At 72.4% G+C, this 56,788-nt stretch carries 50 protein-coding genes and 1 pseudogene (1 of these 51 cut by a window edge); 29 read left to right on the top strand and 22 right to left on the bottom strand.

Features of this window, described 5'->3' with window-relative positions; genetic code table 11:
• The 9 genes and pseudogenes from CLV43_RS43600 to CLV43_RS43565 all read left to right on the top strand — a co-directional run.
• On the top strand, window positions 1–246 hold the 3' portion of the coding sequence (locus CLV43_RS43600) for a hypothetical protein (RefSeq protein ID WP_106196354.1). 111 nt of this gene lie to the left of the window's left edge; the window shows 246 of its 357 coding nt (coding positions 112–357); the start codon falls outside the window, past its left edge; its stop codon occupies window positions 244–246.
• Window positions 243–584, top strand: coding sequence for a hypothetical protein (locus tag CLV43_RS48980; RefSeq protein WP_211304842.1), 342 nt, complete (start codon window positions 243–245; stop codon window positions 582–584). The genes CLV43_RS43600 and CLV43_RS48980 overlap by 4 nt, the downstream gene beginning before the upstream one ends.
• Window positions 585–590: 6 nt before the next feature.
• Entirely contained in the window at window positions 591–1,322 is a 732-nt protein-coding gene (locus CLV43_RS43595; protein WP_211304849.1) for a peptidoglycan-binding protein, read from the top strand.
• Window positions 1,319–1,977 (top strand): annotated as a pseudogene (locus CLV43_RS43590) (ABC transporter ATP-binding protein). Before CLV43_RS43595 ends, CLV43_RS43590 begins: the two are co-directional and overlap by 4 nt.
• 4 nt (window positions 1,978–1,981) lie before the next feature.
• Window positions 1,982–3,181, top strand: coding sequence for an ABC transporter permease (locus CLV43_RS43585; RefSeq protein ID WP_425445804.1), 1,200 nt, complete (start codon window positions 1,982–1,984; stop codon window positions 3,179–3,181).
• A 237-nt stretch (window positions 3,182–3,418) separates the two neighbouring features.
• Complete coding sequence (locus tag CLV43_RS43580; RefSeq protein ID WP_106196426.1) at window positions 3,419–3,841, top strand: YbaB/EbfC family nucleoid-associated protein; 423 nt, start codon at window positions 3,419–3,421, stop codon at window positions 3,839–3,841.
• Window positions 3,838–4,155: a type VII secretion target gene (locus CLV43_RS43575; protein ID WP_106196352.1), complete on the top strand. Its 318-nt coding sequence runs from the start codon at window positions 3,838–3,840 to the stop codon at window positions 4,153–4,155. The genes CLV43_RS43580 and CLV43_RS43575 overlap by 4 nt, the downstream gene beginning before the upstream one ends.
• Window positions 4,152–8,543, top strand: a complete 4,392-nt coding sequence (locus tag CLV43_RS43570; protein ID WP_106196350.1) for an RHS repeat-associated core domain-containing protein — start codon at window positions 4,152–4,154, stop codon at window positions 8,541–8,543. Before CLV43_RS43575 ends, CLV43_RS43570 begins: the two co-directional genes overlap by 4 nt.
• A gap of 11 nt (window positions 8,544–8,554) precedes the next feature.
• Window positions 8,555–9,064, top strand: coding sequence for an SUKH-4 family immunity protein (locus CLV43_RS43565; RefSeq protein ID WP_106196349.1), 510 nt, complete (start codon window positions 8,555–8,557; stop codon window positions 9,062–9,064).
• 7 nt (window positions 9,065–9,071) lie between these two features.
• Here CLV43_RS43565 and CLV43_RS43560 read toward each other — a convergent pair whose 3' ends face one another.
• Window positions 9,072–9,689, bottom strand: coding sequence for a TetR/AcrR family transcriptional regulator (locus CLV43_RS43560; RefSeq protein ID WP_106196347.1), 618 nt, complete (start codon window positions 9,687–9,689; stop codon window positions 9,072–9,074).
• Between the two features lie 121 nt (window positions 9,690–9,810).
• On the opposite strand from CLV43_RS43560, the gene CLV43_RS43555 reads away from it, so the two are divergent.
• Complete coding sequence (locus CLV43_RS43555; RefSeq protein ID WP_106196345.1) at window positions 9,811–10,578, top strand: alpha/beta fold hydrolase; 768 nt, start codon at window positions 9,811–9,813, stop codon at window positions 10,576–10,578.
• 39 nt (window positions 10,579–10,617) lie between these two features.
• Window positions 10,618–11,649: an SDR family oxidoreductase gene (locus CLV43_RS43550; protein ID WP_106196343.1), complete on the top strand. Its 1,032-nt coding sequence runs from the start codon at window positions 10,618–10,620 to the stop codon at window positions 11,647–11,649.
• Window positions 11,650–11,729: 80 nt separating this feature from the next.
• Here CLV43_RS43550 and CLV43_RS47455 read toward each other — a convergent pair whose 3' ends face one another.
• The 3 genes from CLV43_RS47455 to CLV43_RS43540 form a co-directional block, all read right to left on the bottom strand.
• On the bottom strand, window positions 11,730–12,002 hold the full coding sequence (locus CLV43_RS47455; protein ID WP_146175142.1) for a hypothetical protein: 273 nt from the start codon (window positions 12,000–12,002) through the stop codon (window positions 11,730–11,732).
• A gap of 126 nt (window positions 12,003–12,128) precedes the next feature.
• Window positions 12,129–13,361 (bottom strand): amidohydrolase family protein, encoded by a 1,233-nt coding sequence (locus tag CLV43_RS43545; RefSeq protein ID WP_106196424.1) that lies wholly within the window; start codon window positions 13,359–13,361, stop codon window positions 12,129–12,131.
• A complete protein-coding gene (locus CLV43_RS43540) occupies window positions 13,358–14,080 on the bottom strand; it encodes an SDR family NAD(P)-dependent oxidoreductase (RefSeq protein ID WP_106196341.1) in 723 nt (240 codons plus the stop codon). Before CLV43_RS43540 ends, CLV43_RS43545 begins: the two co-directional genes overlap by 4 nt.
• A 390-nt stretch (window positions 14,081–14,470) precedes the next feature.
• Here CLV43_RS43540 and CLV43_RS43535 point away from each other — a divergent pair, with 390 nt between their 5' ends.
• The gene (locus tag CLV43_RS43535) at window positions 14,471–16,486 is read left to right on the top strand and encodes an ATP-binding protein (RefSeq protein ID WP_245887475.1); all 2,016 of its coding nucleotides are present in this window, start codon (window positions 14,471–14,473) and stop codon (window positions 16,484–16,486) included.
• Here CLV43_RS43535 and CLV43_RS48295 read toward each other — a convergent pair.
• Entirely contained in the window at window positions 16,472–16,621 is a 150-nt protein-coding gene (locus CLV43_RS48295) for a hypothetical protein (protein ID WP_170156281.1), read from the bottom strand. The genes CLV43_RS43535 and CLV43_RS48295 overlap by 15 nt on opposite strands.
• A gap of 453 nt (window positions 16,622–17,074) precedes the next feature.
• Between CLV43_RS48295 and CLV43_RS43530 the strand changes: the two genes are divergently transcribed.
• Window positions 17,075–17,689, top strand: a complete 615-nt coding sequence (locus tag CLV43_RS43530) for a hypothetical protein (RefSeq protein WP_146175141.1) — start codon at window positions 17,075–17,077, stop codon at window positions 17,687–17,689.
• Window positions 17,690–18,091: 402 nt separating this feature from the next.
• On the opposite strand, the gene CLV43_RS43525 is transcribed toward CLV43_RS43530, so the two are convergent.
• Both CLV43_RS43525 and CLV43_RS43520 read right to left on the bottom strand, forming a co-directional pair.
• Entirely contained in the window at window positions 18,092–20,458 is a 2,367-nt protein-coding gene (locus CLV43_RS43525; protein WP_106196337.1) for a phosphocholine-specific phospholipase C, read from the bottom strand.
• A 252-nt stretch (window positions 20,459–20,710) separates the two neighbouring features.
• Entirely contained in the window at window positions 20,711–21,613 is a 903-nt protein-coding gene (locus CLV43_RS43520) for a LysR family transcriptional regulator (RefSeq protein ID WP_106196335.1), read from the bottom strand.
• 189 nt (window positions 21,614–21,802) lie between these two features.
• Between CLV43_RS43520 and CLV43_RS43515 the strand changes: the two genes are divergently transcribed.
• The 3 genes from CLV43_RS43515 to CLV43_RS43505 all read left to right on the top strand — a co-directional run bounded on the left by CLV43_RS43515 (window position 21,803) and on the right by CLV43_RS43505 (window position 26,365).
• The gene (locus tag CLV43_RS43515; RefSeq protein ID WP_106196333.1) at window positions 21,803–22,555 is read left to right on the top strand and encodes an SDR family NAD(P)-dependent oxidoreductase; all 753 of its coding nucleotides are present in this window, start codon (window positions 21,803–21,805) and stop codon (window positions 22,553–22,555) included.
• A 217-nt stretch (window positions 22,556–22,772) separates the two neighbouring features.
• Window positions 22,773–24,800 carry an MGH1-like glycoside hydrolase domain-containing protein gene (locus CLV43_RS43510; protein WP_146175140.1) on the top strand — a complete coding sequence of 676 codons (2,028 nt, stop codon included), beginning with the start codon at window positions 22,773–22,775 and terminating at the stop codon, window positions 24,798–24,800.
• A 173-nt stretch (window positions 24,801–24,973) separates the two neighbouring features.
• Window positions 24,974–26,365, top strand: a complete 1,392-nt coding sequence (locus CLV43_RS43505; protein WP_106196331.1) for an alpha/beta hydrolase — start codon at window positions 24,974–24,976, stop codon at window positions 26,363–26,365.
• 38 nt (window positions 26,366–26,403) lie between these two features.
• Here the strand turns inward: CLV43_RS43505 and CLV43_RS43500 are convergent, their stop codons facing one another.
• Window positions 26,404–29,406 carry an AfsR/SARP family transcriptional regulator gene (locus CLV43_RS43500; protein WP_106196330.1) on the bottom strand — a complete coding sequence of 1,001 codons (3,003 nt, stop codon included), beginning with the start codon at window positions 29,404–29,406 and terminating at the stop codon, window positions 26,404–26,406.
• A 119-nt stretch (window positions 29,407–29,525) separates the two neighbouring features.
• Between CLV43_RS43500 and CLV43_RS43495 the strand changes: the two genes are divergently transcribed.
• From CLV43_RS43495 to CLV43_RS43485, 3 genes are all read left to right on the top strand, one after another.
• Window positions 29,526–31,043, top strand: a complete 1,518-nt coding sequence (locus CLV43_RS43495; RefSeq protein ID WP_170156280.1) for a DUF8189 domain-containing protein — start codon at window positions 29,526–29,528, stop codon at window positions 31,041–31,043.
• The gene (locus CLV43_RS43490) at window positions 31,040–32,536 is read left to right on the top strand and encodes a PLL family lectin (protein WP_106196326.1); all 1,497 of its coding nucleotides are present in this window, start codon (window positions 31,040–31,042) and stop codon (window positions 32,534–32,536) included. The genes CLV43_RS43495 and CLV43_RS43490 overlap by 4 nt, the downstream gene beginning before the upstream one ends.
• 129 nt (window positions 32,537–32,665) lie before the next feature.
• Window positions 32,666–33,961, top strand: a complete 1,296-nt coding sequence (locus CLV43_RS43485) for an MFS transporter (protein WP_146175139.1) — start codon at window positions 32,666–32,668, stop codon at window positions 33,959–33,961.
• Between the two features lie 39 nt (window positions 33,962–34,000).
• Here CLV43_RS43485 and CLV43_RS43480 read toward each other — a convergent pair whose 3' ends face one another.
• The 3 genes from CLV43_RS43480 to CLV43_RS48285 form a co-directional block, all read right to left on the bottom strand.
• Window positions 34,001–34,378, bottom strand: a complete 378-nt coding sequence (locus CLV43_RS43480; RefSeq protein ID WP_106196323.1) for a hypothetical protein — start codon at window positions 34,376–34,378, stop codon at window positions 34,001–34,003.
• Between the two features lie 100 nt (window positions 34,379–34,478).
• Window positions 34,479–34,625 carry a hypothetical protein gene (locus CLV43_RS48290; RefSeq protein WP_170156279.1) on the bottom strand — a complete coding sequence of 49 codons (147 nt, stop codon included), beginning with the start codon at window positions 34,623–34,625 and terminating at the stop codon, window positions 34,479–34,481.
• A gap of 372 nt (window positions 34,626–34,997) precedes the next feature.
• Window positions 34,998–35,996, bottom strand: coding sequence for a ParB/RepB/Spo0J family partition protein (locus CLV43_RS48285; RefSeq protein ID WP_170156278.1), 999 nt, complete (start codon window positions 35,994–35,996; stop codon window positions 34,998–35,000).
• 514 nt (window positions 35,997–36,510) lie between these two features.
• Here CLV43_RS48285 and CLV43_RS43470 point away from each other — a divergent pair.
• The 4 genes from CLV43_RS43470 (at window position 36,511) to CLV43_RS43455 (ending at window position 40,358) form a co-directional block, all read left to right on the top strand.
• Window positions 36,511–37,314 carry an SDR family oxidoreductase gene (locus CLV43_RS43470; RefSeq protein ID WP_106196320.1) on the top strand — a complete coding sequence of 268 codons (804 nt, stop codon included), beginning with the start codon at window positions 36,511–36,513 and terminating at the stop codon, window positions 37,312–37,314.
• An 88-nt stretch (window positions 37,315–37,402) separates the two neighbouring features.
• Window positions 37,403–38,293, top strand: a complete 891-nt coding sequence (locus tag CLV43_RS43465) for a helix-turn-helix transcriptional regulator (protein WP_106196318.1) — start codon at window positions 37,403–37,405, stop codon at window positions 38,291–38,293.
• Between the two features lie 132 nt (window positions 38,294–38,425).
• Window positions 38,426–39,679: a serine/threonine-protein kinase gene (locus tag CLV43_RS43460; RefSeq protein WP_245887474.1), complete on the top strand. Its 1,254-nt coding sequence runs from the start codon at window positions 38,426–38,428 to the stop codon at window positions 39,677–39,679.
• A gap of 307 nt (window positions 39,680–39,986) precedes the next feature.
• Window positions 39,987–40,358, top strand: coding sequence for an ATP-binding protein (locus CLV43_RS43455; RefSeq protein WP_170156277.1), 372 nt, complete (start codon window positions 39,987–39,989; stop codon window positions 40,356–40,358).
• A 66-nt stretch (window positions 40,359–40,424) separates the two neighbouring features.
• Here the strand turns inward: CLV43_RS43455 and CLV43_RS43450 are convergent, their stop codons facing one another.
• Both CLV43_RS43450 and CLV43_RS43445 read right to left on the bottom strand, forming a co-directional pair.
• On the bottom strand, window positions 40,425–40,925 hold the full coding sequence (locus tag CLV43_RS43450; protein ID WP_211304840.1) for a DinB family protein: 501 nt from the start codon (window positions 40,923–40,925) through the stop codon (window positions 40,425–40,427).
• A gap of 114 nt (window positions 40,926–41,039) precedes the next feature.
• Window positions 41,040–42,518: an alpha/beta hydrolase gene (locus CLV43_RS43445; RefSeq protein ID WP_106196313.1), complete on the bottom strand. Its 1,479-nt coding sequence runs from the start codon at window positions 42,516–42,518 to the stop codon at window positions 41,040–41,042.
• 82 nt (window positions 42,519–42,600) lie between these two features.
• Between CLV43_RS43445 and CLV43_RS43440 the strand changes: the two genes are divergently transcribed.
• The gene (locus CLV43_RS43440; protein WP_106196311.1) at window positions 42,601–43,188 is read left to right on the top strand and encodes a TetR/AcrR family transcriptional regulator; all 588 of its coding nucleotides are present in this window, start codon (window positions 42,601–42,603) and stop codon (window positions 43,186–43,188) included.
• 83 nt (window positions 43,189–43,271) lie between these two features.
• Here the strand turns inward: CLV43_RS43440 and CLV43_RS43435 are convergent, their stop codons facing one another.
• The 3 genes from CLV43_RS43435 to CLV43_RS43425 are packed head-to-tail and all read right to left on the bottom strand — an operon-like array spanning window position 43,272 to window position 46,537.
• On the bottom strand, window positions 43,272–44,192 hold the full coding sequence (locus CLV43_RS43435; protein WP_106196309.1) for an NADP-dependent oxidoreductase: 921 nt from the start codon (window positions 44,190–44,192) through the stop codon (window positions 43,272–43,274).
• 30 nt (window positions 44,193–44,222) lie between these two features.
• Window positions 44,223–44,660, bottom strand: coding sequence for a nuclear transport factor 2 family protein (locus tag CLV43_RS43430; RefSeq protein WP_106196307.1), 438 nt, complete (start codon window positions 44,658–44,660; stop codon window positions 44,223–44,225).
• Between the two features lie 50 nt (window positions 44,661–44,710).
• A complete protein-coding gene (locus tag CLV43_RS43425) occupies window positions 44,711–46,537 on the bottom strand; it encodes a flavin-containing monooxygenase (protein WP_106196305.1) in 1,827 nt (608 codons plus the stop codon).
• A gap of 230 nt (window positions 46,538–46,767) precedes the next feature.
• On the opposite strand from CLV43_RS43425, the gene CLV43_RS43420 reads away from it, so the two are divergent.
• Window positions 46,768–47,340 (top strand): TetR family transcriptional regulator, encoded by a 573-nt coding sequence (locus CLV43_RS43420; RefSeq protein WP_106196303.1) that lies wholly within the window; start codon window positions 46,768–46,770, stop codon window positions 47,338–47,340.
• Between the two features lie 14 nt (window positions 47,341–47,354).
• Here the strand turns inward: CLV43_RS43420 and CLV43_RS43415 are convergent, their stop codons facing one another.
• Complete coding sequence (locus CLV43_RS43415) at window positions 47,355–48,836, bottom strand: aldehyde dehydrogenase family protein (protein ID WP_106196301.1); 1,482 nt, start codon at window positions 48,834–48,836, stop codon at window positions 47,355–47,357.
• A gap of 101 nt (window positions 48,837–48,937) precedes the next feature.
• On the opposite strand from CLV43_RS43415, the gene CLV43_RS43410 reads away from it, so the two are divergent.
• Window positions 48,938–49,501 carry a TetR/AcrR family transcriptional regulator gene (locus CLV43_RS43410; RefSeq protein ID WP_106196299.1) on the top strand — a complete coding sequence of 188 codons (564 nt, stop codon included), beginning with the start codon at window positions 48,938–48,940 and terminating at the stop codon, window positions 49,499–49,501.
• Between the two features lie 10 nt (window positions 49,502–49,511).
• On the opposite strand, the gene CLV43_RS43405 is transcribed toward CLV43_RS43410, so the two are convergent.
• Together CLV43_RS43405 and CLV43_RS43400 are read right to left on the bottom strand one after the other, a co-directional pair.
• Complete coding sequence (locus tag CLV43_RS43405) at window positions 49,512–50,432, bottom strand: oxidoreductase (RefSeq protein ID WP_106196297.1); 921 nt, start codon at window positions 50,430–50,432, stop codon at window positions 49,512–49,514.
• Window positions 50,433–50,626: 194 nt separating this feature from the next.
• On the bottom strand, window positions 50,627–51,667 hold the full coding sequence (locus CLV43_RS43400) for an SDR family oxidoreductase (protein WP_106196295.1): 1,041 nt from the start codon (window positions 51,665–51,667) through the stop codon (window positions 50,627–50,629).
• A 145-nt stretch (window positions 51,668–51,812) separates the two neighbouring features.
• On the opposite strand from CLV43_RS43400, the gene CLV43_RS43395 reads away from it, so the two are divergent.
• Window positions 51,813–52,664 (top strand): helix-turn-helix domain-containing protein, encoded by an 852-nt coding sequence (locus CLV43_RS43395; protein WP_106196293.1) that lies wholly within the window; start codon window positions 51,813–51,815, stop codon window positions 52,662–52,664.
• Window positions 52,665–52,700: 36 nt separating this feature from the next.
• Here CLV43_RS43395 and CLV43_RS43390 read toward each other — a convergent pair whose 3' ends face one another.
• From CLV43_RS43390 to CLV43_RS43380, 3 genes are all read right to left on the bottom strand, one after another.
• Entirely contained in the window at window positions 52,701–53,321 is a 621-nt protein-coding gene (locus CLV43_RS43390) for a DUF4232 domain-containing protein (RefSeq protein ID WP_106196291.1), read from the bottom strand.
• Window positions 53,322–53,352: 31 nt separating this feature from the next.
• Window positions 53,353–53,850, bottom strand: a complete 498-nt coding sequence (locus tag CLV43_RS43385; RefSeq protein ID WP_106196289.1) for a DUF4232 domain-containing protein — start codon at window positions 53,848–53,850, stop codon at window positions 53,353–53,355.
• Window positions 53,851–53,985: 135 nt separating this feature from the next.
• Window positions 53,986–55,311, bottom strand: coding sequence for a serine/threonine-protein kinase (locus CLV43_RS43380; RefSeq protein WP_106196287.1), 1,326 nt, complete (start codon window positions 55,309–55,311; stop codon window positions 53,986–53,988).
• 112 nt (window positions 55,312–55,423) lie between these two features.
• Here CLV43_RS43380 and CLV43_RS43375 point away from each other — a divergent pair, with 112 nt between their 5' ends.
• Window positions 55,424–56,149 (top strand): DUF4232 domain-containing protein, encoded by a 726-nt coding sequence (locus tag CLV43_RS43375; RefSeq protein WP_170156276.1) that lies wholly within the window; start codon window positions 55,424–55,426, stop codon window positions 56,147–56,149.
• Window positions 56,150–56,164: 15 nt separating this feature from the next.
• Window positions 56,165–56,692, top strand: a complete 528-nt coding sequence (locus tag CLV43_RS43370; RefSeq protein WP_211304839.1) for an RNA polymerase sigma factor — start codon at window positions 56,165–56,167, stop codon at window positions 56,690–56,692.
• Window positions 56,693–56,788: the final 96 nt, after the last annotated feature.

Below are 56,788 nucleotides of genomic sequence, written 5' to 3'. Positions count from 1 at the left end.
TCCGCCAGCGCGGTCGCCGGTCCGCGCGATGAGGAGGCGGCCGCGCTCGAGTACGCGAAGTGCATGCGGGACAACGGTCTGCCGGGCTTCCCCGACTCGGACGAGAACGGCGGGATCAAGATCGACGGCACGCCAGGCATGGACCCGATGAGCCCCGACTACCGGTCCGTCGAGCAGACCTGCGCGCAGCGGCACCTGCCCGACGGCGGCGGCACCCGTTCCGAGAAGCAGGAGTCCGGCCGGTGACCACGAGACGCAGGAGGACCTGCCGGGTGGTGGTCGTGGTCGCCGTCGTGGTCACGACCGGCGCCGCGGTCGCGGTGTCCACCGGAGCCGCGGCCGGGCTGTGGGAGACCGACCGGGCCGACGGCGGCCACGTGGACCCGCCACCCGCGACCGCCCGGCTGACCAGGCAGACCCTGGTCGACACCGAGACCGAGAGCGGCGACCTCGGCTACGGCGCCGCCACCACGGTCGACGCGCGGCTCGACGGGGTGCTGACCTGGCTGCCCGAACCGGGGACCTCGGTCGACCGCGGGCAGGCCCTCTACCGGGTCGACGACACCCCCGTCGTGCTGCTCTAGGGGCCGCTGCCCGCCTACCGCACGCTGGCGCCGGGGACGACGGGCGCGGACGTCGCGCAGTTCGAGCAGAACCTGTCCGCACTGGGGTACACCGGGTTCACCGCCGACGACACCTACACCGAGGCCACCGCCGCGGCCGTGCGCGGGTGGCAGGGCGACCTCGGGGTCGCGAAGACCGGGACGGTCGACCAGGGGCGGATCGCGCACGCCGCGGGCCCGGTGCGCGTGGACGGCCTCAAGGCCGCCGTCGGCGACCGGGCCCGGCCGGACACCGCCGTGCTCACCCGCACCGGCACCGTCCGGCTGGTCACCGCCGAGCTCGACGTGTCCGACGAGCGGCTGGTGGTGCGCGACGCCCCCGTCACCCTCACCTTGCCCGACGGGAAGCCCACCACGGGGAGGATCACCGACAGCCGGACCGTGGTCGACCCCGGCGACGGGAAGGCCGACCCCGTCACGAAGATCGCCGTCACCGTCACCCCCGACGACGCCGCGGTGCTGGCGGGGCTCGACCGGGCGTCGGTCCGGGTCGGGTTCACCGCCGCCGAGCGGGAGGACGTGCTGACCGTTCCGGTGGCCGCGCTGCTCGCGCTCGCCGAGGGCGGGTACGGCGTGCAGGTGGTGGAGGACGGCGCGACCCGGATCGTGCCGGTGCGGACCGGGATGTTCGCCGCGGGCCGGGTCGAGGTCACCGGCGACGGGCTCGCCGAGGGCACGACGGTGGGGATGCCCGCGTGAGCCCGGTGGTGGAGCTGGCAGGCGTCGGCAAGGTGTACGAGGGCGGGGTCAGGGCGCTGGACGGCGTCACGCTGTCCATCGACCACGGGGAGATGGTCGCCGTCGTCGGCCCGTCCGGGTCGGGCAAGTCCACGATGCTGCAGCTGATCGGCACGCTGGACCGGCCGTCGGAGGGGACGGTGCGGGTGGAGGGGTACGACGTCGCCGCGCTGTCGGACGGGCAGCTGTCGGCGTTGCGGGCGCGGCGGGTCGGGTTCGTGTTCCAGCAGTTCCACCTGGCGCGGGGGCAGGCGGCGCTGGACGACGTGGCGGACGGGCTGCTCTACGCCGGTGTGCGGCGCGGGAGCGCAGGCGGCGAGCGGAGGCCGCGCTGGTGCGGGTGGGGCTGCGCGACCGGCTGCACCACGCGCCGCACGAGCTGTCCGGCGGTGAGCGGCAGCGGGTGGCCATCGCGCGGGCGGTGGCGGGGGAACCCGCGCTGCTGCTGGCCGACGAGCCGACCGGGAACCTGGACACCGCGTCCGGGGCGGGCGTGCTCGCGCTGCTGCGCGAGCTGCACTCGGCGGGCACGACCGTCGTGGTCGTCACGCACGACCGGGAGATCGCCGCCGGGCTGCCCCGCCGGGTGTCCATGCGCGACGGGAAGGTGGTCTGAGGTGGTGCTCGACCTGACCCCGTCCCGGCTGCGACCGCGCGACGTGCTCCGCACCGGGGGCGCGGGGCTGCGCACCAGGCCGTTGCGGGCCTTCCTGTCCGCGTTGGGGATCGCCATCGGCATCGCGGCCATGGTCGCGGTGGTGGGCATCTCGGCGTCCGGCCGGGCGCGCCTCGACGAGCAGCTGGCCGCGCTCGGCACGAACCTGCTCACCGTCGCGCCCGGCGACCGGCTGTCCGGCGGGAGCGCCGTGCTGCCCGTCGAGTCGGTCGCCATGATCTCGCGGATCGGTCCGGTCGAGCGGGTGGCGGCCACCGGCAAGGTCACCGGCGCGAAGGTGTACCGCAACGACCGGATCCCCGAGGTGCAGAGCGGGGGTCTGTCGGTGCAGGCGGCCCACCTGGACCTGCCCGGCACGGTCGGCGCCTCGCTGACGAGCGGGACGTGGCTCAACGCCGCGACCGCCGGGTACCCGACCGCGGTGCTCGGGTCGACGGCCGCCCGGTCGCTCGGCGTCGGCGCGGTCGGGCAGGGCGTCCAGGTCCAGCTGGGCGGCAGGCCGTTCACCGTCATCGGCGTCCTGGAACCGGTCACCCTGGTGCCCTCGCTCGACACGGCGGCCCTCGTGGGGTGGGCCGCCGCCGAGTCCTACCTGGACTTCGACGGGCACCCGACGACCGTGTACACCCGGTCCGCCGACGCCGCCGTGGAGGCCGTGCGGGGTGTGCTCGCCGCGACCGCGAACCCCTTGGCGCCCAACGAGGTCGACGTGTCCAGGCCGTCGGACGCGCTCGCGGCCAGGCAGGCGACCGACCGCGCGTTCACCGGACTGCTCCTCGGTCTCGGCGCGGTGGCCCTGCTGGTCGGCGGGGTCGGCGTGGCCAACACCATGGTCATCTCCGTCCTGGAGCGCCGCGCCGAGATCGGCCTGCGCCGCTCCCTCGGCGCGACCCGCGGCCAGGTCCGCCTGCAGTTCCTGGCGGAGTCCCTGCTGCTCTCGGCACTGGGCGGCCTGGGCGGTGTCGTGCTCGGCAGCGCGGTCACGACCGTCTACGCGGGCATGAGGTCCTGGCCGCCCGTCGTCCCGGTCTGGTCGAGCGCCGGGGGTCTCGCCGCCACCCTGCTCGTCGGCGCCGTCGCGGGCCTGTACCCGGCCGTCCGCGCTGCCCGCCTCTCCCCGACGGAGGCGCTGGCGGCACCGTGAGACCCGCCCGCCCGTCGCCATCCGCGGCGGGCGGGCGGACGGGCGCGCGAGGGCTCGCGGGACCACCGGGTTCGGCGGGCTCCCGTTGCGGTCACGGCACTCTGGGCGGTTTGACGGAAACGCCACCGTTTGTCATGCGCCAATCGGATGGCGCTCGGAGATTCCCCTCCACCGGTGGGAACGGCGGGCACACAGTGTTCGTCGCACCGAGCGCCCAACCCGGTGGAGGGGATCGTGATGACTGGTCCGATACCTGGCGGAAGCGCGAGCGCGGGGATCGACGCGTGGGTCGCGCAGGCCAAGGCGAAAGCCGAGCGCTACCAGGAGATGCGCGTGCTGGCGCAGGCCGTCTCCGTCACCGAGACCGAAGGCCCGGTGACCGTCACGATCGACTCCGGCGGCAACGTCACGGACCTCCGGATCAAGGAGCACGACGAGCTGGCGAAGGCCGTCCTGCTCACCATGCGCCGGGCGCAGGCCAGGCTGCCGGAGGCGCTCGCGGGTGTGATGGCCGAGACGATCGGCGACGACAAGCAGACCGTCGACACCATCGTCGGGACCTACCGCGCGAGGTTCCCCGAGCCCGATCCGGGGGACAGGCCGTCGCCACCGCCGAAACCCGACGACGACGAGGACTTCGGGTCGGTGATGGACCGATGAGCGGCTACCAGGTCACGCCGGGCGAGCTGCACACCCACGCCGGGTCCGTGCGGCAGGTCGCCGACGCGCTGGGCCAGGCCGTGGAGGCCGCCCAGCAGGTCACCGTGGGAGTGCAGGCCTACGGGATGATCTGCGGCCCGCTGTTCGTGCCCATCGTCATGGCGGTCAGCGCCCCCGGTGTGCTCGCGCTGCGGGCCGCGCGGCAGGCGATCACCGACACCGCGAACGAGGTCGAGGCGACCGCCGAGCACTACGACACCGTGGACCGCACCCTGGCGGACAGCTTCTCCGCCATCGGGAAGGAGCTGTCGTGACCAACCCGCTCCTGGCCCAGAAGCAGGACTCCACGACCTGGCACACCGGGATCAACCTGGTGGACGACGCCGCGGGCGTCTACGACGCGGTCGAGTCGGGGAGCTGGATCGAGGGCGGCATCTCCGCGCTCGGCGCGGGCATGGACCTGCTGACCATGGCGATGAACCCGGTCGGCACGCTCATCTCCTACGGCCTGAACTGGCTCATCGAGCACGTCAAGCCGCTCCAGGACGCGCTCAACCAGCTCGCGGGCGACGGCGACCAGATCGCCGCGTACTCGCAGACGTGGGCCAACGTCGCGAAAGCCGTGCAGGACGCCGGGAAGAGCCTCACCGACGCAGCCACCAAGGACACGGCGACCTGGTCGGGGCCTGCCGCCGACGCCTACCGCAAGCACGTCGGGGACAGGGTCGACGGGCTCTCCACCATCGCCACCTGCGCGAGCGCGATCAGCACGGTCGTGAAGGTGGTCGGCGTCATCACCGGTGTCGTGCGCGCCCTGGTGCGGGACATGGTCACGCAGGCCGTCGGCGACTTCATCCAGGACGCGCTGGAGGAGGTGTTCACCCTCGGCCTCGGCACGCCGTTCGTCGTGGCCCAGGTCGTCGAGCAGGTCGCGGCGTGGACCGAGAAGATCGGCGCCACGATCAAGAAGCTGATCAACTCGGTCGAGAAGCTGCGGCCGATCATGAGCAAGCTCGAGGAGATCTGGCAGGGCGTGCAGAAGGTGATGGCCGCGCTGCACGGGCACGTCGAGGAGCCGCGCCTGCACGCCAGCGAGGGCGGCGGCACGCACGTGTCGTCGGCCGAACCGCACACGGGCGGCGGTGGCGGTGAGACGCACGTGTCCAGCGCGGGCGGGGAAACCCACGTCGCCAGCGCGGAACCGCACCCGGCGGGCGGCGAGCACGCCCCGCCCGGCGGCGAGACGCACACCTCCACGGCCGAGGGCACTCCCGGCGAGCCGTCGGGCAACGGGAAGCCGCCCGCCGAGGACTCGTCCGTGCGGAGCCAGACCGAGGACCCGCGGTCGACCGTGCAGGAGGCGGAGAACCGCACGGGCTGCGGCGACCCGGTCGACGTCGTCACCGGCGACATGTTCCTCACCCAGACCGACGTCACGCTGCCCGCCGACCTCGGCCTCGTCCTGCAACGGACGCACATCTCCTCCTACCGGGTCGGCAGGCTCTTCGGCCGGTCCTGGGCGTCCACCGTGGACCAGCGGCTGGAGGTGGACGAGCAGGGCGTGTGCTTCGCGGGCGCGGACGCGATCATGCTCGTCTACCCCGCGCCGGCGCGCGGCGAGTCCGTCCTGCCGGTGGAGGGGCCGCGCTGGCCGTTGGCGCTGGACGCCGACGGCACCTACCGGATCACCCGGCCGAACGGGCACGTCCTGCACTTCGCGCCGTCCGGCGTGGCCGGACTGGCGCCGCTGCGGGCGATCACCGACCGCAACGGCGACCGCATCGACTTCGTCACCGACGCGGACGGGATGCCCACGGAGATCAGGCATTCCGGCGGCTACCGCGTCACCGTCGAGACCGCACGCGGCCGCGTCACCGGCTACCGGCTCGGCGACATCCCGCTGATGTCGTTCGGCTACGACGACTCCGGCGACCTCACCCGCGTGACCAACGCCTCCGGTCTGCCGCACGTCTTCGACTACGACGGCGACGGGCGGATCGTCGGCTGGACCGACCGCAGGGGAACCCGCTACCGCTACCACTTCGACGCGCGCGGCCGGGTGGCGTGGGCCGAGGGCACCGGCGGCATCCTCAACGCCCGGTTCCGCTACGACGACTCGGCGACGACCGTGCAGGACTCGCTCGGCAACGAGTCGGTCTACCACCTTAACGCGCTGCGGCAGATCGTGCGGGTCGTGGATCCGCTGGGGCACAGCGTGACCAGCGAGTGGGACCGCTACGACCGCCTGCTCGCCCGCACGGACGCGGTCGGCAACACGACGCGCTACCGGTACGACGAGGCCGGGCACGTCGTCGAGATCGTCGAGCCCACTGGGTCGACCAGGAGCCTGGCGTACAACAGGTTCGGACTGTCCACTTCGGTCTCCGACGGGGTCGCGACCACGGAGTACACCTACGACGCCCGCGGCAACCTCCTCGCGGAGACCGGTCCGGGCGGGACGACCCGCACGACCTACGACGCGTACGGGCACCTCGCGAGCCGGACGGACGCGACCGGCGCCACCAGCGTCATCACCTGCAACGCCGCGGGCCTGCCGATCACCATGGTCGACCCGCGCGGCAACCGGCACCGCTACGAGCGCGACGTCTTCGGACGGCTGGTCGCCGTCGTCGACCCGCTCGAGGGCACCACCCGCTACGGCTGGACCGTCGACGGCCAGCCCGCGTGGCGGCTCGGGCCCGACGGCGGCCGGGAGACCTGGCGCCACGACGGCGAGGGCAACCTCGTCGAGCACGTCGACGCGGGCGGCAGGCGCACGACGTTCGAGATCGGCGACTTCGACCTGCCCGCCGCGCGGGTCACCGCCGACGGCGCGCGGACGGCGTTCGCCTACGACACCGAGCAGCGCGTCACCGCCGTCACGAACGCGCAGGGCCGGACGTGGACCTACACCTACGACCCGGCCGGGAACCTGGTGCGGGAGCAGGACTTCCACGGTCGTGTCGTCACCTACGCCCACGACGCGGCCGGTCGGGTCGTGTCCAGCACCAACGGCGCGGGCCAGACGGTCACCTTCGCCTACGACGCCGCGGGCAGGCGCGTGCGGCAGGTCGCCGACGACGGCGGCGAGACCACCTACGAGTACGACTCGCAGGGCCAGGTGGTCCGCGCGGTCAACGAGGCGGGTGAGATCACCCTGACCCGCGACCCGGTCGGCCGGGTGCTGACCGAGGCGTTCAACGGCCGGGTGCTGGTCAACAGCTACGACGCCGCGGGCAGGCGGGTGCGCCGGGTGACGCCGTCGGGCGCGGCCGTGGACTACGGCTACGACCCGGCGGGCGGCCTGGCCTCGGTGCGGGCGGGTGGGCACGCGCTGACGTTCGACCGCGACCGCCTCGGGCGCACCGTGGCGCACAACCTCGACGCCCACCTGGTCCTGGCCCAGACCTGGGACGCCGTCGGCAGGCTCGCGGCGCAGGAGTTCGCGGGACAGCGCAGGCAGCTGCGCTGGCGGCCCGACGGCTACCTGGTCGGCGACGGCCCGACCCGCGTCGACCTGGACGTCATGGGCCGCGTCGCCGCGGTCCACTCGCCGGACAACACCGAGCGCTACGACTACGACCTGGCGGGCAACATCACCGCCGCCGCGTGGCTGCCCGGCGGCGACGCCGAGGGGCAGCGCGAGTTCGACCGCGGCCTGCTGCGGGCCGCGGGCCGCACGACCTGCGCTTACGACGGCCAGGGCCGGGTGAGCGAGGTCCGCAGGCACACGCTCTCCGGCCAGGTCCTGCTCTGGCGCTACTCGTGGAACGCCTACGACCAGCTCGTCGAGGTGTCCACACCGGACGGTCGTACCTGGCGGTACCTCTACGACGCGCTCGGCCGCCGCTGCGCCAAGACCTCCGGGCAGCTGCGCGTCGACTTCGCCTGGGACGGCTTCGACCTGGCCGAGCAGCACGCCACCGGCGTCGGGGTCACGACGTGGGTGCACGAGGCGGGCACGTCCACCCCGCTCGCCCAGCTCGACGGCACCGGCTTCCACGCCGTCGTCACCGACCACGTCGGCAGGCCCACCGCGCTGGTCGGCGCCGACGGCCGGACCACCTGGCAGGCCTCGTTCTCGGCGTGGGGCGCGCTGCTGGGCTCGCGGTCCACCACGGACTGCCCGCTGCGCTTCCCCGGCCAGTACCACGACACCGAGACCGGCCTGCACTACAACGTCTTCCGGTACTACGACCCGTGGACGGGCCGCTACACCGGCCCGGACCCGCTGGGGCTGGCACCGTCGCCCAACCACTACGCCTACGCGGGCAACCCGCTGCGGTTCGTCGACCCCTACGGGCTCGCGGTGTGCGGCAGGCAGGGACCGGTGCGCCTCGGCGAGACCGACCTCAGCAAGATGGCCTACGAGCACCGGCTGAACGAGGGCGTCGGCTCGCACCAGAACGTCGCGGTGTACGAGTACGAGACACCGACCGGCAAGCAGTACCTGGTCCAGGCCAACGACCCCGGTGGTCTGCACTCCGAGCAGATCATGCAGGCCGAGCTGCAGGCCCGCGGCATCAAGCCCGAGCAGGTCACCCGGATCTACTCCGAGCGCGTGCCGTGCTCGATGCCCAACCACGACTGCGCGGGCGTCGTCGGCCAGTACAAGAACGCCGCCATCACCTGGAGCCTCGACGGCACCCGGAGGGAGAACTGGTCGGCGATCAACAGGTGGATGACCCAGGGGCACCCGTAGGATCCGACGCCGTGGAACCACTGGAGCTCTACGAGCACTCGCTCTCCGCGCCGCTGGACGACCTGGTCGTGCCGTCGGTGCAGACCATGCCACCGGCGTCGGTGACGTCGTGGCGGCTCCCGGACGCCGACCTGCGGGCGTACCGGAGGTGGGGCCTCCCGGTCATCGCCCCGTCGGAGCTCCGGCCGTCGTTCGACGCGGTCATCGAGGACGAGGACCGCGTCTACTACCGGCTCGGCACGCTCTCGCACGCCGACCTCGTCACCGCCGCCGACACGGGCACGGTCGAGGGGTTCTCCACGCTGGAGACCGCGACCGTGCCCCGGTACTGGGTCAACGGCTCGGGCGCCCTGCTCGTGGAGACGGCGTGGCGCTGGTACGGCGTGAACACCGCGCTGCGCGCCGCCCCGTTCGACGACGAGACCTACGACCGGCTGGACCGGTTCTTCGAGCTCGTGCGGGAGAAGGACCCCACCGTCGGCGAGGACTCGCTCTGGTGGGGGCTCGTCGAGGGCTGGTGAGCGCGGGTCAGCGTCGTGGCGACCCGCCGAGCGCGCCGAGGAGGGTCGTGACCAGGAGGCCGACCCGCGCCTCCACCTCGTCGTCGGCGTCGGCGTCGTCCCCGAGGCCGAGGCTGGGCGAGTCCGCCGGGAGGCTGTAGACCTCTTGGAGCAGGGCAAGGTAGACGACCCTCGCCCAGGCCGGGTCGGAGGTCGTGGTGTATCCGCCTTCGTGCAGCCTGGTGAAGAGGATCTCCAGCCCTTCCACGATCTCCGGGTGCGCCGCGGGCGCGCCGGGGCTCTCGTGGGTGGGCGTCAGGCTGGTGACGAACGGGTGGCCGTACTTCAGCCTGAGCGAGATCTCGGTCGCCCGGTGCAGGACGACCATCGGCGGCGCGGTCTTCACCCGCACCTCCTTGATGATCGCGAGGTAGCGGTCCGTCAGATCCCGCACCAGCGCGTCGAGCAGCGCCTGGCGCGAGGCGAAGCGCCGGTGCACGGTCGCCCGCGCCAGTCCAGCCGCCTCCGCGACCCGTTCCAGCGACGCCGTCGGGTCCTCCGCGAGGACCTGCTGGGCCGCCTCCAGGATCCGGGCACTGCTCCGCCGCGCGTCGGCGCGCAGCCCACCCCGCTCTGTCGCGGCCATCGGCGACCTCCCATCACCTGTCACACTACACGGCGTAATTGAGACAGGTGCGTCGTCACTGTTGACGTAACTGCGACACCGATGCTTCAGTTAGGGCATCCGCACCCCTCCTGGAGAACCGATGCCCCAGCACGACCGCACCCGCGTCCTGGTCCACGGGGTCCCCGAGACCTCGGCGATCTGGACACCCCTGGTCGGGGAACTGCGCCGCCTCGGCCACCACGACGTCGTCCGGCTGTCCCCGCCCGCGTTCGGCGCCCCCGTCCCGGACGGCTTCGGCGCCACGGCCGACGAGTACCGCGACTGGCTGATCGGCGAGCTGAGCGCGTTCGACGGGCCCGTCGACCTGGTGGGCCACGACTTCGGCGGCGGCCACGTCATGGGCGCGGTGTGGACGCGCCCCGACCTCGTGCGCAGCTGGGTGAGCGACGTCAACGGGGCGCTCGAACCCGACTACACCTGGCACGCCCTCGCACGGACCTGGCAGACACCCGGTGACGGCGAGGCGTCGGTCGCCGACCTCTTCGGCGGGACCGCCGCCGACCGCGCCGCCCGCATGCGGGAGTGGGGCATCCTCCCGCCCGCGGCCGACGAGGTGGCGGCCGCGCAGGGGCCCGAGATGGCCGCCGCCGTCCTCGCGCTCTACCGCTCCGCCGCCCAACCGGCCTTGGCCGACCGCGGCAGGCGCCTGCCCGAAGCCGCCCGGCGACCGGGGCTGGCCGTCATCGCCACGGCCGACGGCGACGTCGGGTCGGCCGAGCAGCACCGACGCGCCGCGAGCCGCGCGGACGCCGAGACGCACGTGCTGGAAGGACTCGGGCACTGGTGGATGCTCCAGGACCCGGCCCGTGGCGCCCGCATGCTCGCCGACTTCTGGGACCGCGTGTAAGCGCTCCCACCCCGGAACACCCCAACCACGGGAGATCCCATGAGCCAGCCCGACACCGTCCTGGTCACCGGCGCGTCCGGCTTCATCGCCGGCTACTGCGTCGAGGAACTGCTCCGGCACGGCTACGCCGTCCGCGGCACCGTCCGCGACGTCACGAGGACCGAGAAGGTCGCCCACCTCACCGCACTGGCCGCCGAGTTCGGGGGTCGACTGGAGCTCGTCGCCGCCCGGTTGGACTCCGACGAGGGCTGGGCCGAGGCCGTCGAGGGCTGCACCTCCGTGCTGCACGTGGCCTCGCCGAACCCGCCCGCGGTCCCCCGTGACGAGGACGACGTCATCCGCCCCGCCGTCGAGGGCACCCTGCGCGTGCTGCGCGCCGCCGCCGCGAGCAGCACCGTCCGCCGGGTCGTCCTGACCTCCTCGTCCTCCGCCATCGCGGGCGGCCGCCCCGACCCCGTGGCAGGCCGCCACACCGAGGACGACTGGTCCGACATCGCGAACTGCACCCCGTACGAGAAGAGCAAGACCCTCGCCGAACGGGCAGCCTGGAAGTTCGTCGACGAGTTGCCCGAGCAGCGCCACCTGGAACTGGTCGCCATCAACCCCGGCCTCGTCGTCGGCCCCCTGCAACGCCCCGAGGTGGCCACGTCCAACGAGACCGTGCAACGGCTGCTCGACCGCTCCATGCCCGCGGTCCCGCACATCAGCTGGAGCATCGTCGACGTCCGCGACATCGCCCTGGCCCACCGCCTGGCCGTGGAGAGCCCGAAAGCCGCGGGCAACCGCTACATCTGCGCTGGGCCGGACGTCTGGATGCTCGACATGGCCCGCACCCTGGCCACCAAGGGCCTGCGCGTACCCACCCGCCGCCTCCCCTACTGGGCGATGTGGCTCGCCGCCCGCTTCGACCCCACCCTGCGCCTCGCACTCGCCTTCGTCGGCCACCCCGAGAAGCTGTCCAGCCAGAAGGCCGCCGACGACCTCGGCTGGACCACCCGCCCCACCGACGAAACCCTGCACGACACCGCGCAAAGCCTCATCGACCACGGACTCGCCCACCCACGCCGCTGACCGGAGACCACCGCCATACCAGCCAGTCGAGCACCAGCGCGGCCGAGACGATCCTCATCCACCTTGGTAGACCCTCGGCTTCACGATCGATCGTGCGACCGTCCACCAGCCGAACCTGCCGCGTCGAGATCGAGCGGATGTGGGCCTGGCTCGCGCTGTGCGCGCGAGCGGCTGAAATCGCAGATGTCGTCGACGGTGACCGTGGTGGCGTCAAGGTCGGCACGAACCGTCTCCGCACACCGGTCTTGAGGACCCACGTGCTCATGACTGGCCAGAATCAGGACGCGGACCTGCCGCAGGCCGCGTCGTCGGAGGTGCTCCACCACCCAACGTCCCACCTCCGCCTTCGGCATGGCGCGTCCCCCTCACCCCCGACGCCGACGCATAGCCGACTTGTCGGCTTCCGGTCACGCACTATTGCGGTCGACCTGTCGAGCGGCGCACGACATCAGCGCGCTGTAGCGCCGTACTGCGAGGGCTCAAAGAACAAGCCGGGCGCCGCGGCGCCAGACGGCGCGGGTGTTGAGGGTGTTGGAGATCGTGGTGGTGGGGTCGCCGTCGACGAGGAGGAGGTCGGCGCGGAGGCCTTCGGCGATGCGGCCGCGGTCGGTCAGGCGGAAGCGGCGGGCGGTGGTGGAGGTGGCGGCGCGTAGTGCCTGGGTCGGGGTGAGGCCCGCGCGGACGAGGTACTGGAGTTCGTGGTGGACGCTGGCGCCGTGGGCGAGGCCGCCGAGGAACGGGACGGGGACGGCGGAGTCGGTGCCGACCAGTAGGTCGACCCCGGCGTCGCTCAGCACCTTGACGGTGGTCAGGACGTCGTCGATGTCGCCCTGCGGGTACCGGTCGAAACTGGAGCGCAGGGCGGTGTCCCAGGCCTCGTCCAGGCGCGAGGAGACACGCGGGTCGTCGGCGAGCTCGGTGCCGGTGATGCCCATGAGCGAGGCGTTGAGGACGGTGCACGGGACGACGAACACGTCGGCGTCCTCGATCAGGGCGATGATCTCGTCGTCGTGCGGCTCCACGAACACGTGCGCCAGACCGTCGACACCGGCCTCCAACGCCATCCGGGTGGCGTCGATCGTCAACGCGTGGGCGATGGTGAGCACGCCGTACCTCTTGGCCTCGGCCACACCGGCGTCCAACGTGGCCGGGTCGATCATCGGCAGGCCGGGGTGGCCTTCGACGCTGCCGTCGTCGACCATGAACTTGATGTAGTCCGCACCGTCCGCGAGCAGTCGCGGAATGGACGCCGCGGCGCCTTCCGGGCTCGTGGCGTCGGGGGTGAACGGGGCCGTGCCGTCGGCCGACTCGGCGCCGATCGGCACGAAGCCGGGCGGGAAGAGCTCGCTGGGGTGGCCGCCGGGCGGGGTGAGGCCGAGGCCGGCGGAGCGCACGTCCGCCATCGTGTCGTCCGCGCTGATGGCGGCCCGCCTGCCGCGGGTGCTGGTGCCCTGCATCTCCAGCTCGGTGGTCACCCCGAACCGCAGGGCGAGCGCGAGCGAGTCCGGGCCGGTGTGGACGTGCGCGTCGATCAGGCCGGGCAGCAGGGTCGCCCCGGTGCCGTCGACCACCTCGACCCCGTCGGGCACCTCGCCGCCGACGCGGACGATCTTGCCGCGGTCGACGAGCACGGTGGTGGCGCCCAGCACCTTCTCGCCGTCGAAGATCCGGGCACCGGTGATGGCGGTCCGCTCCGCACGCGGGCGCGTCACCACGCCACCGCGCCGTCGTCGTCGAACAGCCCGCCGGTCGGGCCGTCGTCGGGCAGGGTGGCCAGCCGGATCGCGATCCTGGCGCCCTCCGCGGGTGTGCGGTCGCCCTGGTGACGGGTCATGTCGGTCGCCACGAAACCGGGACAGGCACAATTGACCTTCACCGCCGTACCCGCCAGCTCCTTCACGTACTGGACGGTCACGGCGTTGAGGAACGTCTTCGTCGGCGCGTAGGCCCCGTCCACGTCGCCGAGCTCGACACCGGGCGTGGTCTGCAAGGTCATCGACCCGACGTGGCTGGACTGGTTGACGATCCGCGGATGCTCGGACCGGCGCAGCAGCGGCAGCATCGCGTTGGTCACCCGGATCAGACCCAGCACGTTCGTCTCCACCACCTCCCGCACGGCGTCGACCGACATGGTCGACGGCCGCGCGGGCCACGGCCCCGCGACACCCGCGTTGTTCACCAGCACGTCCAACCGCCCGGCACGCTCCTCCACCAACGCCGCGGCAGCGGCCACACTCGCGTCGTCGGTCACGTCCACGGGCACGGCGAACGCGTCCACCCCCTCCGCCCGCAGCTTCTCCACCGTCTCGGGCAGCCGCTCGTCCCGGTCGCCGACCCCGACGCTCCAGCCCAGCGCGCCGAGCCCCGCCGCGATCTCGTACCCGATCCCCTTGTTCGCGCCGGTGACCAACGCGATCGTCCGCTCACTCATGACTCGATCTTGTCCGCGCACCGGCGGGACACCAACACCGTCCGGGTCGGACAGCGATACCCCACCGGTATCGACGCTACGACGGCAGCGGGTCCCGCCCCATGAGCCACAGCCCACCGATCCCGGCACCGATGACGACGACCTTGTTCACGCGCATGGCGAAAGCCCCTTCGCAGACATGTGGCTGGGAAGGGAGGCACAACGCGCCCCCGAAGCCCTCCGTCAACCAGCAGGACCAAGCCCGCCACCACGACCGTCGGAGGCGGTGGACCGGACAGGTGTCCGGTCCAAGGCCGTGAAGTGCTCCGGCCCTACCGGCGCGAGGGCACCTGCATGGCCTAACGTTCGTTCCTCCACAAGGGAACACGGTCCCGACGAGAGGGGTGCGGAGTGGGTGCGACGGGACTGGCGGGCAGGCTGGCCGCGGCGCGCGCCGGAGCACTGGTGGGCCGCGAGCCCGAGCGGGACGTGCTCGACCGGATGCTGGCCGGGGCGGCGGACGCCCCGCTCGTGGCCTACCTGCACGGACCGGGTGGCATCGGCAAGTCCTCGCTGCTGCGCCACGCCGCGCGGCAGGCGGAGGTCGCGGGCCGCCGTGTGGTGCACGTCGACGCGCGGTTCCTGGACGCGGACCCGCGGCGCATCGAGGAGGCCGCCGCCCTGGTGTGCGTCGAGCCCGGCGCGGTCCTGCTCATCGACTCCTTCGAGCACTGCCAGCAGCTCGAACCGTGGCTGCGCGACACCTTCCTGCTCCGGCTCGCGGAGGGCGCGCTCGTGGTCCTCGCCAGCCGCGTCGCCCCCGACACCGACTGGACGCTGGACCCCGGCTGGGCGCCGCTGTTCGCCGAGCTGGCCGTGCGACCGCTCGACGCCGCCCAGTCCGACGCCCTGCTGGCGTCCCGCGGTGTCGCCGCGGAGCGCCGCGACGCCATCGTCGCCTTCGCCGGGGGCAGCCCGCTCGCGCTCTCGCTCGCCGCCTCCGTGCCCGTCGAGGCGCCCAACGCGCTGTGGCGGCCCACCGGCGACGTGCTGACCACGTTGGTCGAACGGCTGGTCGGCGAGCTGCCGAGCGCGGCGCACCGGCGTGCGCTGGAGGTCGTCGCACGGGCCTACGTCACGCGCGAGTCGCTGCTGCGGGCGGTGCTGGGCGACGAGGACACCGCGACGGTGTTCCCCTGGCTGCGCCAGCTGCCCTACGTCGAGGCCACCCCCGAGGGGCTGCACCCCCACGACGCGGTGCGCGCCACGCTGGAGGCCGACCTGCGGTGGCGCGACCCGGAACGCTACGAGGACGTGCGCGTCCGCGTCTCGGTCGCCTGCCTGCACGCCGTGCGCGCCGCCTCCGAGCACGACGCCCTGCTGCGCGTGGCCGAGTGGATGTTCCTCTTCCGCGACCACGGCGACCTGTACGACTGGCACGTGCACCCCCATGTCGAGGACACCGCCCTGCGGCCCGAAGACGTGCCGGACGTCCTGCGCCTGATGACCGAGGCGGAGAACGCCGCCTCGGCGACCGCGGTCGCGCACTGGGCGCGCCGCCAGCCACAGGGCTTCCGCGTCTACCGCTACGCCGGCTCGGCCACACCGATCGGGTTCATGGCCGTCCTGCGGCTGGAGGCGGCGCTGCCCGAAGACCGGGCCGCGGACCCGGTGGTCGACCAGGTCTGGGGCTTCGTCGAGGCCGTCGCTCCCCTGGCCCCCGGCGAGCACCTGGGCATCCGCCGCTTCGCCGTGCAACCCGGCGCCCACCAACGACCCTCGCCCCTCATGGACCTCATCAGCAGGCGCACCATCGCCGCCGAGATGCGGACCCGCGGCCGCGCGGTGACCTTCACCGTCTTCGAGGACGCCGACCTGTGGCGGCGCTACCTCGCCGACGCCGGGATGCTGGAGGTCGTGGCGGTCGACGTCGGCGGCCGCCGCCAGCACGTCTTCGGCCGCGACTGGCGGCGGCAACCGGTCGAGCAGTGGGTCGAACACCGCGCCCGAGCCCTGGCCGAACCCGTCGCGGGCTGGCCGGGCACGGTCCCGGCCCCGACCGACGACCTGCCGCGCGCCGCCTTCGAGGAGGGCGTGCTCGAGGCGCTGCGCACCTGGCGCAACCCCCGCCAGTTCGCCACCAGCGTCCTGCTCCGCTCCCGCCTCGTCCCACCCGGTTCGACCGACCCCGTCGCGGACCTGCGCGACGCCGTCACGACCGCCCTCGACGCCCTCCAGGTCGACCCCGCGGGCGTGAAGGCGCACGAGGCGCTCACCGCCACCTACTTCACGACCTCCCGCACCCACAAGGCCACCGCCCGACGCCTGGGCCTGCCCTACGGCACCTACCGCCGCCACCTCGCCCTCGCCAAGGAACGCCTCGTCGACCAGCTCCTGCGCCAGACGGGGTCGTCACCGGAGGCGTGAGGTGACCGCTGGAGCGCGGCTGGTCGCGCCGTGCAGGGCGGGCAGGAGACCCGCCACGGCACCACCGCCGGACTCGAGAAGTGCCACCCGCGGGTTCACGTCCGGCAGCCAACCGTCGCCCAGCGCAACCTCCACAGTGGCCACCACACGCCCATCAAGCCGCCGAGCAGCCCCACTAGGGTCGTCTCCCCGACGAGCTGGCCGAGCACGTGAACCGGTCGGGTTCCACCGCGCGGCGCGAGCCGATCTCCGTCAGATGAGCCACGATTACAGACGGCCCTCTCCCAGGGACCGACTGGCTGCACGGATCGGCTGGGAGACAGATGCGTCCACCCCACTGGTGATGCCGGATGCGGACAGGTCACTTCGCTCATGCGTCGAGCACGGCCACGGTTTGTCCACCGGTCTTACCCGAGCGGATGCCGACCACCAGCCCCTTCGGAGACTTCCTCGATCAAGCAACCCGCTCGTACCTGAGCCGTGTTCAGTTCCTTCCTGCTCCGCCGAGCTGCTAACGATCTTCCGTCACGCGGCGACCCACAGTGGGAGTTGCCGACTGCGATGACACGCCACTGGGAGAAGTTCGCCATGCCCGACGAGATCGACCAGCACTTCGACTCGATCCAGCGAGAACAACAGCGCTTGCAAGCGTGGACAGCGTGGACCTCGAAGTACACAGTCCATCGCCACAGCGCGATCGAGCGGTGGCCACTGACCCCTTACAACGGCCCCTACCTTGATCTCGTCACCAATTTCGTGACACGAGCCCTGGCGGCGGGGATGGGTAGACAAGCACTACTCATGCGCGGACCGCACAACGAGTTGCACGCCGCCTCGCTCCTTGAACCATCCGTCGCCTCAATTGCGACTCCGTTGGGCAAGATCGATCACGCTTGGTGGAAGCCACAGCGACTCCAGTACAGGGAATGGAAACGGATCCTGTGGGCCCAGCGAGCCGACCTTGCGAAGGACGTCGAACAGGTGAACAGAGACCTGCGACTTGCTGGTCGTGCCGCCACTCTCCTGGAAATGCCGGTAGACACAGCCGGGGAATGCTCTCGCAATGCCCACCTCTGCGTTTCCGACTCGGAACTGTACGTCCACTACTACGGGACCGTGCCCAGATGGGCCGATCGCGACACCTTCGCGGCCGTCTGCGCACGGACGCTCCTGGACGCTCAAAAGCACCGCAACTCCGCCTGACGCCCTCGAACGTGGTTTGAAGTTGGGCGTCGTCGAACGCACATCAAGGTCGACGACACCGGTTCCTGAACTACGCAGGCTGGACCGACCGGCGCCAGTGGTCATTCCCCGCCGGGCGGGACAGGGTGACGGTGGTGGGGGTGAGCTCGGCGTAAGCGGTCCGACCGCGGTGACCTCGTTGTGCCGTCCGGTGAACAGCGGCCGCCACCCGACAGCGCAGCGGGCGAGGTCCTCTTGCGACACCCACCCCCGCCGCACCCGGTACCGGTTGTCCACGGTGAGCACGCCACCCCGAGCGGTCCCGGCCGACGGGGCATGAACTCCAGGTGTCACCGCAGCTCGCTTACCCGTGCGACCAGGCGATGACGTGCCGGGCGGTGGCCAAGCCTCCCGGTGGTCGGGTCACCAACCCGAAGCCGTCACGCCGTCCACCGCCGCCCGCACCCGCACGTACCGGGCGGTGGCGGGCCACAACCGCACCGTCGTGGCCGCTGTGCCGGTGAAGGTCCCCGACGCCACCGCGCTCCCCCACGACGAGCCGTCGGTGCTCACGTGCACCTCGTACGGTCCGGCCTGCCGAGGCCGGCAGGTGACCGCCGTGACCGTCCGCGCCTGCCCGACGTCCACCCGCACCTCACCGGCGGACGCCGTCGAGGTGCCGGCCAACGTCCCGGATCCCATGACGGGGTCGGACGTGCTCTCCGCGCCGTTCTCCACGTGCCCGGCGAAACGGCGCACGAACCCGTCGGGGCCGGACGCGGTCAGGTCGTACCAGCCCGACGTCCGCCCGACGGAGAACCAGTCCTCGACGGTCGCACCGGGCCCGGCGGTGTAGGTCCACGGCCCGCCCGCGCGGTTGCCCACCCGGACGGTCAGCGTGCACGCGGCCTTCCCGCTGTTGGTCATCGCCAACCACACCAGGCCGTCCGCGGGCGCGTACCGCATCGTCACCTCGGGGTTGGCCCCGCCCGAGGTCGCCACGACCCGGTCACCCGCGAACCGGCGCAGGAAACCGTTGGGCCCCAACACCGTCAGGTCGTAGGACCCGGTCGGCGTCCCCGCCTGCCAGTAGTCGGTCAGCGTCCGCCCGGCCCCGACGGTGTAGCGCCACGGCCCGTCCGTGCGGAAAGCGTTGGCGTAGACGGAGAAGTGCGCTCCCGCCTCGCCCGACGACGTGAAGTCCACCCAGAACTTCTCCGCCGTCACCCGCCCCGACACCGACAGCACGTACGGCAACGGCCGGGCTGGCCGCACACCCGGCTCCTGCACCGGCATCACCTGCGCACCAGGGGGTGTGGGCGAGGTGGGCCGCGGTCCGGACGTCGGCACCGGCGCGGGCAACGCCGGACAGGTCCCCGTCCCCGACAGGTCCAGCGCCGAGGTCAGGTCGCCGCACACCGCGCGCCGCCACGGCGAGATGTTCGGCTCGGCGACACCCGTCCAGCGCTCCAACAGCCGCAGCACCGACGTGTGGTCGAACACCTCCGAGCACACCTTCCCACCGCGGCTCCAGGGAGACACCACCAGCAGCGGCACCCGCTGCCCCAGCCCGATGGGCCACCCGTCGTAGATCTCGTCGGCCACCGCCGCCGTGGAGAGCCCCTGCGACGGCGACACCGGCGGCGCGGGCTGCGGGACGTGGTCGAAGAACCCGTCGTTCTCGTCGTAGTTGAGCAGGAACACCGTCTTGCGCCACACCTCCGGGTTCGCCGCGATCGCGTCCAGCACCCGCTTCACCAGCTCGGCCCCGGTGTTCGGCCCCCAGTCCGGGTGCTCGCTCTGCGACTCCGGCGCCACCACCCACGACACCGCGGGCAACCGCCCCGCCGCGACGTCCGCCCGGAACACCGACGCCAGCTCCCCCGTCCGCTGCCGCGCCAGCCCCCGGTCGTAGAGCGACCGGTCCGCCGCGGACAACGCCGCCACGCCCTTGTCCAGCTGCGCCAGCAGTTCCTCCCGCCGCGCCGCCGAGGCCGAGGCCACGTCGTAGTAGAAGTACTCCAGCTTCGCGTACGCCTTGCCCGCCGAGTCCTTCGTCGCCGCCAACGCCTTGCGCCCCACCGCGAGGAACGACGCGAAGTAGTCCAACGAGTTGTCGCCGTAGTTGTCCCACTCCTGGTACACCCGCCACGACCGCCCGGCCTGCTGCAACCGCTCCGCGTAGCTCGTCCACGTGTACCCGGTGTGGCCGGGGTTCTGCCAGCTGTCGTTGCCGATCGCCCGCTTCGTGGTGCCCGGCTCGTAGCCGATCGTCCCGGAGAACAGGTAGAAGCGGTTCGGGTTCGTCGGTCCCGCCTCCGAGCAGTGGTAGGCGTCGCACACCGTGAACGCGTCGGCCAACGCGTGGTAGAACGGCAGGCCCGCGCGATCCAGGTGCGTCATCGTCCGCACCCCCTTCTGCGCCACCCACTGGTCGTGCCGCCCGTCGTTCCAGGCCCGGTGCCCGTCCGCCCACCCGTGCGGCGTCCCCGACATGAACTCGTCGCCCACCCGGTACGGGAGCAGGTGCCCGGACCCGTTGGGCTGGCGGAACACCGGACCGCCGTCGGGCAGCGTGATCGCCACCGGGTCGTTGAACCCGCGCACCCCGCGCAACGTGCCGAAGTAGTGGTCGAACGACCGGTTCTCCTGCATGAACACCACCACGTGCTCCACCGCGTCCAACCCGCCCGCGGGAGCCTCCATCGCCAGTGCCCGTCGCAGGCTGACCGGCAACAGGGCCAACCCGGAACCCGCGGCGGCGGCCTTCAGCAGGGAACGGCGTTTCATCACATCTCCTCGTCCGGGCGCAGGGCGGCGCCCGGCGATGCTCACCGCACCGGGTTAACCCGGCATGACCACCGGCAGGCATCGACAAGCACCCTCCATGACAACCTGCCGGCCCGTCCCGAACCCGATCAACGGGCCGGAAGTCGGGCTTCCGCCCTCCCGCGACCAAGCACGTCCCGGCACCGGGATGTGGGACGGCATCGACAGCGGATCAGGCGCTCGTCGAGTCCGACGAGGCTGTCGCGGCAGCGCTCAACGCCGGGACGCGCCGACCCCGCCGCCCGACCAGTCCTGCCGGCTCAGCTGGTCCAGCAGGGCGATCTCGGCCCGGCCCGGTGAGGGGCGGAGACCCGCGATCACCGGCTCGGAGAGGTTCGGGCGGAGCGGACGGGTCAGGTGCTCGAAGCCGTCGGGGATCGCGGAGGACGGCGCGACGGTGACGCCGAGGCCTTCCGCGGCGAGCCGCACCGCGGTGGAGATCTGCGAGGCCCGGCCGACCGTCCGCGGGGCGGGGCCGCGACCGGCGAGCAGGCCCGCCAGGTACTCGTCGAGCTTGCTGCCGCGGCGGAAGCGCACCCACCCCTCGTGGGCCAGGTCCTCGAGGAGGAGCGGCTTGTCCCGGCGCAGCAGCGGGTGGCCCTCCGGCAGCACGGCGACGTAGGACTCCCTGCCCAGCGGGTGGACGTCGAAGGTGCACCCGGACGGGATCTCGTGCACCAGGACCATGTCGAGCGTGCCCAGGCGCGTGAGCCGCTCCATGTCGGCGGGGTCGGGCTCCTCGTGGATCGTCACCTCCAGGTGGGGGTGACGGCGGCGCAGCTCGCCGAGTGCGCGCGGCAGCACGCGGGTCCCGAGTCCCAGGTAGACGGCGATGACCAGCTCGCCCGTCAGGTCGGCGTCGGCGGAGCGGGCGGCCGTGAGCGCGCGCCGGGACGCGGTGGTGGCGACCTCCGCCTCCACCAGGAAGGCCCGGCCCGCCGCCGTCGGCAGCATCCCCTGCGGGGTCCGGGTGAACAGGCGCACCCCGACCTGCTTCTCCAGCGTGCCGATCTGCTGGGACAGCGAGGGCTGCGCCACCCCCAGCCGCTCGGCCGCCGCCGTGATGCTGCCCTCCTCGGCCACGGTAAGCGCGTACTCGTACTGCCGCAGGTTCATCGGAGCCGCCTCGCCACATAGAAGTGTTCTATGTGAATCATAGCAAGCGACTCTTTGCGCCTATGTCGACTACTTGCGTACCTTCTGAATTGCACAGCCGATCCGGGAAAAGCGCGGAATGACCGCGCCTCCCGACAATGGCGCTCGCGTCCACCGACGCGCGCCACACCAGAAAGGCCGAACAAAGCCATGAGCTCGACGAAGAAGAACGTCCTGATCACCGGAGCGGGATCACGGGGCGGAATCGGCTCCGCGATCGCGCACGCGTTCGCCCGTGACGGCGCCGTGGTGCTGATCACGGGACGGCACCGGGAGCGCGGGGACGGCGTCGTCGCCGACATCGTCGCGGCGGGCGGTGAGGCCCGGTTCATCCTCGCCGACCTCGCTGACCCCGCCGAGGTCGACCGGCTCGTCAAGGAGGCCGGTGACGTCGACGTCCTCGTCAACAACGCGGCGAGCTACCGGGAGAGCGTCAGGCCGAGCCTCGACCAGGACCTCGACGCGAACGCCGAGTCCTGGGACGTCAACATCCGGGCGGCCTTCGCCCTGACCGCGGGCTTCGCCAGGGGAATGGCCGCCCGTGGCGGCGGCGCCGTCATCAACATCAGCAGCATCGCCGGCGCGCGTCACATGCCGCACATGTCCACCTACGGCGCGCAAAAGGCGGCGATCGAGTCCTACACCAGGTCGTGGGCCACCGAATGGGGTCCCGACAACGTCCGGGTCAACTCCGTCGCGCCGGGCACGGTGGCGAGTGAGAACGTGACCGAGTTCATGGGCGCCGAGGAATTCCGGACAATGGCCGAAAGCAATCCGCTAGGCCGTCTCGGCACGCCGGAGGAAATCGCCGAGGTCGTCGTTTTCGTCGCGAGCGACCGCGCGAGCTTCCTGACCGGCCAGACCATCGTCGTGGACGGCGGCCGATTGGCGAGGGCGGTCTGACACCCCGGACGGGAAACGATCCGGGTGGCCGGGCCGTGGATCGGCTCGACCCGGCGGGGAGGTGGACCCGGCGGCGGGAACCGGGCTGTCCGCCGGTCCACACGCCAGCCTGACAGGAACGGACAGGATCGTTGTCGACACGTTCCGTGAGCACCGTTTCGTGGTGCACTGGTCCGCGGCCCGGCCGCGGGGTACCGGTGCCGGAGAGGTGTGCGGGATGAGCCTTCGGCGGCGGATCCACCGTGTCCTGCTGGTGATCGTGGCGATGTGCGGCGTGGTCATCGGTGTGCCTCCGGGGACGGCGGGAGCCGCGCAGGCACCGTCGCTCCGGTTCGCGAACCCGTCGAGCCAGGAGCTGTACGGCAACGCGTACGCGGCCGCGCTGGACAACCTGCTGCGGGTGAACACGTTGGGCTACGACTCGCGCTACAACCGGAGCGGCCTGCAGGACCCGGCGGTCGGCTTCGTCCGCGCGGGTGGTGGCTACCAGCAGCCGTGGACCCGCGACGCGTCGGTCAACAGCTGGAACGCCACCAGTCTGCTGTCGCCCGCACTGGCCGAGAACACGCTGTGGGCCGTGGTGGACAAGGACTCCGCGGGCGCTCTGCGCGTGCAGCAGGACGACCAGCAGTGGGACCAGGTCATCTGGCTCACCGCAGCGTGGAACCACTACCTCGTCACCGGCGACCGGGCGTTCCTCGACAACGCCTACCGCACCGCCAAGAACACCCTGGCGATCCGCGAACGCGCGGGCTCGGCGGGCTTCAACGCCACCTACGGGTTGTTCGTCGGCGCCTCGTTCTTCAACGACGGCATCGCCGGTTACCCCGCTCCGCCCGCCGACGCGACCGAGTCGGTCAGCACCGGCAGCATGCCGTGGCCCGGTGTGGCGAGCGGGATGTACCTGAGCACCAACGAGGTCTACTACGCCGCGTACGTCAACGCGGCGAACATGGCCGACCGGGTGGGGCAGTCGCAGGACGCCGCCGGCTACCGCACCAAGGCGGCGGCGCTCAAGACCGCGATCAACCGGTACTTCTGGAACGCCCAGACGGGGCTGTACAACTACCAGCTGCTCGCGAACGGGACGCCCGGTGCCTACCAGGAGGGCACCGGGCTCGCGTTCGCGCTGCTCTTCGACATCGCGACCCCGGCGCAGGCGCAGTCGATCATCTCGCGCGCCCGTTCCATGACGTGGGGCATGCCCGACACCTACCCGAACTGGGACCGCTACTCCGACGCGCAGCCCGGCAGGCACAACGCGATCATCTGGCCGCTGGTCCAGGGGCTGTGGGCCAAGGCGCTGGCGCGTCAGGGAAACCAGAGCGGGTTCGCCGCGGAGGTGACGCGGCTGGCGAAGCTGGCGAACAACAACAGCGGCTTCTGGGAGATCTACAACGGCAACACCGGCGTCGTCGACGGCGGCTACCAGAGGCTCGGGGACACGGTGAAGTTCCACTGGGGCTCCGAACCCGACCAGACCTGGTCCGCCACGGCGTTCCTCGACATGGTCCACACCGGACTGTTCGGCCTGCGGCCCACCGACCAGGCGCTGACCTTCGCGCCGAACCTGCCCGCGGGCTGGGGCGACGTGACCCTGCAGAACCTGCGTTACCGCGACGCCGACCTGACCATCACCCTGCGCGGAGCCGGCACCACGATCGGCTCGGTGAAGGTCGACGGTCAGCAGGCCCGCGCCGAGATCCCCGCCTCGCTCACGGGCGCGCACACCGTCGAGATCACGCTGACGGGAGCGGCCGCCGGTGACCGCGACGGCGACGGGGTGCCCGACGCGCAGGACCGCTGCTCCGACATCGGCGGCCCGGTCTCCGGTTGCCCGTCACCGGCTCGGCTGGACGCGGAGGACGCCCGCAACACCGGCGGCGTCAAGACCAACGACAACCACACCGGGTACTCCGGCCGCGCCTTCGTCGACGGGTTCTGGGCTCAGGGCGCCGCGTCGTCGTTCACGGTGCACCGCGCGTCGGCCGGGCAGGGCACCGGTTCGGTCACCCTGAGGTACGCGAACGCCAACAGCGACGCGCGCACGATGACGCTGTCGGTGGACGGTCGCGCGGTGCGGCAGGTGAGCTTCCCGAAGGTCTCGGACAGCTGGGACGCCTGGGGCACCGCGACTTTCGACGGCGTGCCGGTGAGCGGGCTCGACCCGGTGGTGACGTTCTCCTACGGGGCGGCCGACACCGGGAGGGTCAACCTCGACTGGCTCGGCTACAGCGGCTCGTGACCACAGCGGTCCAGGGGCGCCGCCCCAGGACGACCTCGTCCAACGCCGCCCCCGTTGGAGGCGCTTCATCCTGAGGTCGTAGGCGGGAAGGCGACCGCGGTCGGACGCGTGACGATCCGTACGGCGAGCACCATCTCCTCCGTGCAGAACGTCACCTGCGTCCGAGGAGCGTCATGATCCGCAGAACGACAGTGCTCATCGTCGTCGGCGTCACCGCGATCGCCGCGGCGGCGACCGGTGTGGCCTTGGCCGAGACGAACGCCGCGAACACCGCGGAGCACGGTGCGGGCGCCATCGCCTGGCAGCCCTGCCCCACCGGCGACGTCGCCCTCGAGTGCGGCCGGGTGACGGTGCCGGTCCACTGGCGGAAACCCGACGGCGGCACCATCTCCCTCAAGGTCGCCCGCCTCCCCGCGACCGGCAGGCGGCTCGGGTCGGTGGTGGTCAACCCCGGCGGCCCCGGCATCCCCGGCACCCGGTTCCTGGTCGGTTACGCGACCAGGTTCGGCACCGCGCTGCGCTCGTCCTTCGACATCGTCTCCTGGGACCCGCGCGGCGTCGGCGAGTCGGCCCCGATCGGCTGCCCCGGCATCCCCAGGGACTCCGGTGACGTCCCCGCATCGGTCACCGAGCGGGAGCGGTTCGAGCAGGCCACCGCCACCTGGGCCACCGCGTGCCGCGACGCCGTGGGGCCGCTGTTCGACACCGTCGACACCGTGAGCACCGTGCGGGACCTCGACCAGCTGCGCAGGCAGTTGGGCGAGAGGAAGCTCAACTACTACGGGGTGTCCTACGGCACCCGCATCGGGCAGTTCTACGCCGACCTCTTCCCGGACCGGGTCGGTCGCATGACGATCGACTCGGTGGTCGACACCACCAGCCAGAACGCGGAGTTCGTCGACGGCGCGGCGCGCGCCAAGGAAGAGGCGTTCGCCGACTACGTCGCGACCTGCGCGGACCGCGCAGGGTGCCCGCTGACCGGGATGACGCTGCCGGACGTGCGGTCCCGGCTGGTCCCCCTCATCGCCGAGGAACCCGCCGTCGGCGGCGAGATCGTCGGCGACCTGACCTCCCCCGCGTCCTGGCCGAAGATCGACGAGCACCTGACCAAGGTCCTCGCGGGCACCTACCAACCGGAGGAAGGCCCCGACGTCTCCGGTGACGTGCTCAACGACGACGTGAACTGCCTCGACGTGCCCGATCACCGGTCGGCGCGGCAGGTCGTCGACGACAGCGCGCTCGCGGCGGACCGCTACCCGCTCTTCGGCAGGCTGTTCGCCGCCACCACGGTGTGCAACCGGTGGCCCGCGCCGGCCACCTACCGGCCGCACCGGATCACCGCACCGGTCCCGGTCCTGGTCCTGGTCGTCGGCACGACGCACGACACCGCCACCCCGTACGACTGGGCGGTGCGCGCGGCGGAGAACCTGGGCACGGGCAGGCTGTTGACGCGCCGGGCCACCGACCACGGCGCCTACGGCAAGACCGACTGCGTCACCACGGCCGTCGACCGGTTCTTCGTCGACGGCGCGCTCCCGCCGGTCGGGCAGGTGTGCGTGGGCTGACCCGAGGACGGGCGGGTGTACCGGGGATGGCTCCCCGGTCAGCCCGCCCGTCCCAGGCACCACCGCGGTTCGAGCCTGCCCTCCCCTGCCTCCCGGCTCCCGTGCGCCTCAAACGTCGCGAGCGCCTCCGCCCAGGCCGCGCGGGAGCCGGGCGCGTCGCCGGTCATGGCCAGCGCACCGGACACGTCCCGCAGCGTGCGCGCCCGCCACAGGGGCAGGTCGAGCCCGGTCCACCACTGCAGGGATCGGTCGAAGTGGCCCAGGGCGGCCTCCGGGCTGCCGACGGCGAGCTCGCGCTCACCGAGGGTGCGCAGGACCAGGGCCTGTCCGAAGCCGTCCTTGAACTCGTGGCAGGTCCGCAGGCAGTCGGTGAGCCAGCCGAGGACCCTGGCTCCGCGTCCCTGGCGGATGAGCACCTTGGCCAGCGACTGGGTGGCGTAGGCGAGCATGTGCTGGTCGCCGATCTCGGTGAGCGTGCGGCGCGCCGACTCGCACGCGCGTTCGGCGTGGTCGAGCTCGCCCGCGGCCCGGTGGGCGATGCCGGTCGAGCGGGTGGCGAGGGCCTGGCCGAAGCGGTCGTCCAGGTCGCGGTACGCGGCGACGGCGCGTCCGCACTCCTCGATGGCGGCGGGCAGGTGGCCCAGCTCGATCAGGGTCATCGCCCGGTTGTGCGTCGCCCGCGCGGTCAACTGGGGCTCGCTCAGGGAGCTCAGCACGGGCGTCAGGTCCTCCAACGTGGAGAGCGTGACCCGCAGTCGTCCCCATTCGCGTTGGGCGCTGGACAGCTTCAGCTGGGCGACCGCCCGGCCGTAGTCGTCGCCGACCTCCGCGTAGACGTCCCGCGCCCGCTCCAGGTAGCCCACCGCCTCCTCCAACCGGTCCTGCTCGAAGCGCAGGTTGCCCAGCCCGACGAGCAAGGAGGCCTCGCTGGAGCGGTCCCCGGCGCGGTGCACGGCGTCGAGCGCCGTGGCGTGCGCGTGCCACCAGTGGCTGAAGTGGTCGCGCACGGTGAAGGCGGAGGAGGACAACGTGGCGGCCAGCGTCGCCGCCGGGGCGGCCAAGCCCAGTTCCGAGGCCCGCTCGACCAGGCCGACCAGCACGACGCCCTCGGCGTCCAACCAGGCCGTGGGGTTGGTCCGCAACCTGCGGGTGACCCCCTCGTCGAGCGCGACCCGGCCCAGGTGCCGGGTCAGCTGCGGCGCGGTCCCGCGGGGCATGTGGTTGGTGGCGTACTCCACGAGCGCGGCGGCGTACCGGGCGCAGCGCTCCACCACCTCGGGCTCGACGTCGCGTTGCGCCTGCTCGCCGCAGAACTCGCGGACCAGGTCGTGCAGCGCGTAGCGGACCGCTCCGGTGCCGTCCGGGGCGGCGGTGTCCACCAGGGTGGCGTCGACGAGGCGTTCGAGGACCTCGTCGGCGGCCTGCGGGGACACGTCGAGCAGGGCGGCCACCAGCCAGCCGGAGAAGTCCGTGACCCCGAGCAGGCCCAGTCGCCGCAAAGCGGTCCGCTCCAGCTCGCCGAGCCCGTCGTAGCTGAGCAGCAGGCTGCCGCGAACCGCGAGGTCGCCCAGCACCAGCTCGTTGAGCAGGCGGTGCTGCGCGCGCAACCGACCCCGCAGCTCGGCGATCGGCCACCGCGGCCGCGCTGCCAGCTTGGCCCCGACGATCCGCACCGCCAGCGGCAGGTAGCCGCACAGCCGCACGATGTCCGCGGCCTGGTCCCGTTGCGCCGCAACGCGTTCCCGGCCGGCCAGGGACTCCAGCAGCGCCAGGGCCTCCTCGTCGGCGAACATGGGCAGGTCCACGTGCACGGCCCCCGCCATCGCGCCGAGGCGCCGCCGACCGGTGACCAGGACCGCGCAGCCCTCGGTGCCGGGCAGCAGCGGACGCACCTGCTCCTCGTCGGCGGCGTCGTCGAGCACGACCAGCGTGCGGCGCCCGGCGAGCAGGGAGCGGAACAGCGCGGCCCGATCCTCGACGCCACCGGGAACGTCGTCCTCCGACACGCCCAGTGCGTGCAGGAACCGCGACAGCACAACGGAGGGCTGCTGCGGCGCGGCGGTGGCTCCGTGCAGGTTGACGTACAGCTGGCCGCCGGGGAAGTCCGCCCGCACGAGGTGCGCGACCCGGACGGCCAGCGAGCTCTTCCCCGATCCCGGCTTGCCCGCGATGGCGCCGACCACCACGGCGGGTTGTCGGGTGAGCAGGTGCCCGGCCAGCCGCGCGACCTCGTCCTCGCGGCCGGTGAAGTCGGAGATGTCCGGTGGCAGCTGGGCGAGCACCGGAACGGCGTGCCGCCGTTCGACGCGTCGCCGCCCCTCGCCGCGCAGCACCCTGGCGTGCGCCGCCCGCAGCTCCGGGCCGGGATCGACCCCCAGCTCGTCGCGCAGGAGCGTGCGCCCCTCCTCGTAGCAGCGCAGCGCCTCGGCGGTGCGGCCCGCCTGGTGCAGCGCCAGCATCAGCAGGCCGCGCAGGCGTTCCCGTTCGGCGTGCCCGGCGACCAGCCCGGTCAGCTCGGCGACAAGCTCCGCGCCCTCCCCCATTGCCAGGCGCGCGTCGGTCAGGTCCTCGACGGCGGCCAACCGCGCTTCCGCCAGGCGGGCGCGCTCGGCCTCGGCCCACTCGCCGTCCACGTCGAGCAGAGCGGGGCCGGTCCACAGGTCCAGGGCGGCGCGCAGCAGGTCGGCCGCGGGACCGAACCTGTTCTCGCCCAGCAACCGCCTGCCCGCGGACGACTGCTCGGCGAACACGTGGGCGTCGACCCGCACCCGGTCGCCGACCAGCACGTAACCGGCGGACCGACGGGCCACCGCCTCGCCGCCGAGCACCGTGCGGACCGCGGACACCAGGCTGTGCAGGCGGGCCCTCGGATCGGCGGGCAGGTCGTCGCCCCACAGCGCGGAGATCAGCGCGTCGGCCGACACGACCCGTCCCGCGTCGACCGCGAGCACAGCCAGCAGTGCCTTGGGTTTGCGGCCCGTGATCGGTACTTCCCCACCGTCCCGACGGGCCTGCACGGGCCCCAAGACGCAGATGTCCACACGCTCCCCCTCCCCCGCCGCGAATCATGGTGAGGGGTCTGAGCGGTGTCAAGGAAACCTGCGGCGGGCGAGCAGAAACCGCGCAGGAATCGGGAAGGGCGCCCGGCGACGCTGTCGCCATGACGCAGACACCAACCATCCAACGGCGCAGGGGGCGTGGCAGACGCGCACTCGCCTGCCTGCTCACCGCGGCGGGCCTCCTGGTGAGCGGGCTGAGCGCGGGCGCGCCATCCGCGACCGCGGCTCCGGCGAGCTCGGTCGGCGGCGCGATCACCAGGGACGAGGTCCTGTCGCGGGCCCAGGACTGGATCGACGAGCACGTGCCCTACAGCCAGTCCCGTTCCTGGACCGACGCCAACGGCACCTACCGGCAGGACTGCTCGGGCTACGTCTCCATGGCCTGGCACCTGCCCAAGCTGCCCGGCGGGGGCGACTACAGCACCGCCACCATCACCCAGGTCACCGACACCATCGCGCGGGGCGACCTCAAGCCGGGCGACGCGCTCTGGCGACGCGACTCCGCCGTGCAGCACATCGGGCTGTTCATCCGCTGGGCGGACGCCGCCCGCACCAGTCCGGTGGTGCGCCAGGAACCCGAGGACGGCAAGTTCGCCGAGGAGGTCACCTGGCCCGCCTCCTACGCCAACACCTTCACCCCGGTGCGCTACAAGAACATCGTCGACAGCTCCCCCGACCCGCTGCCCGGCTCGGCCTCCTACCGGTACAACGACCAGCAGCTGTCGTTCGCCCGCGGCTCCGACGGCACGTTGCAGCACTACTGGTGGATCCCCGGCGAGGGCACGCGCCACGACTCCTGGGGCGGCCAGATCGTGGGCCAGCCCACCGGGTTCGTCTACGGCAACCAGCAGCACGTGTTCGCCCGAGGCGTCAACGGCACCCTCCAGCACTGGTGGTGGATCGACGACGGCAGCGGCGTGCACTTCGCCGACTGGGGCGGGGAACTGACCTCCGACCCGACCGCGGTGGTGTGGGGCGACCAGCAGCACATCTTCGCCCGCTCCCGGTCGGGCACGCTGGAGCACTGGTGGTGGACCCCGCAGGACGGCCTGCACGTCGCCGACTGGGGCGGGGAGCTGGCGGGCAAGCCGTCCGCGATCTCCTACGGCAACCAGCAGCTGATCTTCGCCCGCGGCTCCGACAACCAGCTGCACCACTGGTGGTGGATCAACGACGGCACCGGCCTGCACTACGACTCGTGGGGCGGCTCGCTCGGCGGGGACCCGGCCGCGATGGTCTGGGGTGACCAGCAGCTGGTGTTCGCCCGCGGCTCCGACGGCACGTTGCAGCACTACTGGTGGATGCCCGACTCCGGTACGCACCACGACTCCTGGGGCGGCCAGATCGTCGGCAGGCCCGCGGCGATGGTGTGGGGCGACCAGCAGCTGGTATTCGCCCGCGGCTCCGACGGCACCCTCCAACACTACTGGTGGATCAGCGGCGAGGGCACCCACCGCGACTCCTGGGGCGGCCAGCTGACCGACGACCCGTCGGCGTTCGCCTACGACAACCAGCAGCACGTGTTCGCCAAGACCACCGACAACTCGCTGTTCCACTGGTGGTGGATCAGCGACGGTACCGGCACGCACACCACGAGTTGGGGCGGGACCCTCGGATGAGAACCACACGACTGATCGCCGTCGCGGCGAGCCTGCTGGCGACCGCGGTACTGCTCGGCGCGCCGACCGCCGGCGCGCAACCCGACACCACACGGGTGCCCGCGGGCGTGGTCATGCCGGCGAACTGCCCGTCGATCCCGCCCGACCGCGACCTCGACGTCACCACCACCGTGCACCAGGTCGGACTCGACCTGGGCGTCTCGGACACGGTCATGCTGTCCGGGTTCGAGACCGGCTGGGTCGAGTCGCACATGAACAACCTGCCCTGCGGCGACCGGGACTCGCTCGGCGTGTTCCAGCAGCGCCCCAGCCAGGGGTGGGGCACGCCCGCGGAGATCATGGACGTCCGGCACGCCTCGACGTCGTACTTCACCCGCGCCATCAACAGCGAGCGCAACCACCCCGCGTACTCCGCCGCCCAGATCGCCTGGGACGTGCAGCGCTCCTGCTGCCCGCAGGCCTACGCCGACGCCCAGGCCAAGGCCCAGTCGCTGCTGGCCGAGGTGGCCGGTTCCGGCACCGTCGACGGCGTGGGCGGCGCCAGGGCGTTCAAGTGGGGCGACCAGCAGCTGATCTTCTCCCGCGGCACCGACGGCGCGTTGCACCACTGGTACTGGATTCCCGGCGAGGGCACCAGGTCGGACTCCTGGGGCGGCACGGTCGTCGGTGAGCCGACCGGGTTCGCCTACGGCAACCAGGAGCACGTCTTCGCCAGGGGTCCGAACAACACCCTGCTGCACTGGTGGTGGATCGACGACGGGTCCGGGCTGCACTTCGCGGACTGGGGCGGCGAGGCCTACGGCGACCCCACCGCGTTCGTCTGGAACGGACAGCAGCACATCTTCGCCAAGAACGCCGCGGGCCAGCTGTTCCACTGGTTCTGGGACCCCACCGACCTCCAGGTGCACACGGTGACCTGGTCCGGCGCACCCGGCGCGTTCGTGGGCGGCCTGTCGTCCTTCGCCTACAAGAACCAGCAGCACGTGGTGGCACGGGGCCCGAACAACACGCTGTACCACTGGTGGTGGGACCAGGCCACCGGCCAGGTCACCTTCGCCGACTGGGGCGGCCAGGCCTACAGCGACCCCACCGCGTTCGTCTGGAACGGACAGCAGCACATCTTCGCCAAGAACGCCGCGGGCCAGCTGTTCCACTGGTTCTGGGACCCCACCGACCACCAGGTGCACACCGTGACCTGGTCCGGCGCACCCGGCACCTTCGTCGGGACGCCGTTCGGGTACTCCTTCGGCAACCAGCAGCACGTGGTCGCGCGGGGCCCGAACAACACGCTGTACCACTGGTGGTGGGACCAGGCCACCGGCCAGGTCACCTTCGCCGACTGGGGCGGCCAGGCCTACGGCGACCCGGTCGCGTTCGTCTACGGGGACCAGCAGCAGATCTTCGCGACCTCGGCTCGCAACACGCTCTACCACTGGTGGTGGACACCGCAGGAAGGCGGGCAGCAGAACGACTGGGGCGGCAACGCCTCCTGATCCGGCAGCACGGAGCGAGGCGGTTCCCACGGGACCGCCTCGCTCCGTGCCATACAGTGGGCCAGGCGCGGTTTCCTTGCACCGCAAGCAGGACGCAGTCGCGCCGGGGGGCGCTCGGACACGGTGGGGATGTTCCAGGTGGTACCGGAGAAGGACACGAGTGGCCCGCGAGCTGTCGGGGCGGCCAAACGGGGCGGTTCGCTGTTCCGCGACCGCGACTACACGGCCTGGTGGATCGGCACCACGGTCTCCGGCTACGGCAGCGCGCTGGCCGCGTTCGCGTACCCGCTGCTCATCCTGTCCGTCACCGGCTCGTCCGCGAGCGCCGGGATCGTCGCGTCGGCCGAGGGCATCGGCACGCTCGCCACGATGCTGGTCGGCGGAGCGCTCGTGGACCGGGTCTCCCGTCGCGCCATCCTGGTGGCCAGTCCGCTCGTCCAGGCCGTGGCGGTGAGCACCGTGGTCGTCGCCGTGCTGACCGACCACATCGGCATCGTCCACGTGGCGGTCGTCGGCCTCGTGCAGGGGCTCGCCGTGGGCGTCGCCAACGGCGCCGAGCTCCCGGTGCTGCGCCGCCTGGTCCCGGAGGAGCGGCTGGCGACCGCCTTCGCCCTCGTGCAGGGCCGGGACATGGCCATCCGGCTCGTCGGTCCGTCCACCGGTGGTGTCCTGTTCGGGCTCGCCCGCTGGTTCCCGTTCGTCGGCGACGTCGTCTCGTTCCTGGTCGGCGCGCTGGGGGCGGCGCTCGTCCGCAGGCCGCTCGGCCCCGACCCCGAGCAGCGCGAAGCCCGGCGCGAGCCGTTGCCCACCAGCATCGCCGAGGGCCTGCGGTTCATCCGCTCGAACGCCTACCTGCGCTACCTGACCGTGTGGTGCGCGCTGTCCAACGCCATCACCGGCGGGCTGCTGCTGTCGGTCGTCCTGCTGATCACCGACCGCCGCGGCGACCCGGCCCTGGTCGGGGCGGTCACCTCGCTCGGCGCGCTGGGTGGGCTGGTCGGGGCCGCCGTGTCCGGCCGGATCGCCAGGAAGGTACCGGGACGGCTGCTCGTGGTCGCCGTGTCGTGGATGGTGGTCGCGGCGCTGGTCGGCATCGCGCTCGTACCCGCCCCGTGGGCCATCGGCGTGCTGCTCGCGCTGGTCTTCGTCTTCATCGCGCCGCTCAACGTCGTCTTCGGCACCTACGAGGTGCGGCTGATCCCGGACGCGCTGATGGGGCGGGTGTCGAGCGCGATCAACTTCGGCGCGGTGTCGATCCGCTGGCTCGGGCCGCTCGTCGCCGGGGCGCTGGCGTCGGCCTTCGGCCCCACGGCGGCCATGCTCGGCTTCGCCGGGATCCAGGCCGCCCTCGCGGTCAGCACCGTCCTGGCCTCCGGCCTGCACGTGCTGGACGTGCCCGTCGACGAGGTGACGGCGGCGGGCTGAGCGCGGGTCCGGGCGGCCGGGGTGGCCGCCCGGACCCGGTCACTTCCGCACGCCTGCCAGCCGGTCGTCGCGGTAGGCCGCCAGGTCCGCCCGCGTGTACAGGCGCCGCCCCCACCGTTCCCGGTCGTCCGGCACCAGCTCCCGGCCTTGGCTGACGGCGGTCGCGACGCGGTAGCCGCCGATCCCCCGGTAGCGCGGCACGGACGGGTGGACGTTCACCGCGTGCCCCCTGACCCCGGACAGCATTCGGTCCGGGATGACGAAGTCGGCCTTGAACGACAGCAGCAGGTCGCAGCCCGTCCAGCCGTCGAACGAGCGGGTGTGCGGGGTCCCGTGGTCCCAGGGGTACCAGTCGACCAGGTCGAAGACGTCGTCCAGGAAGTGGTCGGTGCGCCCCACTCCGTGCGACGCCGCCACCGCGGTTTGAAGCCGGTCTCGTCGAGGCACAGGTCCACCCGCGCCAGTCGGCTGACCGGTCCGCCCGCGCCGCGCAGGACCGCGGCGACCTCGACCTCGGTCAGCCGGTGGCCCGTGCGAACGCACCCAGGTCCCCGCCGAACAGCCTGTCGGGCTGGCTCAGCAGCGCCGTGCGGAAGTTCTCCAGGTCGGCCACCACGCGGTCGAGCTCCGCCCGGCCGAGGAACAGCGGAAACGCACCCTGCACACAAATGGGCAAACAACGGAATTCGCCACCAGTGCGGGCAACTCGGATCGTGCCGGTCCAGACAGTGGAATGCAAGCAGTACCCGGAACACAATTCCACCAGCGCGGAACGCCTCACCATTCACATTCCCATGCCGACTCGAACGACGTCAAACGTTGCTATCCCGGCCATTGTCGAGGATCCACACGGAATTGTTTCGAAGACCTTCCCAGTAAAGTCGCCGCCCATGACCGCTGAATCATCGCCAATTACCACGGACAACCTCGCGACGAATTACGAGAACGTGCTCCGGCGCGCGTTCGACCTCGCGGTCACGCCGCGACCAGTCGTCGGGCCGGGCCCGCTCGGCGTGCCGTCAACTGGGGAATTTCCTCAGTTGGCAAGCCGCCGAGCCGAGTGCCCGATCACGTCGTCGCCCTCGGCGGACAGTCCGCGCTCCCGTGTCCGCACACCCTCGGCGAACCCGCGCCACGTGCCCGCACAGGTCCAGGCCATGTCCTGCACCATCTTCAGGCAGTGCGCCGGGAGGTTCGCCACCAGGTCCTCGGCGTTCGAGGCCCACGTCAGCTGCGCCTCGAACGCCCGGATCAGCGTGCGCCCGCTCTCGGTGAACCGCAGCGACGGGTCACCGCGCAGGACGCGCAGGATCTCGGCGGCGCCGGCTTCCGACGGCGCGACGGCGTGCGGATGCCCACCCGCTCGTGCGGCCTCCCCGCGGACGTGCTCTCGTGCGGCCTCCCCGCGGACGTGCTCCGGCTGACGTGGGCCCGGTGACGGGTCCGTGCGGGGCTCGGCTCGCCGCCGCGTCGGCACGTCGGCCCGTTCGGCGGGACGGCCGTTCGCCGACGGGTCGGCGGCACCGGACTTCACCCGGCGCAGCCGACCGTCGATCCCCAGCCGGGCCTGCGCGTCCCCGAGCTCGTCGGACCGGCGGCGCCGCAACGCGCCCACGGTCTTCGGCGACAGTCCCGCCGACGCCGCGATCGCCCGGTCGGACCAGGTCGGCCGCGTCATCAGGATCCGCTCGGCGGCCGCCCGCCGGTCGGCCAACGTGAGCGGCAACCCGTGCGCGATGTTCTCCCGGACGGCGATCACGAAGAGGTCGTCCTCGCTGCCGTCGACGTAGCGGACGTCGATCATGTCCTCACCACGCCGTTGGGCGGCGCGGAGCCGGTGCATCCCGTCGACCACCCGCATCGTGGCGCGGTGCACCAGGATCGGGGGCAGCTCCGCGCCCGATCCCACGAGGACGTCCACGTGCTCGTCCTTGGTACCCGTCAGCCGCGGCGTGTCCGACGGGCGCAAAGCGGTGACCGCGACCCGTGCCACGACCTCCCGCACCGGCGGACCACCGCCGCGGGTGCTGTTCATTCGCCTCCCCCCGAGGCCACCGGACACCGCGAACCCTCGAACCGGTACTTGCGATCCAGCCACGCTCCCACTGGTGATCCCCCCTGCGATCGACTTCACCCACCACCACGGCCACACCGGCAAGGGACTCACCCCGCGGGTGCACAGGTCATCCCCGTTCGAGTGGCACCCGAAGTGGAACAAGACGACCTTGCACGGACCTTTCACGGTGCCGTCGCCGCCCCGAACCCCCTGTTGAACGCCCCGCGACGGGGTCAGTCCGGTTGTCGAACCGTTCACGGAGCTTCGTCGGCCGATGTCCGATATCGCAACCCGACTTCCTCCTGCGCTGTTCGAGGGGATTGTGACGATTCGAATCCGCACACCGGACCAGGGAGGCTCTCGCAGTACCTGTACCACCAGGATCTCCCCGCCGTCCGGGACGACTGCCAACCTGGTCGAGTCGGCTCCCGGCCACGCGGTGGAAAAGCGGTGGATCCACGGGAGGCGCCCACGACCAGAACGGGAAAAATCAATGGCGGACAGCCAGTTCACCACCCACGCGGACCTCTTCGACCTGAGCGGGAAGTACGCACTCGTCACCGGGGGCACCAAGGGCATCGGGATGATGATCGCGCGCGGCCTCCTGCAGGCGGGCGCCCGTGTCGTCATCAGCTCACGCGACGTGGACGCGTGCGCGAAGGCGCAGCACCTGCTGTCGGAGTTCGGCGACGTCCAGGCGATCCCCGCCGACCTGTCCGAGTACAGCGAATGCCGGCGCCTCGCCGATCTCGTCACCGCCGACTCCGAACGCCTGGACATCCTCGTCAACAACGCGGGCGCGATGTGGCGCGAACCGCTGGAGACGTTCCCGGCCGAGGCCTGGGACGCGGTGGTCGACATCAACCTCAAGGCGCCGTTCTGGCTCGTGCAGGCGCTGCTCCCCGCACTCCGCAAGGCGGGCACCGCCGACGACCCCGCGCGGGTCGTCAACATCGGCAGCATCGCCGCCATCCACGTCGCCGAGTCGCCCAACTACTCCTACGCCGGCAGCAAAGCGGCGCTGCACCAGCTCACCAGGGTGCTCGCCAGGGAACTGGGCCCGCAGCACATCACGGTGAACGCGGTGGCACCAGGACCGTTCCCGTCGCAGATGATGGCGTCCACGCTGGACGCCATCGGCGACAGGATCACCGCGAAGGCCCCTCTGCGCAGGCTCGGCCGCGACGACGACATGGCGGGTGTCGCCGTGTTCCTGGCCAGCCGCGCCGGTTCCTACCTCACGGGCAGCATCATCCCGGTCGACGGCGGTATCGCCACGACCGCGACGGGCACGTAGGACGCCGCCTTTCCCGCTACGACTCCGGCCGCGTGCGGGGTACCGGCAGGACCTCCCTCCGCCCGCGGCCGGGGCTTACGGTGACGAGGTGGCCACGACCGACCTGCGCACCGAGATCAAGGAGTTCCTGAGCTCCCGTCGCGCGCGGATCACGCCCGACCAGGCCAGGCTGCCCGCCTACGGCGGCAACCGCCGGGTCAAGGGTCTGCGGCGCGAAGAGGTGGCACTGCTGGCGGGGGTGTCGGTCGACTACTACGTCCGCATGGAGCGCGGCAGCCTCGCGGGCACCTCCGACGGCGTGCTCGACGCGTTGGCCACCGCCTTGCAGCTCGACGAGGCCGAGCGCGATCACCTGTTCCGCCTCGCGCGGCGGTCCAGGACGCCCGGCGGTGCACGCCGCAGGCGAGCGGCCGTGACGGTGCGTCCTGCGCTCCGGCGGGTGCTCGACGCCCTCACCGACGCGCCGGCGTGGATCTGCAACGGCCGCTACGACGTGCTGGCCATGAACCACCTCGCCCGCGCGCTGTACTCACCGGTGCTCGCCGACGTCCGGCGGCCGGCGAACACCGCGCGGTTCGTGTACCTGGATCCCGAGGCGGCGGAGGCGTTCTTCGTCGACTACGACCGGATCGCCTCCGACGTGGCCGCGAAGCTGCGCCTGGAAGCAGGCCGCGATCCCCACGACGAGGAGCTGATCGCCCTGGTCGGTGAGCTGTCGACGCGCAGTGAGCTGTTCCGGCACCGGTGGGCGTCCCAGGACGTGCGGCTGCACCGGTCCGGCCACAAGCGCGTGCACCACCCGGTGGTGGGCAGGCTCGACCTGGACGTCGAGTCGATGGAGCTGCCCGTCGAACCCGGCCTGCTGCTGAACGTCTACACCGCGCCCGCCGGCACGGCGAGTGCGGACGGCCTGGCCCTGTTGGCGTCCTGGGCGGCGGACCAGGAGGAGCTGGCGACCGAAACACGGGCACTCGGCTGAAAAACCGGTCCGACGTACTGGCAACGCGCGGGCGGGCCGAGCTGTCCGGTCAAGATCACATGACAGCGGTTTGCGGGCGCCCTCGGTGGGGAAGACCGGGCTTGCCCTGAGGTTGCGATGAGAGGTCCGGCCGTGCCACTGCCCGTGAATGACGAACCGCTCGCCGGCCGGTACCGACTCGGGGAGGTGATCGGGGTCGGTGGAGTGGCCACGGTCTACCGGGCCTGGGACACCCGCCTGCACCGCCAGGTCGCGATCAAGCTGTGCGCGGCCCACGGCGACCTCGCCAACGCCCGCCGGTTCGACAACGAGGTCCGCACCCTGGCCGGACTGCACCACCCCGGTCTGGTGTCCGTGCACGACGCGGGCACCTCGCCGGACGGCAGGCCGTTCGTCGTGCTGCGCCTGGTCGAGGGGCGGACGTTGCGCGACCGCATGGCCGACGGTCCTCTGCCGGTCGACGAGGTCCGGTCGGTGGGAGCGGCGGTGGCGGACGCGCTGTCCTACGTGCACGCACGGGGTGTGGTCCACCGCGACGTGAAGCCGTCCAACATCCTGCTGGACGAAGACGGTGTGCCGTACCTCGCCGACTTCGGTCTGGCCCACTCGGTCGGCAGCACCCGGCTCACCCGCACCGGCCTGCTGGTCGGCACGGCGGCCTACATCGCCCCCGAACAGGTGCGTGGCGCCGACGTGGACTCCCCCGCCGACGTCTACGCCCTCGGGTTGGTCCTGCTGGAATGCCTGACCGGCCGGTTCGAGTACACCGGCAGCGACGTCGAGGCCATCGTGGCCCGCCTGCACCGGGCCCCGGTCATCCCCGACGACCTGCCCGCCGACCTGGCCCGGCTGCTGGCGCTGATGACCGAGCAGTCCCCCGGCGACCGCCCCGGTGCGCGCCAGTGCGCCGAAGCCCTGCGCACCGGTCAGCCCACCGCTGTCACGGCGGTCCCGCTGCCGCGGCCGCGCCGGAGGGTGCTCGTCGCCGCCGCGGGCCTGCTCGGGGCCGTCGGCATCGGCTGGGCCGTCGCACCGGGCCCCGTCGCGCCGGTGTCCGAGCCCCCTGGTGCCGCGAGACCCGCCGTCGTCCAGTCGAGCGCGCCGGTCACCTCGACCACGCCGGAGACACCGGTGCAGCTCGTCGCGATCTCCACCGCTCCGCCGGTGACCGAACAGCAGGCACCCGACGTGGTCGAGCCCGCGGCCGTGCCGCAGCAGGAGCCCGAGCACGACCAGGTCAAGGGATCCCTGCCAGGAGCAGGACCACGACCAGGCATGAGGCCGGGACCAGCACCAGGGGTGAAGCCCGGACCGGGTGAGCAGCGCGGGCCGGGCAAGGACCGCACCCCGGCTCATCCCGGCGGCGCCAGGAAGGGCAAGCCCTGAGCGGTCCGCTCAGCACGCTCGACCGCCACCCCGTTCACCGGATGACGTCACCCGTTCCCGTGACAAGGGGTGGCCCGACGACTTTCCGGGTAACCGAGCCACGTCGACCACCAACCCCGATGGTGGTCCGCCCGTGGTGGATGTGAGGAGCACGACGATGGCCGAGTCCGACCTCAAAGCACGCTCATGGCCCACCACGTCCGCAGACACGCCGACAGGGCGGTCCCTGTTCCCGGCACAGCCGCGGACGCCGGGGGACGCCCCCTACCAACCGGCGCGGGGTGCGCGGAGCAGTGTGCTGGTGGCCATGTCGGTCACCTCCCACCACGACGTGGCCATCGTGCGCAACCGGCTGCGGCACGTGCTGCACGGGTGCGATCCGGACGTGGTGCAGGACGTGGAGCTGGTGACCACCGAACTGCTGGCCAACGCCCTGGAGCACGCCCGGCCGCCGTGCGGGGTGACCGTCACCGGCTACGCGACCGAGGACACCGCTCTGGGCGAGGTCGTGATCGAGGTCCTGGACGGTTCCCGCGAGCTGGTCCCGCTGCTCGACCGCTCCGTCTCGGCCCCCTACCGGGGGCGGGGAATGCGGCTGGTACGAGCCCTGTCGAGCTCGTGGGGAGTTCTCGAGTCCGGGCGCACCAAGACGGTGTGGGCCGCGATGCACCTGGTCTAGCGAGCCCCTTCGACCAGCTCGAAGGTGGCCACGTCCTGCTGCCCTGAGCCCGTGGACCTCAGGGAGTCAGTCCGCCCGTGCGTCCGACAGCTCGCGCACGATGTCGAGGTGGCCGACGTGCCGCGCGTACTCCTGAAGCACGTGGAACAGGATCCAGGCGAGCGTGGGGCGCTCGTCACCAGGCTGGAAACGGCCGCCCTCAGCCGAGACGTCGTCCAAGGACGACTCGGCCACGATCACCCGCGACCGCTCGCACTGCTCCTGGAAGTACGCCACCACGCTCGCCGCGGTGTCCTCGGGCGCGAGCGCCCAGCGCCCCCGGTCCGCGGTGTGGTCGCCCCAGGGGTTCTCGACCGGCTCGGCGCGGAAGCCCCAGCGCAACCAGCGGAGCTCGACGTGGGCCAGGTGCTTCACCAGCTCCAGCGGCGACCACCCCGACGGGACCAGGCTGCGACGCAGCTCGGCCTCGGACAGACCGTCCACCTTCTCCAGCACCGCCGCGCGGTAGTGGTCGAGGTAGCCGGCCAGCAGCTCCGCGGGCCCGGTCAACGTCTTGGCAGGTTCCACGCCGGTCCACGCTAGCCGATTTCGATCCCCACCCAGGGCTGCCCTGGGGTTCGCGGAACTCCGGGGAAGCCGCGGTCCGCCGTGACACCCGGAAGTGCCACGGCGGGTCGGCTCTCAGTCCTCGCAAGTGGTTCCCTCGGCGGGCAGGGTGCCGTCCAGGAGGTAGGCCACGATGTGCTCGCCGACGCACTGCCTGCTGTTCAGGAACCCGGTGTGACCCTCACCCCGGTAGGTCAGCAGCCTGCCGCCGTGCAGCGTCGAGGCCAGTGCGACCGCGTCCGGGAACGGGGTGTCCGGGTCGCCGGTCGAGCCCACCACGAGGATCGGCGGCGCGGTGGGGGCGTCGAACGGCCCGGCGAAGCGGGAGCGCGAACGCACCGGCCACTGCGTGCAGGCGGTGGCGTGCGCGTGGTCGTAGCTGGGCACCGCGTAGGCCATCGCGGGTCCCGTCAGCGGGGCCACCACCGACGCCAGGGTCAGCTGGACGCGCAGCTGCGCCTTGCCCGTGGGGAACAGGCGGTCGGCGCACTCGACCGAGGTGTTCGCGGCCAGCAACGACGCGGGCGGAGCTTCGAGCAGTCCACCGGAACGGTCCCGCTGGGCCGCCAGCAGGCCCTGCGCGATCTCCGGCCAGGCGGCCAGTCCGCCGCCCAGCGCGCGCACGACGTTGAACGTGAGCGTGGCGCCGTTGCCGACGAACGCGCCGTCCGCGGCCCGCACCGGCTCGGCGTCGAGGCTGTTCTGCAGCGCCACGAACGCCGCGCGCGGGTCGCCGTCGCCGAACCCGCACTCAGCCGGGGTCCGGCGGCACCAGTCGAACAGGCGGGTCAGCGCGGACTCCACGGCGACGAACTGGCCGAAGTCGTAGCGGTACGGCCGGTTCGCGTAGGTCTCCGGGTTGTAGGCGCCGTCCAGCGCCAGCACCCGGACCCGGTCCGGGAACAGGTTCGCGTACACCGTGCCGATGTAGGTGCCGTAGGAGATGCCGAAGTAGCTCAGCTTCTCGTCGCCGACGGCCTGGCGCATCAGGTCGAGGTCGCGGGCGACGTACTCGGTGCCCACGAACGGCAGCAGCCGCGCGCTCTCCCGTTCGCACGCGTCGGCGAACTCCTTGCCCTGCGCCAGGGCGCGGTCGAACGCGCCCGGCGCGGGCCTGCTCCTGGCCCGCGACCACGCTTGCGTGTACTCGTCCTGCGACTGGCACGCGAGCGGTGAGCTGCGGGCCACACCACGGGGGTCGAACCCGATGATGTCGAACCGCTCGCGCAGCTCGGCGGGGCCCGTGGTGCTGAAGAGGCGCACCAGGTCGTCGGTGCCGCCGCCGGGCCCACCGGGGTTGAGGAACAGCGACCCGATCCGCCGGGTCGGGTCGCCGGCCTGCTTGCGGGTGACACCGAGCCCGATCTTGGGACCGCCGGGGTCGTGGTAGTCCAGCGGCACGTCGGCGGTGGCGCACTGGAAGCCGTCGCCGCAGTCCGTCCACGCCAGCGACGGCACCGGGGGCGCGTCGGCGTGAGCCATGACGGGTGTGCCGCCCAGGATCAACGCACCCGCGATCACGCCGACCACGGCGCGCGTGAGTGTTCCGGTCATCTTCGGTACTCCCGAGTTGTCGAACGACGTTGCAGTGCGACCGACGGTAGACGTAGCGGGAATTACGTGAAAAAGTGCTCCGGTGGGACGACGACCGCAACCAGAGATCAAGGACCGGCTGCTCGACCTCTGCGCCGATCACGCGCTCGAGCACGGCCTGCCCGACAAGCTCGACCCGTTGGCGCGCGCCGCGGGCACCTCGACCCGCATGCTCATCTACCACTTCGGCACCCGCGACGTCCTGCTGCGCGCCGTCCTCCAACGTGCGCGGCAACGCCAGCTCACCGTGTTCGGCGACCTGCTGCGCGTGCGACCGGGCGAGCCCTTCACCACCACGCTGGTGAACGCCTGGACCTTCATCACCGGCCCCGAGGCGCAGCCCTACCTGCGGATGTTCGGGCAGTTCCGGGACAGCGACGCCCAACGACTGCTGCCCGGTTTCCGCAGGGCGGCGACCACCGACTGGCTCGGACCGCTGGAGGAGGGCCTGCGCAGCGTCGACCGCCCGGAGCTCGCCACCCTCGTCCTCGCGGTCTTCCACGGCCTGCTCATGGACCTGGACACCACCGGCGACAGCGCCCGGACCAACGCCGCGTTCGCGCAGTTCATCGCCACGCTCGACGACCAGATCGCCGACAGGCGCCCCGTCGCCGCGCACAGCCGAAACTGACTGCAAGGCCGACCGGGCCAGGGCGGCCTGGCCCGGTCGGCTCGCGGAAGGGCCCGCGCGGACCCGCGTGCCACGGGCCGGGATCAGCTCCGTGCCACGGGACCGGGGATGGTCACGACGGTGCGGCCCGCGGCGTGACCGGTCTGGTTGCGGGCCTGTGCGGCGGCGGCCTCGGACAGCGGGAAGGCGGCCTCGACGGGGATGTGGAGCACACCTTCGGCGTGCAGCCGGGCAGCTTCGCGCAGGGCTGCGGCGATGTCGAGCGCGTGGAACGAGACCCGGGCGCCGTGCTGCGGAGCGGTGAAGTCCGCGATGGAGACCACCTTCGCCGGGTCGCCGGTGAGCGCCACGCAGTCGGCGACGACGCCCGAACCGGAGATGTCGAGTGCCGCGTCGACGCCGTCCGGGGCCAGTGCGCGGACCCGGTCGACCAGCCCGTCGCCGTAGGTCGTGGGAACGGCGCCCAGCTTGCGCAGGTAGGACTCGTTGGCGGCGCTCGCGGTGCCGATGACGGTGATGCCCCGGTCCCGCGCGATCTGCACCACGGCGGTGCCCACCCCACCGGAGGCACCGCTGACGAGCAGGGTCCGGCCCGGCCGGAGGTCGACCAGGCCGAGGACGCGCAGTGCCGTCTCGACCGGGATCGGGTAGCCGGCGGCCTCCTCGAACGACAGCCCGTCCGGCATGAGCGCCCAGGCGTCGAGGACCGCGTGCTCGGCCAACGCGTTGGTACCGACGCCGAACACGCGGTCGCCGACCCGGACGTCGGTCACGCCGTCGCCGACCTCGTCGACGACCCCCGCGGCGTCCGAACCGGTGCCACTGGGCAGTTCCACCGGGAAGAAGTCCCGCATGAGCCCCGCGCGGATCTTCCAGTCGAGGCCGTTGACGCCCGCGGCGCGCACCCCGACGCGCACCTGGCCGGGTCGCGGGTGCGGCTCGTCGACGTCGACCAGGGCGAGCACCTCGGGTGGGCCGAAGCGGTCGAACCGGATCGCCTTCACGATGTCCTCCTCTTCACTCGCCGCGGCGCACTAGTGCGCGACCGGGACTTCGGCGGCGGGGAAGTTCCCGCTCATCGGGGTGCGCTGCGGCTCGATGACGCGCCGGGCGACGCGCCACCCGCCGCCGTGGCGTCGGACGACGTCGTGGTGCACCAGGCTTTGCACCGTTGCGTCGGGCATGAGGATGAGGCCCTTGGACAGGACGGTCGCCGTGTCGTCGTCCTCGGCGGTGATGACGACGTTGGTCAGGTGGTGGGCGACGGGGCCGTGCGCGCCGATCCGCAGGGCGGCGGCGCGGATCGCGTCGATCCCCTCGACCGCGCCCACGCCCGCGGCGGAGAGGTCGTAGACGGCGTCCGGCGTGAAGGCCTCCTCGAGCCGGTCGAGCCTGCCGCTGTCGATGACGTGCCCCAGCAGGGAAAGGGTCTCGGTGATCTCGTAGCGGTCCTGGAGGGTCAAGGTCGTCATGTCGCGTTCCTTCGGTCGGTTGTCGTTCGAGGACGGGGAAAAGGGGCGGGTCACGCCGTCGTGGTGCTGAGGTCGCGGTCCGCGCCGGCGGCGGTCCACTCCTGGAGGGCGGCGAGGTAGCCGATGGGGCCGCCGCCGTGCTGGCCGCCCGCGACCGTCGGCTTCCGGTCGTCCAGGGCGCCTTCGTTGTTGTAGTAGCTCGGAGTGCACTCCGCCTCGTAGCGGGAGAGGTCGACGTGGACGCGGGCGAGCTCGTCGGCCCACCGCCGCTCGGCCTCCGCGGTGGGCTCGGCGACCGCGACCCCCTCCCGCAGCAGGCGCGCGACCAACGCCGCGACGTGCTCGGCCTGGCGCGAGGCGACGTGCGGGAAGTTCATCGAGATGGCGGCCTGCTCGACGCCGCCGATGATGAACAGGTTCGGGAACCGGCTGGTCATCATGCCGTGCAGGCTGCGCATCCCGTCGCGCCAGTGCTCGCCCAGCGTCACCCCGCCCCGCCCGGTGAGCCGGTAGCCGCCGGACTTGTCGGTGTAGGCGACCGCGTCGAACCCGGTGGAGTAGACGATGAGGTCGACCTCGTACTCGACCCCGTCGAAGACGATCCCCCGCTCGGTGACGTGGTCGACGCCGCGGCCGTCGGTGTCGACGAGGGTGACGTTGGCGCTGTTGAACGCCGGGAGGTAGTCGTCGCTGAACAGCGGCCGCTTGCAGAAGTAGCCGTACCAGGGCCGCAACGACCGCGCCGTGGCCTCGTCCCGCACGGTCCCGGCCACCCGCGCGCGGATCTCCTCCATCTTGCCGAGGTCGACCGCCAGCACCGCGGCGGGGTCCGGCGCTCCGCCGGGGCCGCTCCTGGCCACCGCAGCCACCCGCTTGCCCATCTCGGTGCCCGCGTCGTCGACGAGGTCCACCTCCACCGGCCGCCCGGCCATGACCTCCACGTAGTTGTCCATGCGCCTGCGCTGCCACCCCGGCTCCAGGCCGCGGAACCACTCCACGTCGGTCGGCCTGTTGTCACGGGCGTTGACCGTCGCCGGAGTGCGCTGGAACAGGTGCACGTGCCGCGCGCTCGCGGCCAGGTGCGGGAGGATCTGGACGCTGCTCGCGCCGGTGCCGATCAGCGCGACGCGCTGGTCCGCCAGCTTGTCCAGGCCGCCGCTCCAGTCGCCGCCGGTGACGCCGTAGTCCCACCGGCTGGAGTGGAAGGCCTTCCCGCGGAAGCTCTCGATCCCCTTGATGCCGGGGAGCTTGGGCCTGTTCAACGGGCCGGTCCCCACCGTCACGAACCGCGCGTGGAGCAGGTCGCCCCGGTTCGTGGCGACCGCCCACCTCGACCGCTCCTCGTTCCAGGCGACCGAGGTGACCGTCGTGCCGAGCAGTGCCCGCGAGTAGAGGTCGTAGTGGCGTCCCACCGCACGGGCGTGCGCCAGCATCTCCGGGCCGCCCGCGTACTTCTCCGTCGGCACGGTCCCGACCTCTTCGAGCAGCGGCATGTAGATGTAGGACTCGATGTCGCAGCGCACGCCCGGATACCGGTTCCAGTACCAGACACCGCCGAAGTCGCCCGCCTGGTCGACGATCAGGAAGTCGGTGGCCCCCGCCTCGTCCAGCCGCACCGCCATCTGCAGTCCGGACCAGCCCCCGCCGAGGACGAGCGCGTCCACATCGGCCACCCGTGCCCGCCGCGGCCGACCGCCGGGGCTCGCCTCCAGGTACGGGTCGTCCGCGAAGTCGGCGTAGTCGCCGGTGACGTCCAGGTACTGCGCGTTCCCGTCCGGCCGCAGCCGCTTGTCCCGCTCCTGCCGGTACTTCTGCCGCAGCAGGGCCGGGTCTCCCCCGCTCGGCGGAACCCGGCCACTGCCGGCGCTGTCGTCCATGACGGCCCCTCACTCGTAGCTGTTGTCGCGGCGCGACATCACCGTAGCACCGATGTCGCGAAGTGACATCACCTCGAGGTTGATGTCTTGTCGTGACATCGAACACGTGGCGAGAGACCCGACGAGGCGTACCGGGAAGGCTCGTCCGGGCGTCGACGTGACGCTCACCGCGCCCTGAGCAGCGGCTCCACGTTGTCCCGGCATGTCATCACGGGCGTTACCATCACCCCATGCCACGGTGGGAGCAGGGCAGCGAGGAGCGGCTGAAGCAGGCCGCCATGGAACTGTTCGCGGAGCAGGGTTTCGAGGGCACGACCGCCGTCCAGATCGCGGAGCGCGCCCGCGTCACGACCCGGACCTTCTTCCGGTACTTCTCCGACAAGGAGGAAGTGCTCTTCGCCGACCAGGAGGTGCTCCACGACGCCCTCGTCGAGGGGGTCCTGCGGACGACCGACGTCGCGGAGCCGCTCCGGGTGGTGACCCTGGCACTGGCGGGGTTCGACTGGGAGCGCCTGGGCTCGCGGGAGTCCCAGCACCGCCGGGACGCGATGATCGCGTCCCACCCCGGCCTGCTGGAACGCGACCTGATCAAGCAGCGGCGGATCGCCGACGGGATCAGCGACGCGCTCCAGCGCAACGGGGTCGACCCCGACGTCGCGGACCTCGCGGCGCGCGTGGGGATCGACGTGTTCCGCACGGCCTACCGGCAGTGGCTCGACGGTGACGACGACGCCGACCTGCCGACGTTGACCACGACCGCGCTGTCCCTGCTCGCCACGATCGTGCCCACCGCGGCGGGGTGAGGCGGGACCGGCGGTCAGAGGTGGACGGTGACGGTCTTGGTCTCGGTGTAGGCGTCGAGGACCTCGATGCCGTGCTCGCGGCCGATGCCGGACTGCTTGAATCCGCCGAAGGGCACGCTGCCCGCGGTCATGTCGGCGTAGGCGTTGACCCAGACCGTCCCGACCCGCAGTCCACTCGCGACCCGGTGGGCGCGTTCGAGGTTCGTGGTCCACACGGAGGCGGAGAGGCCGTAGATGGTGTCGTTGCCCTGCGCGACGGCGTCCTCGGTGTCGGTGAACGTCATCAGCGCCGCGACCGGGCCGAAGATCTCCTCGCGGACCACACGGGCGTCGGCGCCGACGTTCTCGACGAGCGTCGGCGGCATGTACAGGCCGTGGCCCAGCTCGCCCGCCGTGGTCAGGACACCGCCTTCCGCGCGGGCGACGTCCAGGTAGGACGACACGCGGGCGAAGTGCTGGGGAGAGGCCAGCGGACCCATCCGGGTGTCGGGGTGGAACGGGTCGCCGAGCGCGTACGCCGCCATCTCGCGGACCAGCAGCTCGCGGAACCGCTCGCGGACGGACTCCTGGACGAAGATCCGCGTGCCCGCCACGCAGCCCTCGCCGCTGCCCTGGGCGAACCCGGCGACCGCGCCCCTGGCCGCGGCCTCCAGGTCGGCGTCGTCGAACACGATCGTCGGTGACTTGCCGCCCAGCTCCAGGGTCACCCGCTTGAGGTCCTTGCTGGAGACCTCGAGGATGCGCTTGCCCACCGCGAGCGACCCGGTGAACGAGATCTTGTCCACGTCCGGGTGGTTCGTGATGGCCTCGCCGGTCGTGCCGTCACCGGTGACGATGTTGACCACGCCGCGGGGCAGGTCGGTCTCCAGCAGCAGCTCGCCGATGCGCAGCGCGGTCAGCGGCGACCACGCGGCTGGCTTGGCGACCACGGTGTTGCCGGTCGCGAGCGCGGGCCCGAGCTTCCAGGCCAGCTGCAGGACCGGGCCGTTCCACGCGGTGATGGCGCCGACCACGCCCAGCGGCTGGCGCAGGGTGTAGCTGAACACCGACGGGGCCGAGGGAGCGGTCTGGCCGTAGATCTTGGTGGGCCAGCCCGCGTAGTGGTGGAAGACCTCCACCGAGTGCTCCACCAGCCAGCGGGTCATCCACAGCGGACCGCCCATGTCCAGCGAGTCGAGGACCGCCAGCTCCTCGGTGTGCGCCTCGAGCACGTCGGCGATCTGCAGCAGGATCCGGCTGCGCCGGTACGGGGTGATGTCGGCCCACGAGGGGTCCTCGAAGGCACGGCGGGCGGCGGCCACCGCGAGGTCCACGTCCTCCGCCCCGGCGGCGGAGACCGAGGCCAGGACCTCCCCCGTCGCGGGGTCGCGGGTGTCGAACGCGACGCCCGAGCGCGCGGCCGTCCAAGCGCCGTCGATCAGCAGCCCCTTGGTCGGGCCGTCCAGGAACGCGGGTGTCGGCCGGGCACCGGCGTCGAGGGTCAAAGGCGTGCTCATGTGCTCTCCTCGGTAGCGGAACGAACTGGTTCGTTCTCCTCTTCGACCGTAACCCGGTCGGGCGAGGTATGCAAACGAACCAGTTCGTTTAGACTGGACCGGTGGACAAGGCACAGGCCAGCAGGCGACGGCTCCTGGACGCGGGCGCCGTCGAGTTCGCCGAGCACGGCATCGCGGGCGGGCGCGTCGACCGGATCTCGGCCGAGGCGAAGGTGAGCAAGGCCCAGCTCTACGCCTACTACGGCAGCAAGGAGGCCCTGTTCGACGCGGTCCTGCACGACCAGGTCAGCGGGATCCTCGACGCCGCTCCCCTGACCGCCGAGGACCTGCCCGGCTACGCAGTCCGCCTCTACGACGCCTACCTCGACCGCCCGCGACTCGTGCGGCTGGCCACCTGGGCACGGCTGGAGCGCACGCCCGAGGGCCACCTGTTCACCGAGGCCGACGAGACGCCCAAGACCGACGCGATCGCCCGCGCGCAGCGGGCGGGCCACGTCGACCCGTCGCTGCCCCCGGCCGACGTGCACTCCATGGTCATCTCGCTGGCCATGACCTGGTCCCCCAGCAGCCTCACCTACACCGCCACCACCGCGGACGCCGAGGCCGACCACGACCGCCGCCGCGCGAGCCTCGCCGCCGCCGTCCGCCGCGCCTTCGGTCCGTGACCGCCCGGCGTCAGAGGTAGGCGACGTCGGTCAGGCGCTCGGCGGCGCTCCACAGCCGTCGCCCGACCGCGGGGTCGGCCGCCTCGGCGCTGGGCCGGACCTCGGTGACCGGGCCGCGCGTCTCCCGCAGGTTCGCGGGCCCGAAGAACTGACCGCCCCGGACACCCGGCGCGGTCGCGGCGTGCAACTGCGGCAGCGCCCCGCGCTCGACCGGCTGGGTCAGCAGGAGGAAGGCCCGCCCCAGTGCCCTGCCGACCGCGCCGTTGTCCTGCCACGCCCGCGGGGTGAGGTTCGTGTTGGACAGGCCTGGGTGCGCGAGGACGCCGACGACGGGTGAGCCCGCGGCGCGCAGGCGGCGGTCCAGCTCGAGGCCGAAGGCGGTGGTGGCGAGCTTGGAGCGGCCGTAGGCTCGGCCGGCGTCGTAGTCGTGCCTGGACATCAGGTCGTCGAAGTCGAGGTGGGCGTTCTTGTGGGTGATCGAGCTGAGCGCGACCACCCTGGCCGCCTCCGCGCGCTCCAGCGCGTCGAGCACCAGCCCGGTGAGGGCGAAGTGGCCGAGCATGTTGGTGCCGAGGTGGAGCTCGAACCCGTCGGAGGTCGTGCGGGCGGGTCCCAGGTGGACCACCCCGGCGTTGTTGACCAGCAGGTCGACCACCGGGAAGTCGGTGGTCAGCTCCTTGGCGAACGTCCGGACCGACGAGAGCGAGGCGAGGTCCAGCTCCCGCACGTCGAGATCGGCACCGGGGACGGAGCCGCGGATCGACGCCGCGGCCCGCTCCCCCGCCGCGGTGTCGCGCACGGCGAGCACGACCCGTGCCCCGTGCCGGGCCAGCTCGGTGGCGGTCACCAGGCCCAGCCCCGAGTTCGCACCCGTCACGACGGCGACCCGGCCGCCCTGGTCGGGGATCCGGCTGGCGTTCCACTCGGTCATGGCGGGGCTCCTGGTCCGTGTCTTCGGCTGTGGGACCAGGTCTACGGGCACTTCGGCGGAGTTCGGTCGTCTTCGCCTCCCTAGGAATCCCAGACCTACCTTCACGCCGCCGGAACAGCGCCCAGCACCGCCGCGCGGCCGGTTCGGGTCCGCCAACGGTCGTCGTGAGCGTGCGGGTCTCGGCGCCCGGCCGTTCAGGCCTTGACGAGCGACTTGCGGATCAGGCTCTCGGCACTGGCGACGATGGCGTCCTCGGACTCGCGCGGCTCCCACCGCAGCACGCGGCGCGCCTTCTCGTTCGAGACCTTCTTCACGTGGTCCAGGTCGGGCACGATCGAGCGGAACTCCTTGCCGAACAAGGAGGCGAGCCGCACCACCACGTTGGGGATCGACCGGCTCGGCACCCGCTTCGCGGCGTCGCCGAAGTGCTCCTTGAGGATGGCCCCGATCTCCTTGAGCGCGACCACGGGTCCGCTGGAGACGAGGAACCGCTGACCCGCGGCACCGCTGGCGGTCATGGCGAGGATGTGCGCGCTCGCCACGTCCCGCACGTCCACGATCGGGATCCACACGTTCGGATAACCCGGCATCGCCCCGTCGAGACTGCGCTGGATGAGGTGGTTCGCGCCGGAGATCTCCTTGCCCATCACCGGACCCATCACCGCCACGGGCAGCATCGTGACGAGCTCCAGCGACCCGCCCTCGGCGGCCACGAAGTCCCACGCGGCGCGCTCGGCGAGGATCTTGCTCCGGCCGTAGGCGTCAACGCCCGGTCCGTCGAGGACGGACCAGTCGTCCTCGGTGAACGTGTGGTCGGTGTGCGGGTGGCCGAAGCCGACGGCGTGGAACGCCGACGTGAGCACGACCCTCTTCACCCCCGCGTCACGGGCCGCACGCAGCACGCGCAGGGCGCCGTCGCGGGCCGGGACGATGACGTCGTCCTCGTCCTGCACGTGTCCGATGTGGACCGGGGAGGCCACGTGCAGCACGAAGTCGCAGCCGCTCACGGCATCGGCCCACCCGTCGTCGCTCGTCAGGTCCGCGGCGACGAAGCTCAGCGCGTCGCCGTGGACCATTCCCGCGTCGGTGAGCACGGCGCGTACGGCATCCTCCCTCGTCAACGACCGCACGGTCGTGCGCACGAGGTAGCCCTGGTCGAGGAGCTGCAGGACGCAGTGCCCGGCGATGAAACCGGACCCTCCGGTCACGAGGACGCGCTGCTGGGTGGTGGTCATGGTGGTCGCCCCGGTTGTTCGGTGGGATGGGCTGGAGTGCTGACGACCACGATCCGGCGGACCGGCGGACCGAACCAGTACCCCGGCGAGCCAGGGGTGTGGCAGGGCCAGGCACGGGCGCGTCCCCGCGCCTACCGTTGACGGCATGACCGAGGAGCCGAACCTGCTGGGCGCGTTCCTGCGCGCCCGCCGCGAGCTCGTCACGCCCGAGGAGGCGGGCATCCCCGCGCTGGGCGTGCGGCGGGTGAAGGGGCTGCGCCGCGAGGAGGTGGCGATGCTGGCGGGCATCAGCGCCGACTACTACCTGCGGCTGGAACGCGGTCGCGACCGCAAGCCGTCGGTGCAGGTCCTCGAGTCGCTGGCCCGCGTGCTGCGCCTGGACGAGGACAGCAAGGCGTACCTGCTGAGCCTTGCCGCCGACAAGCCCCGGCGCGTGCGGCGGCCGCAGAAGGAGGTCGTCCCGCCGGGCACGGCCAAGCTCGTCGCGATGCTCCCGCTGCCCGCGTTCGTCGAGGGGCGCTACCTCGACGTCCTGGCCGCCAACCCGTTGGCCACCGCTCTCTCACCACGGCTGGTGGTCGGCGGCAACCGGCTGCGGGACGTGTTCCTCGACCCGGCCGAGCAGGCCATGTTCCCGCAGACGGAGCGGGCCGCCGCCGCGCTGGTCGCGGGCTTCCGCGAAGCGGTCGGCACCGACACCGACAACCCGCGCTTCATCGAGCTGGTCGGCGAGCTGTCCCTGGTCAGCCCGCTCTTCCGACGGCTGTGGGCCCGCCACGACGTGCGCCACCGGGCGGGCGCCGTGGTGCCCTTCCAGCACCCGCAGGTGGGCGAGTTGCGGCTGAACCGGGAGAAGCTGCTGGTCAGCGGCACCGAGGGCATCATGCTCGTCGTCTACCACCCCGACGCCGGCTCGGACGCCGAGGAGAAGCTGGCGCTGCTCGGCTCCTCGATCCTGGCACCCGCCTCCCACCGGGAGCGCCACGCGGAGCGGTGAGCGCCGTCCGACAACCCGGACAGCGCCCACCGGGGCTCAGCCCGTGACCTGGCCAACCACCATCGTGGACTTGTCCGCGCCGGAACACGTCTGCTGGTCGTGCGGCACGAACACGGCCGCGGTCTCGCCCGGCGGGTAGACGCGCAGGCCCCGCACGTCCGCGGGCTTGCACTCGGCCGGGTCGAACACACCGGCGTTGGTGATCGACAGGGTGCTGGTGGCCGTCGCGCCGGGCGCCAGCGGCACGACGGGCCCGCCGTCGGCCTCCCTGGTCGCCGGGGCGCCGACCTGGGCACCGTTGTCACCGGTCACGAACGAGACGCCGGGCGAGCCCTGGAGCGTGCACTCGACCGTGCCCTTGTTCGTGAACGCCAGCGTGAACCGGGTCTTGTTCATGCCTCCCCCGCCCTGGTCGGGGTTCAGGGCGACACCGAGGTCCGCCGACTTGCACCCGACCGGGCCGGACGCGGCCTGCGGCGCGGCGGGCGTGGACGGGGCGACACTGGGGGCCGAGGACGAGGCGGACGGGGACAGCGAGCGGACCGCGGCGGACGCCGGGGCGCTGGGGGCCGCGGTGCCGCTCTGCCCCGCGCACGCGCTGAGCAGGGCGACCGAGGCGGCCGCGACCGCGAGTGACGTCTTGCCGGTGGTGTTCACGGTTGAACCTCCTGGATGGTGCTGACGGGCGTCAGTTCTCGGCGGTGACCGGGCTCAGCTGGAGCTCGGCACCGGTGACGGGCTCGGCGGGCCACTGGACCCGCACGGAGGTGTCCGCGCCCGTCGAAGGCAGTCGGAACGCGAGCGCGGAGACCGGGTCGGCCTGCTCGTCGGTGCGTTCGACCAGGTAGGAGATCCCGGCGTGACCAGGCGTGATGGTCACCGCTGTAGCGGTCGCGCCCGGCTGCGGCGTGGTCCAGACGCCGGGCGCGGTGTCGCCGTCGGGTCCGAAGAAGACGGTGTCGGTCGGCACACCCGCGAGCGTGCAGTCCGTCGTGTCCGAGGCGGCCGCGTAGCGCAGGACGAAGGCGGAGTGGCCCGCCGCGTGCTCAGGGCTCTTGGCGACGGACACGTCGACGTCGGTAGCGCCGCAGGCCGCGATGTCACTGGGCATGGCGCTGGCGACTCCCGTGAAGACGGCCGTGGACGCGACCGCGAGGACGACTCCGGCGCTGACGCGATTGCTCATGGCATTCTCCTGACGCTTTGTACGTGGACGAGCGCTTTCACCAGGGATATGCCCGACGACTATTCGCCACACACCTTTCTTGAGGCTTGTCACACCCCACCAACTTCCGCCGCCGAAAGCGGTCGGAAATGGCGTTCAGCCCGCTCGGACGCCGTCGAGCAGCCATCGCACGGCCGCGCCACCGCCACCGCGGACCTGCACGACGAGCACCACCGGGTCGGCCCCGGTACCGGTCAGCACGGCCTCGTCGACGCTGCGGCCGGGGCACCGCTCCCACCGGCGCACCACTCCCGACCAGCGCGGGGAGTCGAACCGCGACTCCTCGGCGGCCCCGCACCCCTCGTGCGTCCGCTCCCCCGCCCACGCCGCCGCGTCCCGCGCGCGGATCCGGCCGACGAACACCCCCGGCGCGTCCGCCGCGAGGTCGTGGAAGCGGCCGAGATCGGGCGCCGCCTCGATCGCGGGCTGCCGGTCGTCCGCGCCGGGGGTCCAGCCGCCCAGCCTGACCTGGCGCGCCCACGTCACGGGCACGGTCACCCGCAGGCCGCCGTCCGGGGCGGCCACGGTCGTCTCGGCGCTGCCCGGCGGCCCGTCGGCGCAGGCCAGGCCCAGCACGAGCGCGACGGGCACGACCAGCACAGCGGCGGCGCGGAACCACCGGAGGCCGCGGCGGTCGCCCGCGGCGTGCCGGAGCGCGGCGGCGTACGCGTCCGCCGAGGCCCACCGGTCAGCGGGCAGCGGGGCCATCGCGCGGCCGACGACGGCGGCGATCCCTCGCGGCAGGGTGCGCAGAATCCGGTCGCGCGGTCCGTCCTCGGGCGGGTTCGCGCCGGTCAGCACCCGGTAGGTGAGCGCGCCGAGCGCGTAGACGTCGGTCCGCCGTTCCACCACCGCGCCGGGTCCGCGCTGCTCGGGGGCGGTGTAGCCGGACGAGCCCGCGGCCATCGTGAAGCCGGAGCCGTCGGCCAGCGACTTCGACAGCCCGAGGTCGGCCACGACGGCCACGTCCCGCCCGGTGTCGGGGTCCCGGCGGAGCAGGATGTTCGACGGCTTGAGGTCGCGGTGCACGACGCCCGCGCGGTGCAGCGCGGACACCCCGGCGCAGACCTGGTCCAGCACGTCCAGCGCGGCGGGCAGGTCCATCGGCGCGGCCGCGGTGCGCTCCTCCAGCGTGCCCCGGTCGGCCAGCTCCATCGCGAAGTACGGCCTGCCGTCGGCGGCCAGCGCGAGGTCGTAGACGCGCACGACGTGCGGCGACGACACCCGGCGCAGCACCCGCACCTCGTCGAGGAACCGCTCCCGGACGTCCGGCACGGCGGTCCAGTTGTCGGCGAGCACCTTGACCGCGACCGTCTCGTCCAGGACGGTGTCGTGCGCCGACCAGACCGAGGCGAACCCGCCGACGCCGAGGAGCGCCTCCAGGTGGAAGCGGTCGTTCACGATCGGCGGCGCGGTCCTCATGCGCTCAGCATCGCAGCACCGGACGACGGCTACCGAATTCGCCGTTTCACCCGAATGCCGAAATGCCACTAGGGTCGATCGGGAACACCGGGGAACAGGAGGGCGGGACGCGATGTCGGGAATTCCACGGCGGACGGCGCTGGTCCTGTCCGGGATCGTGCCGGTCGCGCTTCTCGCAGTGGTCGCCGTGGTGTCGGCACCGGCCGCGCGCACCTCGACCGTGCTGGCGGGCGACCCGTCACCGCTGCCCGCCCTCACGACCAGCCCGGTCGCGGTCGACTCGTCCTCACCCGTCCCGTCGTCCACGTCCTCGGTGCCGCCCACGCCCTCCTCCCCGGTCGGCACGGTGCCGGACGTGCCCGTGCCCTCGGTCACGAGTGCCGCCCCGCCGCCGACCGCCGTGGTCCAGCCGTGCCGGGCGCAGGGGCTGAGCGGGCGGATCGACGCGCCCGCGAGCCGGTTCGACGCGGCGGGACACCGGGGTTTCCTGGTGGTGCTGACGAACGCGGGCGGTGTGCCGTGCTCGGTGCTGGGGTTCGGCACCTACTCGCTGCTGGACGCCGCTGGCCAGTCGATGCGCAGCGTCCAGCACAACACGGTCTGGTCCGCTGTGGACACGATCGTGCTCGCACCCGGCGGCCAGGCGTACGCGCGGGTGTCGTACACGGTCGTGCCGACCGGTGACGAGCCGACGCAGGGGCCGTGCCAGCCGCCGACCGGGGCGCTGAGGGTGGTGCCGCCGGGTGACGCGGGGGCGGTGGACCTGCCGCTGCGGGTCAATGTGTGCGACCACGGTCGGCTCGAGGTGACCGAGTTCGCGGGGTCCGATGTGTACTGACCGGGAGGCGGTGGCGTGACCGGGCTCGACGCGCTGGTGGCGGCCGCCGCGGGTGGGGACGCGGCGGCGATGAACGCCCTGCTGGACCGCGTCCGACCGGTGGTGCTGCGGACGTGCGCCCGGTTCCTGGAGGTGCCCGAGGACGTGGAGGACGCCGCGCAGGAGGCGTTGCTGCGGATCTCGGAGACGTTGTCCGCGCGGCCGTCCGGCGAGTCGTTCCGGGGGTGGATGTACGTCGTCGTGGTGAACGTGGCCCGGCAGCGGTTCCGGGTGGTGCACCGGGGCGGGGTCGCGGGCGCGGTGCCGGGCGACCTGGTGGACCCGCGGCGGACGAGCGTGGTGGCGGGGTCGCGGCTGGACCTGCTGAGCGCGTTGGAGCGCTTGCACGTGCGGCAGCCGCGGTTGGCGGAGGCGCTGGTGTACCGGGACGTGTGCAAGCTGGGCTACGGGGAGATCGCGGACGTGCTCGGGGTGCCGGTGAGCACGGTGAAGTCGCGGATCCACGACGCGCGGCGGTGCATGCGCGGGGAGCTGGACGGCTAGGTGTTGTGACTAGTGAGGTTGTGAACGGCGTGTCGAGTTGAACAAGCGAGGACCTCTGGGCGAAGTGGATGTGTCTGACGCATCCGATCCGCACAC

Origin of the sequence: Umezawaea tangerina (genome assembly GCF_003002815.1) — a bacterium.
Classification (GTDB): domain Bacteria; phylum Actinomycetota; class Actinomycetes; order Mycobacteriales; family Pseudonocardiaceae; genus Umezawaea; species Umezawaea tangerina.
Note: the sequence above shows the minus strand (reverse complement) of the source record. Positions and strands in the feature narration are given on the sequence as shown.

What these genes read in the sequence shown, in the direction of transcription:
- CLV43_RS43470 (WP_106196320.1), top strand. Translation starts at nt 36,511, where the DNA reads ATGGCGGACAGCCAGTTCACCACCCACGCGGACCTCTTCGACCTGAGC.
- CLV43_RS43425 (WP_106196305.1), bottom strand. Translation starts at nt 46,537, where the DNA reads ATGGACGACAGCGCCGGCAGTGGCCGGGTTCCGCCGAGCGGGGGAGAC.
- CLV43_RS43515 (WP_106196333.1), top strand. Translation starts at nt 21,803, where the DNA reads ATGAGCTCGACGAAGAAGAACGTCCTGATCACCGGAGCGGGATCACGG.
- CLV43_RS43580 (WP_106196426.1), top strand. Translation starts at nt 3,419, where the DNA reads ATGACTGGTCCGATACCTGGCGGAAGCGCGAGCGCGGGGATCGACGCG.
- CLV43_RS43400 (WP_106196295.1), bottom strand. Translation starts at nt 51,667, where the DNA reads ATGACCACCACCCAGCAGCGCGTCCTCGTGACCGGAGGGTCCGGTTTC.
- CLV43_RS43405 (WP_106196297.1), bottom strand. Translation starts at nt 50,432, where the DNA reads ATGACCGAGTGGAACGCCAGCCGGATCCCCGACCAGGGCGGCCGGGTC.
- CLV43_RS43395 (WP_106196293.1), top strand. Translation starts at nt 51,813, where the DNA reads ATGACCGAGGAGCCGAACCTGCTGGGCGCGTTCCTGCGCGCCCGCCGC.
- CLV43_RS43445 (WP_106196313.1), bottom strand. Translation starts at nt 42,518, where the DNA reads ATGACCGGAACACTCACGCGCGCCGTGGTCGGCGTGATCGCGGGTGCG.
- CLV43_RS43385 (WP_106196289.1), bottom strand. Translation starts at nt 53,850, where the DNA reads ATGAGCAATCGCGTCAGCGCCGGAGTCGTCCTCGCGGTCGCGTCCACG.
- CLV43_RS48285 (WP_170156278.1), bottom strand. Translation starts at nt 35,996, where the DNA reads ATGAACAGCACCCGCGGCGGTGGTCCGCCGGTGCGGGAGGTCGTGGCA.
- CLV43_RS43375 (WP_170156276.1), top strand. Translation starts at nt 55,424, where the DNA reads ATGTCGGGAATTCCACGGCGGACGGCGCTGGTCCTGTCCGGGATCGTG.
- CLV43_RS43530 (WP_146175141.1), top strand. Translation starts at nt 17,075, where the DNA reads ATGCCCGACGAGATCGACCAGCACTTCGACTCGATCCAGCGAGAACAA.
- CLV43_RS43560 (WP_106196347.1), bottom strand. Translation starts at nt 9,689, where the DNA reads ATGGCCGCGACAGAGCGGGGTGGGCTGCGCGCCGACGCGCGGCGGAGC.
- CLV43_RS43455 (WP_170156277.1), top strand. Translation starts at nt 39,987, where the DNA reads ATGTCGGTCACCTCCCACCACGACGTGGCCATCGTGCGCAACCGGCTG.
- CLV43_RS43550 (WP_106196343.1), top strand. Translation starts at nt 10,618, where the DNA reads ATGAGCCAGCCCGACACCGTCCTGGTCACCGGCGCGTCCGGCTTCATC.
- CLV43_RS43485 (WP_146175139.1), top strand. Translation starts at nt 32,666, where the DNA reads ATGTTCCAGGTGGTACCGGAGAAGGACACGAGTGGCCCGCGAGCTGTC.
- CLV43_RS43430 (WP_106196307.1), bottom strand. Translation starts at nt 44,660, where the DNA reads ATGACGACCTTGACCCTCCAGGACCGCTACGAGATCACCGAGACCCTT.
- CLV43_RS43555 (WP_106196345.1), top strand. Translation starts at nt 9,811, where the DNA reads ATGCCCCAGCACGACCGCACCCGCGTCCTGGTCCACGGGGTCCCCGAG.
- CLV43_RS43575 (WP_106196352.1), top strand. Translation starts at nt 3,838, where the DNA reads ATGAGCGGCTACCAGGTCACGCCGGGCGAGCTGCACACCCACGCCGGG.
- CLV43_RS43510 (WP_146175140.1), top strand. Translation starts at nt 22,773, where the DNA reads ATGAGCCTTCGGCGGCGGATCCACCGTGTCCTGCTGGTGATCGTGGCG.
- CLV43_RS43415 (WP_106196301.1), bottom strand. Translation starts at nt 48,836, where the DNA reads ATGAGCACGCCTTTGACCCTCGACGCCGGTGCCCGGCCGACACCCGCG.
- CLV43_RS43525 (WP_106196337.1), bottom strand. Translation starts at nt 20,458, where the DNA reads ATGAAACGCCGTTCCCTGCTGAAGGCCGCCGCCGCGGGTTCCGGGTTG.
- CLV43_RS43505 (WP_106196331.1), top strand. Translation starts at nt 24,974, where the DNA reads ATGATCCGCAGAACGACAGTGCTCATCGTCGTCGGCGTCACCGCGATC.
- CLV43_RS43380 (WP_106196287.1), bottom strand. Translation starts at nt 55,311, where the DNA reads ATGAGGACCGCGCCGCCGATCGTGAACGACCGCTTCCACCTGGAGGCG.
- CLV43_RS43490 (WP_106196326.1), top strand. Translation starts at nt 31,040, where the DNA reads ATGAGAACCACACGACTGATCGCCGTCGCGGCGAGCCTGCTGGCGACC.
- CLV43_RS43495 (WP_170156280.1), top strand. Translation starts at nt 29,526, where the DNA reads ATGACGCAGACACCAACCATCCAACGGCGCAGGGGGCGTGGCAGACGC.
- CLV43_RS43420 (WP_106196303.1), top strand. Translation starts at nt 46,768, where the DNA reads ATGCCACGGTGGGAGCAGGGCAGCGAGGAGCGGCTGAAGCAGGCCGCC.
- CLV43_RS47455 (WP_146175142.1), bottom strand. Translation starts at nt 12,002, where the DNA reads ATGCCGAAGGCGGAGGTGGGACGTTGGGTGGTGGAGCACCTCCGACGA.
- CLV43_RS43520 (WP_106196335.1), bottom strand. Translation starts at nt 21,613, where the DNA reads ATGAACCTGCGGCAGTACGAGTACGCGCTTACCGTGGCCGAGGAGGGC.
- CLV43_RS43540 (WP_106196341.1), bottom strand. Translation starts at nt 14,080, where the DNA reads ATGAGTGAGCGGACGATCGCGTTGGTCACCGGCGCGAACAAGGGGATC.